This is a genomic window from Roseiarcus fermentans (genome assembly GCF_003315135.1).
In the GTDB taxonomy this organism is placed as follows: Bacteria; Pseudomonadota; Alphaproteobacteria; order Rhizobiales; family Beijerinckiaceae; genus Roseiarcus; species Roseiarcus fermentans.
The window spans coordinates 66825-120646 of sequence record NZ_QNRK01000004.1 but is presented as its reverse complement, the minus strand read 5'-3'; the positions used below and the strand labels follow the sequence as shown (position 1 = coordinate 120646).

The window sequence follows — 53822 nt, the reverse complement described above, 5'->3', positions numbered from 1 at the left end:
TGACGGACCCGGCGACCGAAAGGCGGGCGCCGTTCGTCAGGGTCACGGTCCCCGAGGACGCGGACGACGAGCGCGTGCCGGTCGACGTCGCCGCCGCGCCCAGTTGCATATTGCCGCCGACGCTCACCGCGCTCCCCGCGCCGTCGACGGTCAGCGACCCGTCGACCACCGACAGGCTGCCCGAAGCCGTGAAGACGCCGCCGCCGCTCACCGTCAGGGCGCCGCTCGCCGCCGCGGACGATCCGGTCGTCGACCCCCCGGTCGGAACGCCGGCCTGCGCGGACTGGCCGAGGCTCACCGCGCCCGAGGCCGTCACGCTCGTCCCGGCCCCGACCGTCATCTGGCCGTCGAGCAGGTCGAGCGCGCCCAGAGTCAGAGCCGAGCCGGAGCCGAGCATCAGATTGCCGGGGACGAACGCAGCCGCGCCCTTCGGGACCAGAGTCTCCGATCCGACCGTCAGCGCGCCGAACGTGTAAGTCCCCACGAGGTCGATCTGGTTGGTGAGCCCGACCCGCGCCGCCGCCCCGCCGCCCCTGATCACCTCGTAGGCAAGGCCCGTCGCCCCCGCGATCGTCACCGCGTTCTTCGAGCCCGGAGCCGTCGTCGCCGGGTTCTGGCCCGTCGTCGTGTCCTGCCAGTTCGTCGCCAGGCCCCACCAGCCCCCCGTCGAACCGATCCACGTGAACGCGTCGCTGTTGGTGGAAACGCCGGCTGGCTTGGTCATGCCCGACCCCATATGTAAAAAACAATTCAAAAAAACTGAATTGAAAACCATGCAGAAATAAGGCTTTTCTGCGTCAAAAAAGGCGACGACGCCAGAAGCAGGCGAGTCGGCCGAAGGCGCGGAGGAGTCCATGGCGGCGAGGGCCGCTTCGGCACAGATGGCCCTGCTCTACGGAAAGGTTGCAAACTCCTGTCACGCGACCGCTATTGTGGCGCCGACCGGAGGCGCGCTTGCGTTTTGTCGCCTCGACGACTGCGCCGGAGCGGATGCGTGGCGGCAGCCGCGGCGGCGCGGCGTTTGCGTCCTGCGCCGCCGTCCTTCACTGTGTCGCCATGACACCGGGCGCCGCGGGCGACTGCGGCTCGACGGAACGGCGCGGCCTTCGCCGGCCATGCCCACGCCGCCGCGCGCGGGAGCCGCAAAGGGGGGGTGCGATGAACCGACTGATCGTCGCTGGCGTGGCCGTGGTCGCGGCGGGGTTCGGCGCGCTGGGGTGGGCGCTGACGCCGCTGCCGGCGCCAGCCTCCATGCTCGCCGCGCCGCCGATGGACGAAGCCGCCGTCGCGCGCGGCGCCTATCTGGCGCGGCTCGGCGACTGCGGCGCGTGCCATACGGCGAAGGACGGCGCGCCGATGGCCGGCGGCGTCGCGTTCGACACGCCGTTCGGCCGCGTCACCTCGCCCAACATCACCCCCGATCCCACGACCGGCATCGGCCGCTACACGCTGGCCCAGTTCGAAGGGGCGCTGCGCCGCGGCGTCGGCGGCGCCGGAGACAATCTCTATCCGGCGATGCCCTATCCGTCGTTCGCCCGGATCAGCGACGACGACGTCCGCTCGCTCTACGCCTATTTCATCAAGGGCGTCGCGCCGGTCGACCGGCCGAACACGCCCGACGCGATGCGCTTTCCCTTCAACATCCGGCTTGGGCTCGGGCTCTGGAAGACCGCGTTCTTCGACCCGCGCCGGTTCGTCGACGATCCGTCGCAGGACGGGCAATGGAATCGCGGCGCCTACATCGTCGAGGGCCTCGGCCATTGCGGCGCCTGCCACACGCCGCGCGGGATCGGCATGCAGGAGGTGACGACGCGCCCCGAGGACGCAGCCTATCTGTCCGGCGCGACCGTTCCGCCATGGTACGCCGTCAGCCTGCGCAATGCGTGGCGGCCGGACGCGATCGCGCAGTTCCTGAAAACCGGCGTCAACGGCCACGCCGCCGCCTTCGGCTCGATGACCGAGGTGGTGACCGACAGCACACAATATGTTTCGGACGCCGATCTCGCCGCCGTCGCCGGCTTCCTCGCTTCCCTCTCGACCGGAAGCGGCGCGCCTTCGACGACGGTCGCCGGCTCCGTTCCGGAAACCCTGACCACGACCCGCGGCGGCCTCGGATACGACCAGTTCTGTTCGTCCTGCCACGGACGGGACGGTCGCGGCGCGCCGGGCGTCTTCCCGCCGCTCGCCGGCAACGATTCGGTGACGTCCGACGATCCGACCTCGGTCGTCCACGTGGCCCTGACCGGCTGGCGCGAAGCGACGACGCGGCATGCGAACCACGCCTTCACCATGCCGGCCTACGACCGGCTGAGCGACACGGAGCTGGCGGAGATCCTCACTTTCGCGCGGACGAACTGGGGCAATGACGGCGCCGCGATCACGGCCGCGCAGGTCGAGGCGCAGCGCCGGGCGCTGGCCCTCGCGCCGACCCCGCCGTCGCCGTTCACGGTGTGGCGGTTCGCCGACATGCTGGCGGCGCCGAACGCCGACCAGCTCGTCCTCGGCATGCGCCTCCTGACCGAAACCAAGGCGTTGCTGCCCGACAATGTCGGCGACGCGCTGACCTGTTCGAGTTGCCACCTCAACGGCGGCACGGTCGCCGACGCCTCGCCGTTCAACGGCCTCGTCGCGCTCTTTCCCACGTACAACGCCCGGGCGGGCCGCGTCATCTCGATCGATGACCGCATCAACGGCTGCTTCCAGCGCTCGATGAACGGCAAGCCGATGGCGACCGATTCGAAGGCCATGCAAGCCATGGTCGCCGCCATGGCCTGGATGAAGGGGGATACGACCGCCGACGGCGCGATCGTCGGCCGCGGCTTCGCCGAGGTGGACGCCGCCCTCGTCCCCGATCGGGCGCGCGGCGAGACGCTGTTTGCGGCCAACTGCGCCGTCTGCCACGGGCTCGACGGCCGAGGCGCGAAGGCCGTCGGCGGCCAATGGCTCATCCCGCCGCTCTGGGGCGACGAGTCCTTCAACCTCGGCGCGGGAATGGCGCGCACCTTCATCGCGGCGTCGTTCGTCAAGTCGAACATGCCGGTGGCGCATTCGACGTCTTTCCCGCAAGGACAAGGCGGCCTCGCGGATCAGGACGCGCTCGACGTCGCCGACTACTTCACCCATCGGCCGCGGCCCGACTTTCCCGGCAAGGTCGAGGATTGGCCGAAGGGCGAGACGCCGAAGGACGCGCGCCGCTGAGGCCGGCGACGCGGACAAGCCGCGAAGCCGAAGGCGGCGCATGGCCAAGGAGTCGAACCGCCCCCCGAAACGGTCGCCCGTTGGCCCCGCATCGCGTCTCCGCTTAAGAAACGCCACCGCCGTCGCCGTGTCGCCGTGCGACGGGCGTATCGGGCGAAGGGATGGAGTTCGCGACAATGGCCGCTCTGGCTGAACAACCGTTTGAAGCCGTTCACGGCGCGCCGGAGTCCGAAAGCCGGCGTCGGCTGCTGGAGCGGCTGCGGCGCCTCGCCCAGCGCGACACGCGCAAGGGCCAAGGCGGCGACGAACCGCCGCTGATTTCGGCCTTCGTCGCAAGAGATCGTGAGACGATCTCGCAGCTTTCGATGCCGTCGGCCGGTCTCGTCGTGGTGCTCGAGGGGCGCAAGGAGGCGTTCTGGGGCGCCGACAGGCGCGTCTACGAGGCCGGAGACGCCTTCATCCTCCCGGCCGGGGCGCGCCTGGACGTGGTCAACGAGCCCGATGGCGCGAGCGGGGTCTACCGCGCCCTGTTCGTGCGGTTTTCGCGGCCGCTGATCATCGAGGCGGCGCGGTTGTGGCCGCATTTGCGAAGCTCCCATCCGATCGAAGGGCGATCGGTCGCGGTGGGGCCGGCTCTGGGCTCGGCGATCGTTCACGCCGCGGAAGCGGTGTCCGGCGCCGCGCAGGCGTCGGGGCGGGCGACCGACCACCGCATTCTTGAAATCATCCTGATCCTCGCCGAAAGCGGCGCATTGCCGCTCGCCCCGAAATATGTCGACGGCTCGGTCGTCGAAGCGGTGCGGCTGCTGGTTCGCCATCGGCTCGATCAGGCCTGGCCGGAAGCGCGGGTGGCGGCGGAACTGTCGATGTCGGAGGCGACCTTGCGCCGTCGCCTGCGGGAGAAGGGGCAGACGTTCCGGGCGCTCCTGTTGTCGGAGCGGATGACGGCGGCGCACACGATCCTCGCCGACCGCGACGCGGACGTCGCCGACGCCGTCGCCGCCGCGGGATACGCCTCGCGATCGCACTTTTCCCGGCATTTCAAGCGTTTCTTCGGCGTTGCGCCGTCCGTGGCGCGCCGCCGTGGAGGAAAATCGCCGTCCGCGTCGCCGTGATCGATTCCGGCGCATTCCTGATCGGAATGTGACCGCTCGCCCGGCCCTCGATCCCTATGGTCGCGTCGAGACGAACCGATCAAGGGACGACATCAATGCACAGAAAAGTCAGCGTTTGCAGGGGCCTTGCGCTCCTCGCCGGTCTGGCGTCGCCGATCCCGGCGATCGCCTCGGAGGCGACCCTCTCCGTTCGGATCGACGGTCTGGACGCGGGCGGCTGGTTTCCGGACTCCGCCGCCTTCTGCCCGCCGGCGTCCAGCGCCCGGAAGGACGTGAGCCCGGCGATCTCCTGGACCGCAGGGCCTCCGGGAACCCGCTCCTACGCCATCCTGATGACCGATCCCGACGTTCCGCAGGATTTCGGCCAGATCAACCGGGCGGGCGTGACGATTCCCGCTGCAGCCCCCCGCGTTCGCGTCTTTCACTGGGCGCTCGTCGACGTCCCGTCCTCCCGCACCGCGCTGGCGCAAGGCGAGGACGGCGACAGACTGGTTCCCGGAGGCAAGCCGGTCGGCGAAACCGGACACGGAAGACGCGGCGCCAACGTCTACACGACGTTTCTCGCCAACGTGCACGGCATGGCCGGCCTCTATGGCGGCTACGACGGCCCGTGTCCGCCGGCCAATGACGAGCGCGTCCACCGCTATTCGATTCGGGTGATCGCTCTCGACGTCGCCACCCTGGGACTGACCGGGGCGTTCGACGGCGAGGCGGCGCTCGCGGCCGCCGAGGGGCACATCCTGGCCAGCGGCGCCGCAACCGCCGATTACGCGCTCAATCCGGCGCTGGCGAAGAAGTGACGACGAAAAGGACGGCGCAGACGCGCCGGCGACAGGCGCGATCATGAGGAACCCAATGACAGACCGGACACACGAAGCGTTCGTCGACGCACAATTCGGCCCCCAGGCGCAGGCCTATGTCGCGAGCGCGGTCCACGCGCGCGGCGACGATCTCGCGCGCTTCACGGACATCGTTTCCGCGCGTCCCCCGGGCGCCGCCCTCGATCTGGGCTGCGGCGGCGGCCACGTCGCCTTCGCCCTCGCCCCGCTGTCGCTGAGCGTCGTCGCTTACGATCTGTCGGAAGCGATGACGGCGGCGGTGCGGGCGGAGGCCGACCGGAGGGGCTTGTCCAATTTGTCGGCGCAATGCGGCGCCGCGGAGCGGTTGCCGTTCCCGGACGCCGCCTTCGACATCGTCGCCACGCGCCACAGCGCCCATCACTGGAACAGCGTGCCCGCCGGATTGTCGGAGGCGCGTCGCGTTCTCAAGCCCGGCGGCCTGCTGGTCGTCATGGACGTCGTCGCTCCCGAACAGCCGCTCCTCGATACCTGGCTTCAGGCGTTCGATCTGATCCGCGACCCTTCGCACGTTCGGGCCTATTCGCTGTCGCATTGGCGCGACCTGGTCGAGGCGGCGGGCTTCGCCGTCGAGACGAGCGCACGGTTTCGGGTGCGTCTGGAGTTTCGCTCCTGGATCGAGCGGATCCGAACGCCCGCCGTGCAAGCGGAGGCGATTCGCGCCCTCGGCAAGCTCGCGCCCAGCGAGGTCGTCCGCCATTTCGAGATCGAGCCGGACGGCAGCTTCACGCTCGACACGATGCTCATCAGCGCGCGCTGCTGACGAAGCCTCGTCGTACCCGGGACGGATTTGCGGGCGCCGGTGTAGGGCTGGGTCGCTGACCCAGCCGGCGCGCTCAACGAGCGCGCCCTACAGGGCGGCGCCCGGAATCTGCCCGGTTGTGCCTCATCGCCCACGCTTCACGGAGGATTTTTCGCGCCATGGCTCTGCAGCTTCGCCCCAATTGCGAGTTCTGCGACAAGGACCTGCCGCCTCAGTCGACCGAGGCGCGCATCTGCAGCTACGAGTGCACGTTCTGCGCGACCTGCGTGGAGCGTGAGCTTCGTAACGTCTGTCCCAACTGCGGCGGGGGTTTTGCGCCGCGGCCGATCCGGCCGGTCGGGGAGTGGCGCCCCGGCCTTTCGCTCGCCAGGCGACCCGCGTCTCCGACGCGGGTTCACCTCTCCTTCAGTCTCGACGACATCCGGGCGCATTCGGATCGGATCCGCGCGATCCCGCCGGAGAAGCGCTAGGCCAGGAAGAATTGAGGTCCGTCCTTGCGAGCCGAAGGCGAAGCAGTCTATGGCGCCGCAGCGTCCCCGGCGTGAACTGGCAATGACGGCGGTGTTTCCACTTGATTTCATCATGCTCTGGAGTCGCCAACGGCGGGACCCTCCGGCCGAGCCGCGCGGGCGCCAGATGCGAATTCTTCTCCAACACCAGAATGAGGCGCGCCATGGACAATCCGATTCACGAAGGGGGATGCCGATGCGGCCGGCTTCGCTTCCGACTGCGCTCGGACCCGGTGCTGACGATCGCGTGCCATTGTCGCGGGTGCCAGCGCATGACGGCGAGCGCCTTCTCGCTCGGCGCGCTGCATCCGACCGCCTCCTTCGAGGTCGTGTCGGGCGAAACCCTCGTCGGCGGCCTGCATGGGCCCGCCGAGCACATCCATTGTTCCTATTGCCTGAGCTGGATCTACACCCGCCCCACTCTCGCCGCCGGCGTGGTGTTCGTGCGCCCGACGATGCTCGACCATCCCGACGCCTTCACCCCCTTCGTCGAGTTCGCCACGAGCGAGAAACTGCCCTGGGCGTTCACGCCCGCGAAGCGCCGCTTCGCCGGGTTTCCAAGCCGGGAGGAATTCGCCGCGCTCCTGCCCGACTATGCGATCCACGCCCGTGAAGCCGCAGGCTGACCGCGCCATGGGCGTCGAAGCGCGGCCGGCGCCGTCGGGCGTCGACGGTCACGCAGGCGCGGCCCGCAGCCATCGCCGGCGCTTCCGAGCGATCGGGCTCGCCCCCATCGTCGCGGCGGCGGTCGTCCTGCTCGGCGTCGCCGTCGACCTGCCGGGCGCCCAGGCGGCGGGCCTGCGATCGCTGACGGTTCCGGCCGATGCGCAGGGCCCCGAGATCCACGCGCTGCTCTGGACCCCGTGCGGGGCGCCGGCGCAAGCGATTACGCTCGGGCCGTTCACGGTTCCGGGCGTGCGGGATTGTCCGGCGGTCGACCAGCCGCTTGCGCTCATCGTCGTCTCGCACGGGCACGGCGGGACGTATCTCGCTCATCACGACACGGCCGAGGCGCTGGCGGACGCGGGCTTCTCGGTCGTCGCGCTCAATCATCCCGGCGACACCGCGCTCGACATGAGCCGGGCCGGCGATCTTTCCGTACTGGAAACCCGTCCGACCGACGTCGAGCGCCTGCTGGATTTCCTGCTCGGGCCGGACTTCCACGCGGTCGGGATCGATCCTCGGCGGATCGGCTTTTTCGGCTTTTCCCGCGGCGGCTACACGGGTCTCGTCCTCGTCGGCGCCGACCCGGATTTTCGCCATGCGACCGCGCCCTGCCCGGACCCGCAGGCGCCGCTGTGCGCTCAAATGCAGCGCAGCGCGGCGCCGCCGGCGCTGACGCACGACCCGCGGATCAAGGCGCTGGTCATCGCCGATCCGCTCAATCTCTTCCCGACCTCGGCGAGCCTGCGCAAGGTGACGGCGCCGCTCCAGCTCTGGGGATCGCAATATGGCGGCGACGGCGTTCTGCCGCAGAGCGTCGTCGCGCTCGCCGACGATCTGCCGCAGCGGCCGGAGGTCCATATCGTCCAGGGCGCGGCGCATTTCGCGTTTCTGACGCCGTGCGACGCGCGACTGACGCAAAGGCTTCCCGAGCTTTGCATCGACGCGGCCGGGTTCGACCGACAACGCTTCCACAGCCAATTCAACCAGGCCGTCGTCGCGTTCTTTCGCGACCATCTGGCGCGCTAGGCGGGTTCTGAAGAAGGAACGCGCGCGTGGAAGCCCGGGCGTGTCTGCAAGCGCTCGCGGCGGCTCGGCCGTAACGGTCGCCCGTCATTGCGAGGAGCAACCCCCGGGTCGAAGAGCCCGGGGGGACGAAGCAATCCATGCCGCCGCTTGCTTCCTGCGGAAAAAATCGCTCCGTCTTCTGCTCGCGACGAAGGGCGGCGGGACGACCAGAGGCCACGACAGCGGCCCAGCGGCCCTGGATCGCTTCCCCCCGGGCTCTTCGACCCGGGGGTCGCTCGCGATGACGGCGCTGTTCGCTGCCGGCTCGGCGGTTACGGAGAAATCAAAAGCTCGCCGCAAAGCCTTGATAAGGCGCGATTCGCGCTCGGGCCGGTCAAAGCGTCGGCGTCCGTCGGATCCGGGCTCCAGGCCGACGCTTGTTGAAGCCCCGTCCGGCGCCGGGCCTCGTCGCGAAAACGCCGCCGACAGTCCATTTACTGCGCCGCGCCACCCGCGTAGGCTTATCCGCCCACGCCCAGCCCGGAACAACCATGACCGCTTCGCCCGCCCCCGCGTCGCCCGAACTCGTTCGTCGCGAGGACGATTCCGGCGTCGTCACGCTGACGCTCGCGCAGTCCCGGAACCGCAACGCGCTCGGCCTCGCCATGATCGACACCCTGATCGTGGCCTTTGCCGACATCGCCAGAGACAAGGCCGCCCGGGTGGTCGTGCTCGCCGGCGAAGGCCCGGCGCTGAGCGCCGGCCACGACCTGCGCGAAATCCAGGCGCATCGCAACGACCCCGACCGCGGGCAGGCGTTCTATGAACTGATCATGACCCGCTGCGCCACGCTCATGCAGGCGATCGTGGCGCTGCCGAAGCCGGTGATCGCGGCGGTCGAGGGCGTCGCGACCGCGGCCGGCTGCCAGCTCGTCGCCTCCTGCGATCTCGCCATCGCGGGCGAGGCGGCGCGCTTCGCCCTGCCCGGCGTCGCCATCGGCCTGTTCTGCTCCTCGCCGCTGGTCGCCGTCGGGCGGGCCGTGTCGCGCAAAGCGGCCATGGAGATGGCGCTGACCGGACGGCTCTACGCCGCCGCCGAAGCCGAGCGGATGGGGCTCGTCAACCGCGTGGTTCCGGCGGGCCGGGCGCTCGCCGAAGCGCGCGCGCTCGCCGCCGACATCGCTGGACGCTCGGCCGCGACGCTGGCGATCGGCAAGCGCGCCTTCAACGAGCAGATCGAGGAACCGCTGTCGGTCGCCTACGCCCTCGCCGCCAAAGCGATGGTCGACAATCTCGCCGAGGCCGATTCCAGCGAAGGGATCGCCGCCTTCCTCGAAAAGCGGCAGCCCCACTGGAGCGCGTGATGCCCGCAGTCGACGGCCTCGACGACGCGACGATCCGCGCCATTTTGATCAGCGTGCGCCGGATCGCCGTCGTCGGCGCCTCGCCCAAGCCGACGCGGCCGTCGAACGAGGTGCTCGGCGTCCTGATCGACCGCGGCTACGAGACCTTCCCGGTCAATCCCGGCCACGCCGGGGCGCTCATTCGCGGCCGGCCGGCGTTCGCCCGGCTCGCAGACGTGCCGGTTCCGCTCGACATGATCGACGTGTTCCGCAATTCGGCGGCCGCCGGCGAGGCCGTCGACGCGGCGCTCGCGCTCCCTTCCCCGCCGCGGGTGATCTGGATGCAGCTCGGCGTGATCAACGAGCCAGCCGCCGGGCGCGCCCGCGCGCGCGGGCTGACCGTGGTCATGAACCGCTGCCCGGCGATCGAATTGCGCCGGCTGCGCATCGATCGGCCATGAGCGGTCCGACGTCAAAAAGCAGTTGACGCCGTGTTTTGAGCCAGATCAATGCGCCGCCCCGCGGGAGCGGCGACAAACGCGACGGATCGCGAACGGTCGACCGCCGGCGTCCGACGCCGGTCGCAGATCAAGAAGAAAGCGGTTCACGGGTGGCCATTGCGCCCGGCAGGCGTGCAGTCGGCCGCGAGCGTGCAAAGTGATGGAGTGATCCCGTTGCGTCAGCAACGGGAGCGCGACGGTCGGCGCGGGGCAGGCAAGCGCTCGTGGGGCGCCGACCGTCGCGAAACGCTCCATAAGTCTAAGGGAATTGGCGTCGATGTCGTAGCCACGAGGTCGGCGCTGTGCTACTAAAGTTCAGTTATGACCGCCGGACAACAAGGCGGCAGCGGGAGAGGGACCGCCAGCCTCAGGGAGGGACCCTTTGCAATATTACGATTTCGAAGTGCTGCAGGGTGACGACGTGATCGTCGCCGAACGGGCGGTTGCGCTCGACGATTCCCGCGCCGCCTGGCCGAAAATCATCGGACTGGCGAGGAGCCTGACCGCTCCCGGCTGCCGCATCCGCGTGCGCGAGCAGCAGGGCGACACCATCATTCTGATCGGCGCGACCGCTGCGCGCCTGTTTCCGACCCTCGCCGTCGCGACCTGACGGCGCGCCGCCTTCGTCAAACGGCCGCTTGACAGGCGCGGCCGCCCGGCTCAGGGCGAGAGCTTGTCGGCGACGACGTCGACGCGAACGATCTCCAACGCATTGGCGAACAGTTCCGGCGCCTTCGCCGTCAAGGCGGCGGCGAACGCGCCGTTCAGGTGGGCTTCGCGGCCTTGCTCGTCGGAAAAGGCGTCGAAGATCGCAAACGTGCTCGGCCCCAGGCGAAGGGCGAACCAGGCCTTGGTCTCCGGCTCCTTCATCACCGCCGAGCGGGCGTCCTTCAGCAGGGTTTCGACATCCTGCTCCTTGCCGGGCTTGGCTTCGAGACGGAGGTAAAGCGCGAGCGTCGTCATGTCGGACTCCTCTCGTCCCCGCCGCAGACCTTGAGGCCGGACTGCGCCGGTAAGATGGCGCTGGCGACGGCCCCCATCAGATACAGCGCCCGCCGTCGACCTCCAGGATCACGCCGGTCAGAAAGGCCGCCTCGTCGCTGGCGAGATAGAGCGCCGCCGCGCCGATGTCGGCCGGGGTCGAAAACCGCCCGAGCGGGACGGTCGCCTTGAACGCCGCCCGCTTCTCCGGCGTGTCCTCGCCCATGAACATGGCGAGCAGCGGCGTCTCGCCCGCGACCGGGGCGAGCGCGCACACCCGGATCCGGTCCGGGGCGAGTTCGACCGCCATCGACTTCGTCATGACGTGAACCGCCCCTTTCGAGGCGTTGTAGACGGTGAGCCCCGGCCGGGGCCTGAGCGCCGCGGTCGAGCCGACGTTGATGAAGACGCCGCCGCCGTGCGCGCGCATGTGGGGCGCGAACGCCTGCGCGGTCAAAAGGAGCGACTTCACGTTGACGGCGAAGATACGGTCGAACTCCGCCTCCTCAACCTCCATCAGCGGCTTGTTGCGGTGGGTGGTGCCGGCGTTGTTGACCACGATGTCGACCCGGCCGAACGCCTCGATTGCGGCCTTGGCCGCGCGCTCGACGTCCTCCCGCTTCGCGACGTCGGCCGTCAGGGCGATCGCCGCCGGGCCGAAGCGGCGGGCCGCCGCCTCGGCGACGTCGGCCCTGAGGTCGAGGCAGGCGACCCGCGCCCCTTCCCGCACGAAGGTCTCGGCGATGCCGAAGCCGAACCCCTGCCCCGCGCCGGTCACCAGCGCGGTCTTGCCTTGCAATCGCATCAACCCGATCCTCCCCCGGCGCGTCTCGCGCTCAGCTCGCCTTCCTCCGCTCCTCGACCAGAGCGTCGTCGATGGCGCGCGCCCGGATCGCCGCCGGACGCTCGCTGATCAGCGTCCAGTAGCGCTCGAAAGCCGGGCGCCGGTCGACCTTCCCGTACGCCATGCCCCAGCCGATCCCCGACCCGGCATAGACGTCGGCGGCGGTGAAGCGGTCGCCGGCGATGTATTCCGTCCGGTAGAGCGCGCCTTCCAGCGCCGCCAGGGTGCGCTCGATGTTGCCGTAGCCCACCATCGCCTCGCGGTCGGAGGGGATCTGGAAGCCGAGCGCCTTGTCGGTCACCGCCGCCTCGAGCGGGCCGGCGGCGAAGAACAGCCAGCGATAATAGGACCCGCGCTCGCGCGATCCGGGAGGCGGCGCGAGGCCGGCCTCTGGGAAAGCGTCGGCGAGGTAGGCGCAGATCGCCGCGGCCTCGGTGACCACCGTCTCGCCGTGGCGAATGGCGGGAACCTTGCCCATCGGATTGATCGCCAGATAGTCCGGCGCCTTCATCGAATGGCCGAATTCGAGGATCTTGGTCGTGTAGGGCCGGCCGACCTCCTCCAGCATCCAGCGGACGAGTCGGGCGCGTGACATCGGGTGGGTGTAGAAGATCAGTTCGTCGCTCATCGCTGGACCTCCGCCCCCGCCAATACGCTTTGCCCGGCGTTTGTGTTAGATCAGGAACGAAACGGCCACGCCAGCCTTCGTCCTCCGTAGTGGATTCCTCATGCGCATCGAAACCGACGTCAAGCTGGATTTCAAGGACGTTCTGATCCGGCCCAAACGCTCGACCCTCAACACCCGCAGCGCAGTCGACGTCAACCGCGCGTTCCGTTTCCTGCACACGAGCTCGGAGTGGAAAGGCTTTCCGCTCATCGCCGCCAATATGGATGTAACCGGGACCATGGCGATGGCCCGCGCGCTCGGTAAACATGGGGCGCTGACCGCCTTGCACAAGCATTATCCGGAGGACGAACTGGCGGAATTCTTCGCCGGGCCGGACGGGACGCACGCGTTCTATTCCCTCGGCACGACGACCGACGACGTCCGCAAGCTCGCCGCGGTGGCGAAGACGGCGCCGATCCGGCGCATTTGTCTCGACGTCGCCAACGGTTACGCCGAAAAGTTCCTCGAGATCGTCAAGCGCGTCCGCGACGACCATCCGGACGCGGTGATCATGGCCGGCAACGTGGTGACCGGCGACATGACCGAAGCGCTGATCATCGCCGGCGCCGACATCGTCAAGATCGGCATCGGCCCCGGGTCGGTGTGCACGACGCGGCGCGTGACCGGCGTCGGCTATCCGCAATTGTCGGCGATCATCGAATGCGCCGACGCCGCCCACGGCCTGAAAGGTCTGGTCTGCGCCGACGGGGGCTGCACCGTTCCCGGCGACATCGCCAAGGCCTACGGCGCGGGCGCCGATTTCGTCATGCTCGGGGGCATGCTCGCCGGCCACGACGAATGCGCCGGCGACATCCGCTACGAGACGCGTGACGGCGAGCAGGTCGCGGTCGGCATGTCGTTCTACGGTATGTCGTCGCAGACGGCGATGAAGCGCTACGCCGGCGGCGTCGCCCACTATCGCGCCGCCGAGGGCAAGACGGTCGAGACGCCCTACCGCGGGCCGGTCGAAGGCACCATGGCCGAGATCATGGGCGGGGTGCGCTCGATGATGACCTACATCGGCGCCGCCCATCTCAAGGAGGTCTCGAAGCGCACCACCTTCGTCCGCGTCACCGCGCAGACCAACGACGTGTTCGGGAGCGCCTAGCCGGCGCGCCTCCAGGACTCCGCCCGCGCGCCGTGGCGCGTCACGGCCGCGCCCGGCTCGACCGGCGTTGGCGGGATGAGCGCTAGCTCTGCTTTCTTCGCCCCTTCCTCCCCTGCGCCTCGTGCCCTTCGTCGTCGGCGTTGACCGGAGGCGCCGGCATTCCCCCTTCCGGCTGCGGGTCCGCGATGTAGTCGAAATCGGGCTCCTCGTTCCACGGACCGCGGACGTCCTCGCCCTTCGAGAGATTGAAGACGAGCTTCACGGTTTCATCCGGCGGGATGTTTCCGAAGAACGGGTCGTCCAGCTTGCCGATCGAATCCAGCGCCTTCATGAACATATTGGCGTGCGTGATCTCGCGGGTGAGGAGATGATGCAAGGTCTTCTTGGTCCCCTCGTCGTCGCAGGCCTTGATCAGCGCCTCGTAGGTCTGGCGAGCGCCGGCCTCGGCCGAGATGTTCGCGCGAAGGTCCCGGACGACATTGCCGCCCTCCTGGATATAATTCGCCGTCCAGCAACTGCCCTGACTGTCGAGGAAGTGCGGGCCGCCGCCTTTCAGCTTGAACAGGGGGGCGTCGTGGACCGCGGTCTCGTCGAGGTCGCGGGTGTGCTGCGCGATCAGTTTGCCGACCATCTCGAGATGGCTGAATTCCTCGATCGCGATGTCCTGGAGCATATCGCGGATGCCGGCGTTCTCGACGTGGAACGACTGGACCCAGTATTGCAGGGCGGCCGTCAGTTCGCCTGTGGCGCCGCCGAACTGCTCCAGAAGATACGTACCAAACCGAGCGTTGGGGACGCCGACATTGACCGGCTGAATGAGCTCTTTGCGATGAGTGAACATTTGGCTATTCCTGATCGATGCGAACGCTATTGCACAGAATATTGCATTCTGCCGCTAGCCACCGCGTCGACAACGGCCAGGCGCTGCCTTTGTTCCCGGCCGGACGTCGCCGAGCGTTTGTCTCCGGCGGCAAAACCGGCCGCTTCCGGATTGGGCCCCGCGCCGACCGGGGCGGCCCGATCGGCCCAGGCGATGGGTTCGTCGCCCGAGCGTCCCGGCGGCAGGCTAAAAACCGCGCGCCGCGCGCCGCCCGCGAAGGACCGGCCCGGCGCCGTCGCTCAGCGCCGCCGCCGCGGCTTGGCCGCAGACTGCCCGGCGCCGGTCCAGAATTTCACGGTCTGTTTGATGAGAGCGGCTCTGGTCTTGCCGGCCTCCGCCGATGCGGCGCGCCGCGTGCGCCCGGCGACCGCGTTCGCGCCGCTCAACCACATGCTCAGGAATGGATTCTTCTTCAGCCAGGGGTTCGCCATCCGCTTGTTCCCTTCAAATGGGTGTTGGATTTCGCGCCGGTCGTCTCGCCCCCGGCGCCGACAGGCTCCTTATCCGTCCGCCGTCGAGGCGCTCGCCGCCCGGGCGGGCGCCTCGATCGACCCGCCTAAGCCGCCGACTGGACCTCGGACGAGGCCGGGCGGCGATCCGGGTTGGACCCGTCCCGCGCCACTTCGTCGATGGCGGACATCACCGCGTCGGTCGCGGTTTGATGGACCATGTGGCCGTTTCCGGGAACGCGATGAAACGTGCTCTGGGGAATGTCGCCGTGCAGCCGCGCAGATTGCGCGTCGACGTCGACCAATCGATCCTCGTCGCCCGCGACGATCGCAACCGGCATCTTCAGCTTCGGGTACGCGTCGTGCAAGGAAAATGCGTCCGGAATCATCAGCGCCGATTCGGCGGCGGAGGCGTGAATCTGAGACGGACGGAAGGTCATCTCCTTCGGAAAGGCGTCGAATTTCTCGGGTGCGGACTGCGGACCGAAGATCTTCGCCATCATCAGCGGCCACATGAGCCGACTGACGAGCGGCGACAAGGTATGTCCGAGGACGTCGCCGATCAGCGGGGCCGCCGGGGCGGACAAGGCCACGACGTCCGGACGAAAGGACGGGTAGTAGTATCCCGACACGAGAACCAGTCCCCGCGCCAGCCCGGGATATTTCAGCGCCAGCGCAACCGCGACGGAAGCGCCCCAGGAGTGGCCGAGGACAATGGCCCCCGACACGCCGAGCCGATCGAGAGCGCTCCGCAGGAGTTCGGCTTGCGCCGCCGGCGTCCAGACGACGGAGCGCGGGCGATCGCTGTGGCCGAAGCCGGGACGGTCGAATGCGATGACGCGATACGTCCTTGCGGCCAAATCCAGGAGTCCGCTCGATTCGAAATCCTGAATCATGCTGCCGTTGCCGTGCAGCAGGACGAGCGGCTCGCCCGAGCCGCGTTCGAGATAGTGAAGCCGGACGCCGTTCACGTCCAGGAATTGGCCGGCCGGCGGATTGTCGTGTTCGGCTGCCCTGGCGAAGCGGCGGTTCACCAGGGCCGATATCGCCAGGACTCCCACGGTCAGGGCGCCGCCCGCCACGGCATAGGGATGGGCTTTCGCGATTGTCTGGATGTTCGAGAGAAGGGAGACGCGCGATCGTAGCCTGAGGGCTGAACTCATGGTTGCACTCGATGTGGCGTGCACGAAATCCGGGGCCATCCAAGAAATATTGCAGCGCACCATGAACGGTCCGCCTGGAGGTTGGTTCCCATGGAGAGGTCGAGCCCGGCGACCCGGCCGAAGGCCCGTGCGCGCCGGCGCAGCGACGCGCGGGCGCGACGCATACGCTCCGGACAGGTTCGATTGCGAGGATCGGTCCGCGGCGAGTCTGGCCGGCAGCGCCTCATGCGCTCCCGCTCGAGACGCCGGGCGGCGTCGGGAGGCCCTGTTGCGCCGACCGGCGAGGCGTCCCGAAGCAGTGATATGATTATGAGGCGGCGGGCCTTTCCTGGGACCCGCCGCCTCGAGCGGCCGAATGGGGATGACGTGTCTCGCGGCGATCCCCGCCGGCCCTTTGGGCGTCCAGACTGGAGGCTGGACCTCGTTTCCCGCCGTCAGAGACCGGCGAGATAGCTCGTCGGATCGACCGGGGTCGATCCCTTGCGCAGCTCGAAGTGGAGCTGGGGCGCATTCACGTTGCCGGTGTCGCCGGACTTGGCGATCACCTGGCCGCGCTTGACCTGCTCGCCGCGTTTGACGTCGAGTTCGCCGTTGTTGGCGTAAGCGGTCACGTAACCGTTGGGGTGCTTGATCAGCACCAGATTGCCGTAGCCCTTGAGCCCGTCGCCGGAATAGACGACGACGCCGCTCTCGGCGGCGCGCACCGAGGTTCCCGTCGGCACCGAGATGTCGATGCCGTCGTTGCCGCCGGTCTTGAAGCCCTGGATGATGCGGCCGCGCGCCGGCCAGCGGAATTCCGGGTTCGCCCCCGAGGCGTCGGCTTCCGCGGCCGGCTCCTTGGCGCCCGCCTTCGAATCGACGGCGCCGGTGGGGGTGTCGTCGACCCCCTGCTTCTTGCCGGCCGTCTTCTGGGCGTCCGGCTTCGCCGGATCGGCTTTGGCGACCTGGGCGGGCTCGGGCTTCTCCGGCAGGTCCGGACCCTTCGCGGCGGCGGTCTTGGCGGCCGTCCTGTCCTCGGCCTTCTTCGCCTTGTCTTCGGCTTTCTTCACCTTGGCGGGCTTGTCGCCGGCGTCGGCCACCTCTTCCGTGCGCTTCTTCGCCTTCGGGGCGGCGTCGGCGACCGCCTTCGCGTCGTCCCTGGCCGCCGGCGCCGAGGCGACGGCGCGGCCGCCGGCGTTGTAGACCGGGACCACGATGCGCATGCCGCTGCGGACCTCGGCGGGGCTCGAGAGGCCGTTGGCGGCGAGCAGCGCCGAGGACGGCACCCCGTAGCGGCGCGACAGCGCGTCGAGGTTCTCGCCGTTTGCGACCGTGACCGGCGTGCCGCCGGCCGCGCTCCAGCCCTTGGCCGATCCGCCGACCGCCTGGGCGGTCGAGGCGGCCGGCGCCGGAAGCGGAGCGCTCGCCACGGAAGCGGCGGGCGCGAGCGGCGCGGCGGCCGCCTGACCGGCGGGCGCCGCCGCGGCCGGCGGCGTCGCCTGGGCGGTCTGCGTCGCGAAGGGATTGGAGAGCGGGTTGCTGTCGAATCGCGCCACGTCCTGCGAGCAGCCGGACAGCCAGATCAGGGCTAGGCCCGTCAGCGCCAGCCGCGGGACGGCGCGTCCTTCCAGAAACGCAACGCGATCACTCATGTGCTTGAACCCGTGGTTACGCGAACGGCGACACGCGGGACTGTGGATCATTCGAGTTAATGGAGGGTTTAAGATGAATCATTCCTGACCCTTGGGCTCGCCCGCCGCGCGGCGGGCCGCGGCTTGGTCCGGTCAGAGCGCGCGCGAGAGGCCGCGCTCGAGCGGCCGCAAGCCCCTCGCCCTGCCGTAGTCGGCGATCCGCACCGGGCCGTCGTCGGCGAGGGTCAGCCGGACGATCCGGTGCGCCGCGCCCGCCTTCGCCAGCGAGGCGACCATGGCGCCGCCCGGCGCCAGAAGGTCGAGAAACTCGCGCGCCGGCGGGACTACGATCCCGTGCGCGATCACCTTGTCGAAGCGCCGCCGGACCGAGCGCTGCTCGAAGCCGTCGGCCCACAGGATTTCGACATGCCCGAGGCCGAAGGCGCGAACCCGCGCAGCGGCTTCCACAGCCAGCGTCTGGAACCGCTCGAGCGACACGACCTCCTTCGCGAACTGCGCGAGCAAGGCCGTGCAATAGCCTGTTCCGGTTCCGATTTCGCAGACCGTGTCGGTCGGCTGTATGTCCAGCGCGGCGATCATCGCCGCGACTGCCGACGGCGGCGGCGAGGTCTGGCCGCAGCCGATCGGCAAGGCGATGTCGCGGCCCGAGAGGTCGGCGAATCGCTGCGGCATGAACAGCGCCCGCGGCACGCGCTCCAGCGCCCGCAGAAGGTCGATGCTCTCGATCCCCTTGGCGCGCATGGCCAAGGTGAACTGGGCGCGCTCTTCCGCTTCCGACGCGCTCAAGTCCGCTCCCCGCGTGGGGCGTTCTTTCGGTCACCGAATCGCGAACGCCTTCTCCAATCTTAACCGGGATTCCTCGTCGGTGAGATCGAGCCGGAGCGGGGTGACGGAAATCTTGCGCTCGGCCAGGGCCGCGAGGTCGGTGCCGTCGTCGAAGCGAATCTCGCTCTTCTGGAACATGAGCCAGAAATAGGGAAAGCCGCGGCCGTCGCGCCGCTGCTCGACCCGCATCAGGTCGGCGTTGCGGCGTCCCTGGCGGGTGAAGGCGACGCCGGCGACCTCGTCGGCGGCGCAGGGCGGAAAGTTCACGTTGACGAGGCCGCCGGGGGCGATTCCGGCCGCGAGAATTTTTCGGATCACCGGGACCGCGTGGGCTTCGGCCGAGTCCCATTCGATCGCCGGCCGGCCGTGCACGCCGGCATAGGCCTGAGACAGCGCGATCGAGGGCACGCCGAGCATCGCGCCTTCCATCGCGCCGGCGATGGTGCCGGAATAGGTGACGTCCTCGGCGACGTTCTGCCCGCGGTTGACGCCCGAGAGCACGAGATCGGGCGGCTTGTCGGCCATGATCATGCGCACGCCCATGATGACGCAGTCGGTCGGCGTGCCCTTGACCGCGTAGTGGCGCGGGCTGATCTCGCGCAGCCGCAGGGGATCGCTGAGGGACAGCGAGTGGGCGACGCCCGACTGGTCGCTCTCGGGGGCGACGACGACCACGTCGTCGCTGAGTTCGGCGGCGATCGCCTCGAGCACCGCGAGGCCCGCGGCGTGGATTCCGTCGTCGTTGGTGAGCAATATTCGCATGAGGCCGGCCTTTCGCGTTGCCTCATACGACGGACGGAGCCGGGCCGCCAGACCGCACCGGCGGCGCGGCGGCGGTCGAAGGCGAGCCGAGGTCGCCACGCTCGCCGCCGGCGTCTTCCGCGGCAGGGCGACGGTTCGCCGCGAGCGATTCGAGCGGCCGTTGCAGATCGCGACCGCCCATCCCCGTGCGACCGGGAGGACACAGTCCTCCCGACCGCTTGCCGCCGCTCGGAGCTACCGCTTCGCCTCGACATTGATGGCGCCGGTCATTCCGGCTTCGAAATGGCCGGGGATATTGCAGTCGAATTCGAAGCGCCCGGCCCGGCTGAATTTCCAGATCAGCTCCCGCGTCTCGCCGGCTTTCACCGCGACTGCATTGGGATCGTCGTCGCCATGCATGTCCTGCCCCTTCTCCAGCATCTCGATCATTTCCTTGCGGTGCGCGGTCTGGGCTTCGACGTCGCCGAGGACCAGTTCGTGATCGACTTCACTCTTGTTCGAGACGACAAAGCGGATGGTCTCGTTCAGCCGAACGTTTACGGAATTCGGCTCGAAGCTCAGTTCCTTCATTGTGATCGCTATGGTTCGATCGACCTTGGTCGGGGCGCCCGGTTCGCCCACCGTGAGCTCTTGCGCGGCCGCCGCGCCGGCCATGCCGGGCATCGCGCCCGCCTCCATCCCGGAATGGGCGTTCGCGCCCTGGAAGCTCAGAACCAAGGTCGCCGCAGCGATTACAGCGGCGCTCGACAGAGGGGCGGATCGTTTCGAAGTCGTCTGGTTGAACATGAGAAGTCCTTTGCAATTCATCGGTGACGGAGCGGCGCCGCCGCCCCGACCGATCGCCGGTCGAAGCGGCGGCCGCGAAGGTGGTCAAAAGCGCATGAACTCGGTTTCGCCTGCGGGCCCGAAAGTGAAGACCGTGAAGGGTTCTTTCGGTCCCGGCATGCCGGGCGAGCCGCCCGGCATGCCGGGGACGGCGATCCCGGTTACATGGGGTCTCTCGGCGAGGAGCCTGGCGATCGCCTCGATCGGCGCGTGGCCCTCGACCCCATATCCGGCGATCGTCGCCGTGTGGCACGACTGCATGTCGGCGGGGACGTTCATCTTCGCCTTGATCGCCCCGAGATCGTCGGTCGAAACGGCCGTGGCGTCGAAGCCGTTCGATTTCAGATAGGCGACCCAACCCTCGCAGCAGCCGCAACTGGGCGAGCGGTAGACGGTGGCCTGTTGTGCGGCGAGGGCGGGAACGGCGATCAGCGACAGCGTCAGGGCAAGGGCGGTCGAACTGTATTGTCTCATGATTGATCCTCGATGTGTGTGTGCGGCGCGAAGCCGCGCGCGATCGAGTCGCGAGCGTGCGCGCGCGGCCGATCGCTGTGACTGGATCGGCCGGAATTCGCAGGGAGCGGCGAAGTCGCGGTTGGCGCGGCGTTACGCCTGTCGCGCCGCCATGCGTCGCCGGAGGGTCGCCTGTGGGCAGATCGGCCGCCCCATGACGGCCTTGCGCCCCATCAAGCCGAGGGCTTGGGAGGTCCGGTCAGCGGCGCGATGGCAATGCCAGTCGGGATCTTGCCGTCGGAAATCGCAAGCGCTTCGCTGGCGACGGGCGACGCGGCGTGGGCCGTCGCAACGCCGGGAAGGGCCGCCGATGTCGTCGACACGCAGCAGGCCTGCGGGCACTGATCTCGGGTGTCGCGATGGGGCGCAGGGCGGCGCGCCAATTCCGTCGCGGCGGGCTTGCAGCCAGTTGTCAGCTCAGGTCCGATCGCGACACGGAGCATTCGAGCCGGATGCTCCGCGCAGGGCGACGCCGTCGCCGTCCCGATCGGCGCGACGCCAAAGGCCGCGACCAACAGAAAGACCAGCAACGACTTGAGGACCGATCGCATCCCTGACCTTCAACCGCTTGCCTTGTCGCGGTTTCTCAAAGCGAAGCGACGGTATCGGCTGATCGCAGCCCGATCAAGGCGGGCCTCGAGGCCATAGAGTCGCAGGGGATCACGCCGCCTCGATCCGCTCCCGCCCGCCCATGTACGGCCGCAGCACGTCCGGCACCGCGATCGAGCCGTCCGGCTGCTGGTAATTCTCCATCACCGCGATCAGTGCGCGCCCGACCGCGACGCCGGAGCCGTTCAGGGTGTGGACGAATCGCGTCGCCTTGGCGTCGGCCGCCTTGCAGCGGGCGTTCATGCGCCGGGCCTGGAAGTCGCCGCACACCGAGCAGGAGGAAATTTCGCGGAACCGCCCCTGCCCCGGCAGCCAGACCTCGAGGTCGTAGGTCTTGCGCGAGGCGAAGCCCATGTCGCCGGCGCACAGCGCCATGGTGCGGAAATGCAGGCCGAGCCGCTTCAACACTTCCTCGGCGCAGGCGGTCATGCGCTCGTGCTCGTCGCGCGCCTGCTCCGGCGTCGTGATCGAGACGAGCTCGACCTTGCGGAACTGATGCTGGCGAATCATGCCGCGGGTGTCCTTGCCGGCGGCGCCCGCCTCCGCCCGAAAACACAAGGTACCGGCGGTGAAGCGCAAAGGCAGCGTCTTCTCCTCGACGATGCTTTCGCGCACGAGGTTGGTCATCGGCACTTCGGCGGTGGGGATCAGACCGAACCGGTTCGCCTTGATCGCCGCGAGCGGGTCGGCGGCGCCGGCGGCGACGTCGAGCAGGCTGTCGCCGGCGAGGGTCCAGAACTGATCCTCCTCGAATTTCGGCAGTTGCGCCGTGCCGTACATGGCGGCGTCGCGCACCAGCACCGGCGGCTCGATCTCGGTATAGCCGTGCTCGGCCGTGTGCAGGTCGAGCATGAACTGTTCCAGCGCCCGCGACAGGCGGGCGAGCCCGCCCTTCAGCACCACGAAGCGCGCCCCGGACAGCTTCGCCGCCGCGTCGAAATCCATCAGGCCGAGCGCCTCGCCGAGCTCGAAATGCTCCCGGGGCTCAAACCCTTCCGGAAACTGCGGCGGGCTCCCGTGACGACGGACTTCAACGTTGTCGGTCTCGTCCTTGCCGTCGGGAACGTCGTCGAACGGCAGGTTCGGGATTCCGGCCAGGCGCGTCTCGAGCGCGGCCGCCGCCTCCCGCTCGGCCGCCTCGAGCGCCGCCATCGCGGCCTTGAGGCCGGCGACCTCCGCCTTGAGCGCGTCGGCGGCGGCGCCGTCCTTACGCCCCATCGCCGCGCCGATCTCCTTCGAGGCGGCGTTGCGGCGTTCCTGGGACCGCTGCAATTCGGCGATGGCCGCGCGCCGGCTTTCGTCGAGGGCGATCAGCTCGCCGGCGGCGGGCGCCAGGCCGCGGCGGGCCAGCGCCGCGTCGAAGGCTTGCGGATTGTCGCGGATGGCTTTGATGTCGTGCATGATTCACCTGGACCCTGACAGGACGCGCAGCCAGCGTGCGCCGAACACGTTGAGCGCGAGGCCCGCCATTACCAGAACCGCGCCGAAAAGCTCAACCGGCCGCAGCGGCTCGCCGAACACGAGCGCGCCGGCGGCCATGCCGACCACCGGCACCAGCAGCGCGAAGGGCGCGACGGTCGCGGCGGAATAATGGGCGAGCAGCCGCGCCCACAGGCCGAAGCCGAACAAGGTCCCCGCATAGGCGATCACCGCCACGCTGGCCGCCAGCCGCCAGGTCGGATGAAGAAGGTTCGCCAGCGGCGCCGTCCCGTCGAAGGCGAGCGAGAGCGCCACGAGCGGCAGCGGCGCGGCGAGGCTCGACCAGACGGTGAAGGCGAGCGCGTCGATCTTCCCCGCCGTCTTGGCGACGACGTTGCCCGCGCCCCAGAACAGGGCCGCCAGCGCGACCAGCAGGAACGGCCAGAAGCTCGCGCCGGCGAGCCGCTCCGAGGCGATCACCGCCATGCCGGCGAAAGCGACGCCTGCGCCGATCGCCTGGGCCCGGCTCGGCCGCTCGCCGAGCGCGATCCAGGCGATGAAAATGGTGAAATACACCTGCGCCTGGACGAGCAGCGAGGCGAGCCCGACCGGAAAACCCCGGTCGATCGCGATGAACAGCATGCCGAACTGACCGACGCCGATCAGAAGCCCGTAGAGCGCGACCGTCCAGACCGGCGCCTTCGGCGGCTTGATGAAAAACACCGCCGGGACGGCGGCGAAGGCGAACCGCAGCGCCGACAGCGTCAGGGGCGAGGTCTCGCCGACGCCGACCTTGATGGCGATGAAGGTCAGGCCCCAGACGACCGCGACGCTGATCGCGGCGAGCGTGTCGCGCGGAGTCATGCCGGCGCGCCGTGAACAGCGGCGATGCGGGGCGGCGTTACCGAGACGTTCGACAATTCGACGATCCAACCAGCCGGAGCACGACGCCCCGCATGGCCGACCAGCCTCGAAGCCCGCTCAGACCTCGCGGATGTCCGCTCCAACGTCAACGCCCTCCGCGCGGACGACTTCCGAGACCTCCCGACGATGCGCAAGGAGGTCTCCTCGGATCGTCGGCCTGCGCCGCCGTCGCCGACGACCGCCCGACCGCGATCGGCGACGGCGCGTGATGGCGAGACGCCCGTTTGCAGACGGGTCGGGCTGACCCCGAGGCCTGTCGTTTCCTTCAGAGATAGGCGAGCAGTCCGACCGCTGCGCCGCCGAGCACGAGCAGCGCCGGGTTGACCTTGTAACGCAGCAGGATCAAGAGCACGCCGACCGCGATCGCCGCCGTGTCGAGGCCGAAGATCGCGCCCTTGGCGATCGAGAAGCAGCCGGCGAGCAGGAGGCCGATCGACACCGGCGCGAGGCCCTTCTGGATCGAGGCGCGCCACGGCCAGGCCTCGAGCCGGTTCCAGGCGCGACCGACGCCGAAGGTCAGGAGGCCGGTCGGACCGAAGAAGGCGAGGACCACGAGGATCGCCCCGACGATCCCGCCGGCCCAGTCGCCGATCGGGACGATCATCATCATGTTCGGCCCGGGCGAAAGCTGCCCGACGCTGTAGAGATGCACGAGTTGCGAGAAGGTCAGCCACTGATGGACTTCGACGGACTCCGCCTTGAGTTCGGGAAACGCCGCCATGCCGCCGCCGACGGTGAGCAGCGACAGATAGGCGAACACCCGGACGAGAGCGCCCCACTGGTGCATTTCAGGTCCCCCTCCTCGGACGATGCCACAGGATCGCCGCCGCTCCGACCCCGATCAGCGCGACGGGCACCGACACGTGGAAATGCTCGACCGCCACCACGGTGACGGCGACGAACACGAAATCGAAACGGCCGTCGAGCGACTTCTCGCTCAGCTGGACGACGGTCGCCAGGACGAGCCCGACCGACGCCGCGGCCACGCCCTTCAACGCCGCCGTGGTCCAGGCGTAAGCGCCATGCTCGCGGTAGAGCACGCCGACGACGAACATGATGATCGCCCCCGGAAGGCACATGCCGATCACGCCGGCGAGCGCGCCGCGCGGGCCTGCGAGCCGGTCGCCGACCAGGATCGCCATGTTGGTCGCGTTCAGCCCGGGAAGGCTCTGGCTGATCGACAAGAGCTCGACGAACGTCTTGTCGTCGAGCCACCTGCGGCGCGTCACCAGATGCTCGCGCAGGTAGGGCACCGGCCCGCCGAAGCTCGTCGAGCCGATGACGAGGAACGCGACGAAGATCCGCAGGACCGACGCCGTCGCCGCGACCGGCGGCGCGGCCGCCCCGGCCTCGGCCGCGCTTTCGACGCCCGGATTACTCATGGCTTTGCGGCGCGGCGCCGTTCAGCCGGTACACCATCGCGGTCTTGGTGACGCCGAGCGCGAGCCAGTCTTCGACGGCGTGCTGAAGCGCGATGTAGAAGCGCTCCATGCGCTCGCGCTGTCTTGCCGCGACCCCCGTCTCCGCGGCGAATTTCGCCTGGAAAGCGAACTCCCCGACCAGCGAGCGGTGCTCGCCGCGCGTCCGCCACAGCGACACATCGCAATTGGCGGTCATGCCCTTGCCGAAATCGAGTTCGCCGATCGGCAACAGCACCTCTTCGACGATGCCGCCGTTGACGATCGAGACGTGATCGGCCTTGGTCTTGATGTCCGTCAGGGCCGGAAAGATTTCCGCCAGCGTCGCGATCGACGTCTTTTCTTTCGCCTTCGTCTGGCTCAAGCCGAACTGGCAATTGTGCGAATAGAGGACGCGGTAGCCGCCGGCCCTGTCCTTCAGCGGCAGCAGCTCCGCCTTGAACTTGATCCGGTACTTGCCCTCGATCTTCGGCCGCATATCGAGCGCCTGCGCCCGATCGAGATCGGGGTGGCGAAATTTGAACACCACCTCCGGATCGCCGACCGCAAACCCTTCATGATAGGCGATCCGCCGGCGCAGGATGAAGGCCGAAGCATAGAGCGCAAAGTCAGGCGTGTCGGCGAAGACGATCTCGCGGATCTTCGGCGGGAGGTCGAATTCCGGGTCGGGCGTGAACGCGATCTTCGTCGCCTCGGCGGTCTTGCGCACGATCCTGCCGAATTCGCGCAAGGCCTTGGCGGACGTGAAGCGCTCGGGCTTCAGAATCAGCTTGGCCTCAAGATAGCTGAGGCCATCGAGCGGCGAGCCGTCGGCGTAGGCGGCCGGCGCCGGCGCCGCGACGACGCTCGCATCCGACTTTTCGGGCGTGACCTCGGAGGTCGCCGTGTTCCTGTTCGCTGTCCGCGCATCGGGCGCCGCGCCCTCCCCGTCGCTCATGCTTTCGAAGTCCCCCCGAGCCCGTTCGCGTCCGGCGCCTGTCATCGAATCGTCAGATACGAGCGTTCACGGGGAACAGCAAGCCGGATCAGCGGCCTTCGAGCAGCCATTGGGGCCGGTCGCGCGCCTCGTGGCCGGCGCGCGCTATCGGGCGAAGCCGCCGGCGTCGCGGCGACAGGGCGCAGAACGACAAGTTGGCTTTCCGGCCCGGACAAGTCCATGCCGGTTTCTGATCCGCCCAACGGACATCGAGCGTGAGAGGCGGCGTCTCGCCGCCCGGGCGCCCGAGACGGGCGCCCTCCAATCCAGGGGGGCTCCGGGCAAGCCTGCTTAGTCAGGCGGCGCGGCCTTGGCCTTGGCCTCCTCCTGCGCCCGGCGCTTCTCCATCCAGCGGACCGCGACCACGGCGCCCTCGTAGAGCGCCAGCATCGGCAGGGCGAGGGTGGTCATGCTGATCAGGTCGGGAGGCGTCAGGATCGCGGCGACGCCCACGACCGCGACGATGGCGTAGCGGCGCATCCTCACCAGCCACGCCGAATCGATGATCCCCACCTGCCCGAGCAGCGTCAGCACCACCGGAAGCTGGAACGCCACGCCGAACGCCAGGATCAACGTCATGATCAGCGACAGGTATTCGCTGACCTTGGGCAGAAGCTCGATCGTCGCCTCGCCCGGCGTGTTGACCTGCTGCAGCGACACCGAGAAGCGGATCAACAGCGGCATCACCGCGAAATAGACCAGCGCCGCCCCGAACACGAAAAAGATCGGCGTCGCGATCAGGTAGGGCAGGAACGCCTGGCGCTCGTGTTTGTACAAGCCAGGCGCGATGAACCGGTAGATCTGCGTGGCGATGACCGGGAACGCGATCACCAGCGCCCCGAACATGCTGAGGCGGACATTGGTGTAGAACTGTTCGAGGAAGTGCGTGGCGATCAGGGTCGCCTTGTCGGCCCCGACCACGCGCACATACGGCTCGGTCAGGATGTTGTAGATCGAGCGCGAAAAGTAGAAGCACACCAGGAAGGCGGCCATGAAGGCCCAGATCGAGCGGATCAGCCGGCCGCGCAGCTCGATGATGTGGTCCATCAACGGCGCCTTGGTGGCTTCGATGTCCTCCTGGCTCATTCCGCGGCGCTCGACTTGACGGGTTGTTCGCCGCCCTGGGACGCCGCCTCGCCCGGCTTCGCCTCCGGCGCGGGGGTCAGCGCCACTTCGGACGCGCCGATCTCGGCGCCCTCGGGAGCCGGGGCCGGCAGATGGGCGAGCGGCTCGGCCGCTTTCGTCACCTCGTCGCGAATCATGACCGCCGGATCGAAAGCGCCGACCGCCGTGGCCTTGTTCAGCTCGGCGATGCTGGCGGTCGCCTTCTGGTTGAGTTCGGCCAGCTCCTTGCGCACGCTGTCGAACTCGGCCTCGCGCATGGCGTCCATGAACTGGCCCTGGAACTCGGACGCCATTCTACGCATCCGGCCCATCGCCTGCCCCACTGTGCGCATCACGCGCGGCAAATCCTTGGGGGGGATCACCGCGAGCGCGACGATCGCCACCACCAGCATCTTGCCTATGTCGAAGTCGAACATCGAGGCTCCGGCGGAACGCGCGAAAGGGACGCGCGGCGGCCGCGCCTCCCCGTCACGTCAGCGTCAAGGCTGCGCTGTCAGCTGACCTTGTGGACGTCCTTGGCCTCGACGGCGGTCCGGCTCTCGATCGGGCGCGGAGCTTCCGGCGCGGCCTCGGCCGGCTTCGGCTCGTCCTCGCTCAGACCCTTCTTGAAGGATTTCACGCCCTTGGCGACGTCGCCCATGATGTCGGAGATCTTGCCCTTGCCTCCGAACAGCAGGAGCGCAACCGCAAGGAACAACATCCAGTGCCAAATGCTGAAGCTACCCATGGCCGCCTTCCCGGTGCGCCGGCGCCGCCCGGCTGGTCACGGCCGGCGACGCAATCTTCGTTCGGTCCTTACCTAAGCGGGAGACATGGCAAAAACAAGCATGGGCTGGCGGTCCATCGGCGTCGGCGACGCGTCTCGACCGCCGGCGGATCCGCGGGCGGGCCGCGGCGGCGGAAACTCAGCGGACCGGCGCGCCGAGGGCGTAGGCCTTCAGGACCACGGCCGAGCAGGCCATGCCGACGAGGCCGAGGGCGATCGCGACGAAAGTCATGATGATGAACTCCCGAATGGTTAGTGATCACAGTCAACGCAAAGGCGGCGCCAAGGTTCCGGAGGCATGCGCGGCGAGACTCTCGACCATCCTCGGGCTCGCGCCCCCCGCCGCCGCGTGTGAACAATCGAAAGCGCGACGCGCGCTTGCAAAACGCATTTTCATTTTGCAAGCCGATTGCGCCGCCGCCGCCGGGTGGGCATAGGCTTGCGCCCGGGCGGCCCTCGCAGGCGCCGCAAGAGCCGGAGAGTTTCGCATGAGCCAGACCGCCAGACGCCTCGCCGAACTCGGGATCGTTCTGCCGAAGCCGGCCGCGCCGGTCGCCAATTACGTCCCCGCCGTCGGCACGCCCGGGAGCGTGGCGGCGGGCGTCTTGCCGCAGCTCTGGATCTCGGGTCAGTTGCCGCTCGGCCCCGACGGCAAGCTCGCCGACCGGCACAAGGGCAAGCTCGGGCCGGACTCGGCCGTGGAGGCGGCGCGCGAGGCGGCCAGGCTCTGCGCCATCAACCTCCTGGCCCAGGCCCAGGCCGTGCTCGGCGACCTCGACAAGATCGTCCAGACCGTGCGCCTCGGCGGCTATTTCAATGTCGCGGGCGCCTTCGATCCCCTGCCCCAGGCGATGAACGGCGCCTCCGACCTCATGGTCGAGGTACTGGGCGAGCGCGGCAAGCACGCCCGCACCACGGTCGGCGTCGCCCATCTGCCGCTGAACGCGCTCGCCGAGGTCGAAGCCGTGTTCCTGGTCTCCCTTTGAGGGCGCTGAACGCCCCCGACTGGCTGGTCGCGCGGCCGATCGCCCATCGCGGGCTGCATGACGCCGCGCGCGGCGTGATCGAGAACACCCTCGCCGCCGCCGAAGCCGCGGCCGCGGCGACTTTCGCCATCGAGTGCGACGTCCAGCTCAGCCGCGACGAAACCGTGTTCGTGTTCCACGACGACACGCTCGACCGGCTGACCGACGCGACCGGGGCGCTGACCGACAAGAGCGCGGCGGAGATTCGCAGCGCGCGGATCGTGGGGGCGGCGGACGGTCGCGCCATCCCGACGCTGGCCGAATTCCTCGCCCTCGTCGCCGGCCGGGTTGCAATCGTGTGCGAGCTGAAGAGCCGGTTCGACGGCGACTGGCGGCTCGGCGACCGGGTCGCCGACCTCGCCGCGACCTACGACGGCGCGCTGGCGCTCAAGAGCTTCGATCCGGACCTCGTCGCGTATCTGCGCCTCAAGCATCCGCGCCTCGGGCCGCCGGGGCGCCCCTGCCCGATCGGCGTCGTCGCCGAAGCCTGTTACGACGACCCGTCCTGGGCGTTCCTGACGCCTGAGCAGAAGCGCGCCTGCGAGACCTTCGATCACCGCGCGCGCAGCGAGCCCGACTTCCTGTCGTGGAACGTCGACGACCTGCCGCACAAGACCCCGTTCTTCGAAAAGCAGTTGTTCGGCCTGCCGGTGATGACCTGGACGGTGCGGACGGACGCGCAGCGCGCGGCGGCGCGCAAATGGGCCGACCAGATCGTGTTCGAGGGCGTCGGCGGCCGGTGATTTCCGTTCTCCCCGCCGCTCCGCCGGGCCGCCTCGCGGCTCCGCGGAACCGGAGGTCCGGACATCGAACCCGTCGTTCCTCGGGGACCGGTTACCGGATCGCGGGACCGCCGGCCGGCATCCCTCCGAAAGCGCCGCCGACCACCTGGAAGGGCGCTGCGAGCACCGCTCCGGCCGCATGGAACGGCGCGGCGAACGCCTCGCCGATCGGACCGCCGGCGCTGTAACCCGGCGCGTAACCGGGGCTGGCCGATCCGTAGCCGTAGGCGTAGCCCGGCTGGCCGTAACCGGGTGGCGGGGTGAAGAGCGCCGTCGCTCCGCCGAGCACGCCGCCCACCACGCCGCCGACGGCGGCGCCGGCGCCGTTGAAGACGCCCTGCACCCCCTGGCCGGTTCCGCTGACGACGTTGCCCACCGCCGCGCCCGGGCCCCAACCGTAGTAGGCCGTCGACGCCGGCGGTGGCGCAGGATGAACAACAATTTGACGACCCTCGTCATGACGGACGTGGCGGTGATGGCGAGGATACGCATAGGACTCTTGCGCTGAAGCCGGAGCGGCGATGGCCAGCGCCAGCGCCGCCATGCCGACCGTTGCTGCGGAGAGACGAAGGGTGCTGACGGGCATGAGACAATCTCCATGGTCAAAACAACGGCCGCGCGAGACCGCCAATGCGCTTCGCCGCCGGCCGGCTTGATCCGCTTCCTGTCGGATCGCTGAAATTTTATACTGAATCAGGGCGTTATCAAGGCCGCCGGCGCGCTTGATCGTCGTCGCGCGGCGATCGGTCCCGTTCGTCGCCCCCGCGCTCGGCGGCTCTGCCCGCAAGACGGACCGCGCCGGCGCGTCGCGGCCGGATCGCGTCTCGATCTCGTCGACCTCTGGTCCCGCCCGCCCGGCGTTACTCCGGGTGAAAATCCTCGCGAAAGAAGGTTTCGATCGCCTTGAAAACCTGCAGTCGGTTTCGTTCCAGAAGCATCATATGGGTCGCTTCTCCGATCTCCACCCAGCGGCGGTAAGCGGCGCCTGTCAATTGCAGGAAGTAATTCTGCGCGCTCATGAGCGGAACGTCGCGATCCCATTCGCCATGCAGCAAGAGAACGGGCGCGCTGATCGCCGAGGGATCATAGAAGGGCCGCCCGACACTCCAGTAGGAGCGGATGTCCTGGATCGGTCCATTCGTCGCGCGGAGCATTCCCGGCGCCTTTTCAGAACTCCACGGATCCTCCGCGAGGGTCGCCGTCACCCAGGCGTCGAACCAACCCGCCGGAATGAGCGTGTCCTGTCGCGCTTCCGGCGCTCCGGCCAGCCATCGAGACATCGCCTCGCGCACGCCGACGAGCCGGTAGGAATCGAGCTTTCCGCCGATATCGAGCCGGGAGGGTTGGTCGGATAGCCATTGCGGCGCAAGCAGGGCGAGCTTCTCGACACGACCGGGATGAGCCGCCGCGAACGCGCCCGCAACCGTTCCGCCCCACGACATCGCGAACAGATTGACACGATCGAGCCCGCGATGGCGAGAGACAAACGCAACGGCGGCGGCGAAGTCGCCGACCCCGCGCGCGGTGTCGACCAATGGCGGGTTCAGCGACGCGTCGACTTCCATTTCCGGCGGACGGGTCGAACGCCCGTAGCCTCGCACGTCTACGGCGAACACGTCGAAGCCGGCCGCCGCCAGGTAGTCCATGAAGCTGAAGCCGCCAAACGCGACGTCATACAGGCTGCCGGACGAATAGGTCGCGCCATGGACCATGACGATGGTCCTGTCGGGTCGATAGTCGACGAGGTCGGCAGGGCGTTTGTTTCGGATGGAGAGCTCGATCCCCGCGGTGTCGCTGGATATCCGGTGGTCTTCGAACACAAGGCTTGGAATCGCGCCATGGGCCGGACTCGGGCCCCCGCGGCTCACTCGGGAATCCATAGATATCCCCCATCGTTTCGCGTGATGCGGCCGACCGAGCGGCCGGCGAAGTGAGTTCCAAAGTAAAGCGCGTCGTTTTGGGCGACGTGGTCCAGGATCTTCCTGCGGGACTCCGTCGCCTGATCGAGGAACTCGCAGAAGACGGAATTGATGTCAGGCCTGACGACTTGAATCGGGCTATGCATGACGTCGCCGGCGAAGATGGCGCGGTCTCCATTCGACGAGAACTCGATCGACATGTGGCCGATGCTGTGGCCAGGCGTCGGCACAAAGGTAAAGTAATCGAGCACGGGGCCGCCGTCGGGGCCGATGGAGTCGACCAGCCCGGCTTCAATGACGGGGAGGACGCTGTCTTCATAGGTTCCGAGGCTCGGAATGTTGGCTTCGTTGTGACTGGCGGGGCTGGAATAATAGTCGCGCTCGACCGACGGGATCAGGTAGCGCGCGTTCGGAAACGTCGGGATCCATTTGTCTTTTTCGCGGACGGTATTCCAGCCGACGTGATCCACGTGCAGGTGGGTATTGAAGACATAGTCGACATCCTCGGGACGAACGCCCGCGTCGGCCAATCGCTGCAGATACGGAAGATTTAATTGATGAAAGAGCGGGTTCTGAGGATGATCTTTATGATTTCCGCTCGACGTGTCGACCAAAATGATATGCTTTGGTGTTCGCACAAGCCAGGTGTGGACGGAGATGTTGACGTCCGCGCGCGTGGCTCCAAGATCATGAGGCGCGAGCGCCGGCTCGATGGCGGCAAAATCTTGCGGAGACAGTTTTGGATAGAGGTATCCTGGTGGGATTCCGGGAATGACTTGTTCCTCGATCTTCGTAACCGTCAGATCGCCGATTTTATAGACCTTGTTCGAGTCTGGCATAGAAGCGCTCCTGAGCGGATGGTCTTGTGCTGCGCCGCGCTCGGCGGTTCGGGTCGAGCTGTGACGCGGACAACTGGAAACCTACGCGCGCTCCAATCAATAATCCAATCGATGCATGGAATAGGCCGCATTGAAGACGTCGATGTATGGCGCCTCGCACAACGTCGGGAAATTCGGCTCGGCCTTCGCGCGTCGCCTTGACGCGCCCCGCGGCCGTATCCAATGATGCGTCTGATGGATGACATCCGCTCAATCGATCATTTTAATCTTTGGTCGTTCGACCTGAACTTGTTGGTCGCCTTCGACGCGCTGATGCGCGACCGCAACGTGACCAAGGCCGCGGCGCGGCTGCGGCTGCAGCAGCCCGCCATGAGTCACAATTTGGCGACCCTCCGGGTCCTGTTCCAAGACGAACTTTTCATTCGCGTCGGACGGGATATGGCGCCGACGGCGCGCGCTCACGCCTTGGCCGCGTCCGTTCGACACGTCCTTGCGCAGGCTCAGGGGATCTTGACGTCAGCGGAATCCTTCGACCCGCTCCATGACGAGCGGACCTTTCGCGTCGGCTTTTGCAGCGAAGTCGAGGTGTTGCTGATGCCGCTGTTGAGCGCTCGCCTTCGCAGGACCGCGCCGGCCATCAAGGTGTTGGCCAGCCCGGCGCTTCCCGACAAGGTCTTTCGGCTGTTGGACGACGGCGATATCGATCTCGCTGTCGGCGGTTACGAAGATGGCGGCGAGCGCCATCGCCGAGAAATCTTGTTCGAGCGATTCCTGCTGTGTTGCTTCAACCCCGAGCTGATCGACGCGCAGTCGCCGATCGACAGAAAGACCTATCTCGAACTGCCGCACGCGCTCGTGTCGCATGGCGAAGGGATCGAAGGCTGTCTCGACCGAGCCTTGCGGCGCCTGGGCGTGGAGTTGAACGTGGCGACGGCCGCCCCGGAGTTTCTCACCGTGCTCACGACCGTGCGCAAGGGCCCACTCCTCGCCACTTTGCCGTCGCGGATCATCGACGAGTATGCTCCCCTGTTCGGGTTGGCCGCCAGCCCCGTACCCCTCGATCTCGAGATCCGTCCCATTTCCATGGTGTGGCCGGCGCAAACGGACCGCGAGCCGGCGGCCGCCTGGTTGCGCGACGAAGTGCGCGGGATCCTCGGGGTGACATCGGCGAAACAGAAGGGACAGTCGTCGGCGGGATTCGAACGGCCGTCACGAATCCGACCTCAATAGGGCGTCCAGGGGTGCAGGGCCGCGCGTTGGGCGCGCCGATTCCGGTCGATCGCGCAGATTGCGCACCGGCCCGCGTGCAATTCCTTGCTCCGACCAGCGCCGGAAGCGATCGGCAAGCGCGCCCGCAACACGTGAGGGATCGCGAGGGAATGGCCGAAGACGCGTGCGCTACCGCTCCGCCTCCGCCACGTCGACGACGCGAAACTGCGCCCGCTCGCGGCCGCCCCAGCGGTTGATCGACAGCGTGCCGGCGAGGTGGACGGAGGCGCCGCGCAGCCGCTTCAGCGCTTCGCCGAGCGTCTTGCCGACCGAGCGGAAGGCGATGGCGTCCAGTGTCGAGCCGTCCATGGCGACGGCGCGGGCGCGCAGGTGGTCGCCGCCGATCGGCATGACGTCGGCGAGACGGTGGCGCGGCAGGACGAACAGCGGCTCCGGGTTGCCGCTGCCGTAAGGCCCGGCGGCGTCGAGCCGGCGGACGAGGTCGGGGGTGGCCGCCGACGCCGTCAGCGCGGCGTCGACCGAGAGGCGGGCGGAGGCGCGCGCGGCCGAGACGGAGTGGGCGAGCCGCTCCTCGAGGAAGGCGCGCAATTCCCCGAGCCGCGCCCGCTCGACCGTCAGGCCCGCCGCCATCGCGTGGCCGCCGCCCTTGACGATGAGCCCGGCCTCGAGCGCGGCCCGGACCGTCCGGCCGAGGTCGACGCCGGGAATCGAACGCCCCGACCCGACCGCGTGGCCGCCGGCGAAGGTCAGCGCGAAGGCCGGGCGGTCGAACCGCTCCTTCAGCCGCGCCGCGATCAGGCCGACGACGCCCTGCGGCCAGGTCTCGCCCGCCACCACCACCGCCGCGCCCTTCTCCTCGAGCCCGAGCGCGGCCAGCGCCTCGGCCTCCGCTTCGGCGACCGCGTCGAGCTCGATCGCGCGCCGGGCGCGGTTCAGCCGGTCGAGTTCGGCGGCGATGTCGCGCGCCACGAGGTCGTCCGTGGTCGTCAGCAGCCGGGCGCCGAGACCGGCGTCGCCGATCCGCCCGCCGGCGTTGATGCGCGGCCCGATCAGGAAGCCGAGATGATAGGGCTTTGGCGCGCCGTCGGCGCCGGCGACGTCGAACAAGGCGGCGAGCCCCGGCCGGCCGCGCCGACGCATCACCTGAAGCCCCTTGACGACGAAGGCGCGGTTCAGTCCGGTCAGCGGCACGACGTCGGCGACGGTCGCGAGCGCCACGAGGTCGAGCGCCGCCATCAGATCCGGGGCCTTGCGGCCGTTCCAGAAACCCGCGTCGCGCAGGCTGCGGTTGAGGGCGACGAGCGCCAGAAAGGCGACGCCGGCGGCGCACAGATGGCCGAGGCCGGAGAGGTCGTCCTCGCGGTTGGGGTCGACGATCGCGAGCGCGTCGGGCAACGTCGCCGGCGCCTGGTGGTGGTCGAACGCGACGACGTCGAGGCCGAGCCCTCGCGCCGCGGCGAACGGCTCGTGGCTCACCGCGCCGCAGTCGACTGTGATCACGAGCCGCGCGCCTTGCGCGGCGAAGGCGGCCATCGCCTCGACGTTGGGGCCGTAACCCTCGGTCACCCGGTCGGGGATGTGGACGATCGTCTCGCAGCCGCAGGCCTCGAGGTACTCGCTGACCAGCGCCGCCGAGCAGGCGCCGTCGACGTCGTAATCGCCGAAGATCGCGACGCGCTCGCCGCGCTCGACGGCGCGGCGCAGCCGTTCGGTCGCCGCCTCCATGTCGGTGAGCACGAATGGGTCGGGCATCAGGTCGCGCAGCGTCGGGTCGAGGTAGCGCTCGACCGCCTCGGGCGCGACGTCGCGGCCCGCCAGCACCCGGGCGACCAGTTCGTCATGGCCGCCGACCTGATGGATCGCCAGCGCCCGCATCTCCCCTGCCCGGTCGAGCCGCGCCCGCCACGGCCGCCCGAGCGCGGACACGTCGACGCCGAGGAAACAATGTGAAGAGTCCAACGCCGCCGCTCTCGTCCCCGCCGATGATTCGAATCGACCGGGCATCGTAGAGCCGGCGGGCGAGAGGGAAAGCGCCGAGCGGCGCGTCGCCCGCGCCGCACACAGGAAACTTTCGGCGCCCGACGTCAGCGCCGGTGTCCGGCAAGCGGTTTCGCCCCCTTGCGCCGGCCTTCGAGATCGACCCTGCGCGAGCGAAGCCGCGGAAGCGCTCGGGAAACGCCAATTGCGGTCGTCCCGGGTCGATCGCCTGCGAAGGGTCGCCATGACCACAGGCGGTGGTTGACAACGCCAAAAGTCTAGTTAATCTATAGAAATAGACATCTACATCGACACAGCCTAGACCCCTCGAAGACTCGCGGCCGCGCGCGCTCCGAGGGTCGTCGCCGGGTCGCGCGCGCCCTCCGCCGTTCGCGTCGCCGGCCCGCAACCCCTGACCAACGGCGGCACGTCTCGAGACTCGACGAACGGAGCGTAATCATGTCGTCCACTGCAACCCTCGGCGCCGATTCCGACAGCATCTCTCGCCTCGGCGAACCGGACCGGGCCAGCCTGCCGGCCGATATCGGCGAGCTCTACCAGGCCAATCACGACGACAACTGGATCCGCGCGCTCGCTGTCAATCCCGACACGGCGCGCCGGTTCGGCGCCTATTTCGCCAGCCTGTTCTCGTCGGGCCGCGGCGCGCGTCTGTCGCTCGCCGAGCGCGAACTGATCGCGGTGATCGTCTCGGCGGAGAACGGCTGCGGGCTGTGCGAAATTCATCACACGATCGCGCTCGGGGAGCAGATCGACGACCACGCCCGCGCGCGGCGCATCGCGCTCGACCATCACCTCGCCCCCCTGTCGCCGCGCGAGGAGGCTCTGGCCGCCTTCGCCGTCAAGGTGACCCGGGCGCCAAAGACGGTCTCCGGCGACGATTTCCGATCGCTGCGGGCCGCCGGCCTCGACGACGCCGACATCCTCGAAGCGCTCGAAACCAGCTCGTGGTTCAATCACACCAACCGGATCTTCATCTCGCTCGGCGTCAAGCCGGACGACAAGTTCTTCGCCCGCTGATCGGCCGAGTAGGCCTCCTCCCGTCACCTGCAGACCGTCCCCCACCCGTCGGGGATCAGGAGAACGTCATGCCTCGTCTGGACCCCCGGAAGTTCCCGGATTTCACCGACCGCAAGGTCGTCGACCGCCACATGGGCGAACTCGACACCCACGGCATATCCCGTCGCGAATTCCTGTCGTTCGCCTCCGCCGCCGCCGTGGCCGGCGCCGCCGCCAGCGCCTACGGTCTCGGCGGCGTGGCGCTCGCGGCCGAGAGCGGCAAGCTCGCGCATCTGCAGATCACGCGCCGCCTGGAATATTCCGTCAACGCCGACGCCGGCGCCGCGGCGGCCGCCAAGGCGCTCGGCTTCGCCCACACCGCGTTCGACGGCGAGCTCGACCCGCTCAAGCAACTCAACCAGTTCGAGCAGCAGGCGGCCGCGGGAACGACCGCCGTACTGCTGCATGCGCCCGACGGCTCGTCGATCAAGCGCATCGCTCAGGAGGCCAACCGCGACAAGATCTGGCTGGCCAACACCTGGGGCACGCTGCCCTGGTTCACGCCGTTCGACGCCGGCGACTACTACACGCTCTACGCCGTCCCGGAGGAGTTCTCGGCGCACGGGGCGGTCACGACCGCGCTGGCGAAGGCGATCGTCGCCAAATTCGGCGGCGGAAAGGTCGTCGGGGTCACCGGGGTCGAAGGCAACTCGACCGACCTCATCCGCAGTCGCGGCCGCGACGCCGCGCTCGCGGCCTTCCCGACCGTCAAGCTCGTCGGCCAGTTGCCCGGCAAGTGGAACCGCGAGGACTCGCAAAAGGCGACCCAGGCGCTGCTGTCGCGCTATCCCGACATCGTCGGCGTGATCGGGCAGAACGACGATGTCGCCATCGGCGTGCTGGCGGCGTTGAACGAAGCCGGGATCAAGGCGGGCCAGGACGTCTTCGTCAGCGGCGCCGACGGCACCACGGCCGGGGTGTTCGCCATCCGCGACGGCAAGATCGTGGCGACCAGCGCCAACGTCCCCGCCTATATGGGCGCGCTGCTCACCGCCCGGCTCTACGACGTGGTCAACGGCTACAAGCCGAAGGACGCCGAACGGCTGCTCTACTGGCGTTCGGTGACGACGACGAAGGACAACGTCGACGCCTATATCAAGCGCTATGTCGACAACGGCGGCGTCGAGCCGTTCGACTACGCCCGCCTCTCCAGGGTCGCTCATGCGACCGACTGGGATCCGCAGGCCGAGGTGTTCCCCCTGAACATCGAGTCCGAATGGTCGGGCATCGCCAAGCCCGACGGCTGGACGGCGCCCGAGCGCTACGCCGCCATCTGGAAGAACGGCGAGGCGGAAGCGGTCAAGGCCGACTACGCCGCGCACTACAAGATCGACATCGCCGGACCGTCGCCGAACGCCCGGACATGAGCGGTCTGGAACGCTTGACGGGCGGCAGGCCTGACGAGGCGGCCCGTCCGGCGCCGGCGATCGAGTTCCGCTCCGTTTCGCACCGGTACGGTCGGATTCCCGTGCTGGCCGACGTGGCCTTCGCGGTCGCGGCCGGATCGGTCGCCGGCCTCATCGGCGAGAACGGCGCCGGCAAGACGACCTTGTTCAACATCCTCTCCGGACTGGCCCCTCTGCAATCGGGCGCGCTGCGCCTGCGCGGCGCCGCGTTCGCGCCGCGCTCCTATCGGGAAGCGGTCGAAGCGGGCGTCAGCCGCGTGTTCCAGGAGCAGGCGCTGATCCCCGCCCTTCCGGTCTACGAAAACCTGCTGATCGGCCAGGAGCATCGCTTCGAGCGCGCCGGCTTCCGCAACCGCCGCGCCATGATCGCCAGGGCCGAGGCGATCGCACACGAGGCGGAGATCGACGTCGACGTCCGGCGCCCCGCCGGCGACTACCCTTTTTCCGTACGCCAGGCGCTCGAGATCGCGCGCGCCTGCCTCGCCCCGAGCCTCGTGCTCGGCATCGAGAACCCGATCGTCCTGCTCGACGAGCCGACCTCGGCGCTCTCGGTCGACGAGGAGGCGGCGTTCTTCCGCCTTCTCGGCCGGCTCAAGGGGCGCGCCACGCTGGTCTTCGTCTCCCACCGCCTCAATGAGGTCCTGAAGATCGCCGACCGGGTTCACGTCCTCAAGGACGGCCGGCTGACCGCCTCCCGCCGCGCGGGCGAGGTCGACGAAAGCGAACTGCATCGCCTGATGGTCGGGCGCGAGCGGGGCGTGGCCTATTATCGCCAGCGGACCCGCGTCGGCGCCGACGGCGCGCCGGTCCTCGCCGTCCGCAAAGTGTCGCGCGCGGGCGCCTTTCGCGAGGTGTCGTTTTCCGTCGGCGCCGGAGAAATCGTCGGCGTCGGCGGACTGTTGCGCTCCGGCAAATCGCGGCTCGGCCGCGCGGTCGCGGGCGTCGAGGCGATCGACGGCGGCGCGGTCGAAATCGCCGGCGCGGCGCGGCGGTCCGCCGTCGCCTACGTGCCGTCCGAACGCACGCGCGAGGGCGTGATCGGCGCCTTCGACATCGCCCGAAACATCGGCCTCGGCAACGCCGGGCGGCTGACCGGACGCCTGGGCTTCTGGAGGGCGCGGCGGGAAACCGCCCTGGCCGAGGAGGCGATCCGGACGCTCGACATTCGCGCCAGCGGTCCGGCGCAGCGGGTCGCGACGCTGTCGGGGGGAAACCAGCAGAAGGTCGTGATCGCGCGCTGGGCGGTTCGCAAGCCGCGTCTGCTGGTGGTCGACAACCCGACCCGAGGCGTCGACGCCGGCGCGCGCGCGGAGATCTACGCCATCCTGCGCCGCCTGACCGACCAGGGCGCCGGCGTCTTGATGATCAGCGACGACCTGCCCGAACTGATCGGCCTGTCGGACCGCGTTCTGGTGATGCGCGAGGGCCGGCTGGTCGCCGAGCGCGCGGCGCCGGTCGAGCGGAAGCCGCAGGAGGAGGACCTCGTCGCGCTGATGATCGGCCTGCCCGCGGCCGACGCGCCGCACCGCGAGCCCCGGCTCCAACCCGCTGAAGGCATGGCGCCATGACCGCCGTCCCCGCGTTTCGCGACCTGTCCCCGCGCCTGCGCGCGCACGCCCGCGCCTGGCTTCCGGTGGCGGTCGTCGTCCTGCTCGCCGGCGCGTTCGGCGTCGGCTCGGACGCGTTCTTCACCCTGCGCAACGCGACCGCGATCGCCGCCCAGGCGAGCACCCTCCTGATCGCGTGTCTCGGCGCGACCTTCGTCATCGTCATGGGCAGCATCGACCTGTCGATCGGGGCCACGGTGCTGCTGACCGGCGCGGTGTCGGTGCTGGCGCTGAACGCCTTCGGCCTCGGCGTCGGCGCGGTCGCGGTCGGGCTCGGGCTCGGGGCGGCCCTCGGGCTGGTCAACGGGCTCGTGTTCGCCTTCGGCCGCATTCCCTCGTTCGTCGTCACGCTCGGCACGATGTCGGTGTTCAGCGGCGTGGCGTTGCGGCTCCTCGACGGGCGGGCGGTCAGCTATCGTTCGCCCGCCTTCGAGGCGCTGGCGATCGGGCAATGGATTCCCCGGCTGCCGAACATCGCGCTGATCGCGCTCGCGCTCTGGGCGGCGTTCGTCGTCGTGGCGAACCACACCCGCTTCGGCCGCATCGTCTTCGCCATCGGCGCCGGCGAGGACGTGGCGCGCATCGCCGGCCTGCCCGTGCGCCGCTACAAGGTCTACGCCTTCGTCGTCTCCGGGGCGCTCGCCGGCGTGGCGGGGGCGCTGGCGGCGGCGCGCCTCGGCGCGGCCGGCCCGACGCTCGGCGGCGACCTCCTGCTCAATTCGCTCGGCGCGATCGTCATCGGCGGAACGTCGCTTTCGGGCGGCGTCGGCGGCGTGCATCGCACGCTGCTCGGCGTGCTGATCATCGCCATTCTCGACGACGGCCTGAACCTGCTGGGAACCGATCCGTACACGCAGCTCGTCGTCAAGGGGATTGTGATCATCCTCGCCGTGCTCGCCGGCCGCGGTGAGGCGGTCGAAACGCCGAAATAGCGGCGGGGGTTGGCGCCGGCGTCAGTCGGGGAAGGCTGGGCGCGACCCGCCCCGGCCTTGGTCCCGAGCGCCGGGTTTGCCGCCTCGGATCATAACCCGACGCAGATTACGTTCTGTCGGTTGGAGACCCGTTGTCCCTCCTGTCGAGGACTGAAAGCGCTCGAGCGCCTGGAGTTCCGGCCATTTCGAAATTGATGATTTGGAACGTTTCTAAATTGAAACGATTGCAAAATACGTGCGCTAATCTTGTCGGCGTCTGGAGCCGGCGTTAGGGCTCGGTCAGTCAAACTCGCCGCCTCAGAACATCGCGACGACGGCAGGCCGCTCAAAACTGCGTCAAGCAGACATGAGCGCGATTCGCGCCGTCGCGCCAGAGCCCGTTGCAGGAGCTGCCGTCATGCCATTTGATCGAGTCCTTCCCCGGTTGCGCCGCGGCGAACGCCGACGCCCCGGGCTTATGGCGGGCGCCGCGCTCGCGCTCGTCCTCGGGACGCAAGCGCCGTCGGCGAGCGCCGTCACGCTGACGCTCTACTCGGCGCAGCACGAGCAGACGGTCGACCTTCTGACCAAGGCCTTCACCAAGGAAACCGGGATCGACGTCAAGGTCCGCAAGGGCGAGGCGCCGGAGCTTGCGAGCGAACTCGTCAAGGAGGGCGCATCGACGCCCGCCGACGTCTTCTTCACCGAGAATTCGCCGGAACTCGAACTCCTGTCGGAAAAGGGCCTGCTGGCGAAAGCGGCGCCGGCGACGCTCGCCAGCGTGCCCGCGGCGGACAGCGGCGCGAACGGGGATTGGGTCGGCGTGTTCGCGCGCGAGAACGTGCTCGCCTACAACAAGGGGATGGTCAAGGAGGAGGACCTGCCAGCGTCCCTCCTCGACCTCGCCAAGCCCGAATGGAAGGGCAAGGTGGCCATCGCTCCGACCGACGCGGATTTCCTGCCGCTCGTGGGCGCCGTGGTCGCGCTCAAGGGTCGTCCCGCCGCCCTCGAATGGCTGAAGGGCCTGCGCGAGAACGCCGCGGTGTTCGACGACGACGAGGGCGTCGTCGCCGCGGTCGAACGCGGCGCCTCGGCGACCGGGATCGTCAACAACTACTACTGGGCGCGGCTTCGCATGGAGACCGGCCCCGACCAGACCCGGAGCGCCATCCATCACTTCGCCGGCGGCGACGTCGGCGGCCTCGTCAACGTTTCCGGAGCCGCGGCGCTGAAGGCTTCGCGCAATCCCGCCGCGGCCCAGAAGTTTCTCGCCTTCCTCGTGAGCAAGCCGGCGCAGGAGCTGGTGTCGCGTCTCGACATCACCTTCGAATATCCGCTCAGCCCCGGCGTCGCCGCGAACCCGGCGCTCAAGCCCATGGCCGAGCTGTCGCCGCCGTCGATCACGCTCAAGCAGATCGGCGACGATCGCGAGGCGGCGCAACTGCTGCGCGAAGCCGGCCTCATCTGATGACCGTGAGCGCGACCGAGGCGTTCTCCGCGCGCGCCGGGCTTCGCGCCGGCCGCGCCCGGCCGCCGGTCGCGCTGGTCGCGGCCGCGGTCGCCGGCGCCGCGCTGGTCCTGCTGCCGATCCTCTACACGATCGTCGAAGCGAGCGGGGTCGACGTCGGCGACGCCGTCGCCCTCCTCATGCGTCCGCTGGTCGGGGCGCTCCTCTTCAACACCGTCTCGCTGGTGGCCGCGGCGTCGCTCACGACCGCGGTCATCGGCGTCGCGACCGCCTGGCTGATCGAGCGCACGGACCTTCCGGGACGACGAGTCTGGTCGGTGCTGATGGCGGCGCCGCTGGCCGTCCCGCCCTTCATCACCAGCTACGCCTGGGTGTCGATCAGCAATTCGCTCCAGGACTTCGCCGGGGCGCTGCTGGTCGTGACCTTCGCCTATTATCCGCTCGTCTATCTGCCGGTCGCCGCGAGCTTGCGCGGACTGGACCCGGCGCTCGAAGAGACGGCGCGCGCGCTCGGCGAAGGCGCATGGGGCTCGTTCGCGCGGGTCGTGGCGCCGCAGCTTCGACCGGCGCTGCTGGGCGGCGTGCTGCTTGTCGCGCTCGACGCGCTGACCGAGTTCGGCGCCTTCGCGCTGCTGCGATTCCGCACCTTCACCACCGAGCTCTACGCGCAGTACCGCATCGGACTCGACGGGCCGGAGACATCGCTGCTGGCGCTGGCGCTGGTCGGGCTTTGCCTCATGCTGCTCGTCGCCGAGCTTTGGATCCGCGGGCAGGCGCGCTACGCCCGCGTCGGCGCCGGGGCGAGGCGCGTCGGCGCGCCCCTGCGGCTCGGCCGCAATCGCGGGCCCGTCCTCATTCTGCTTTCGGCGCTGGTCGCAGCCACCCTCGGCGTTCCCGTGGGGACGGTGGCCTACTGGCTCCTTCACCATGCGCAGGCGGCGACCTCGCCCGTCGCCCCCTCCCTGCCGGCGCTCCTCGACGCGACGCTGAACTCGATCGGCTACGGCCTCGCCGGCGCGGCCGCCGCGCTGGTGATCGCGGCGCCGATCGGATACCTCGCCGTGCGCTATCCCGGGCGCTGGACCGCGCTGGTCGAGCGCGCCGCCTATCTGGCGCAGGGCGCGCCGGGCATCGTCGTCGCGCTCGCCCTGATCTCGCTGACGATCCAGCTCATGCCGCCGCTGTACCAGAGCCTGCCGCTGCTCGCGCTCGCCTATGCGATCCTGTTCCTGCCGCTCGCGCTGGTCAGCATCCGCGCCGCCCTGGCGCAGATCCCGCCGCGGTTCGAGGAGGTCGGGCGCTCGCTCGGCGGCGACGGCCTCTCGGTCGCGATCCGCGTCGTCCTGCCGATGGCCGCGAGCGGCGTCGGCGCGGGCGCGGCGATGGTGTTCATCTTCGTGTCGACGGAGTTGACGGCGACCCTGCTGCTCGCGCCGGCCGGCGCGCGGACGCTGGCGACCGAGGTCTGGGCGAACACCTCGTCGCTCGCCTTCGCCGCCGCCGCGCCGTTCGCCGCGCTGATCCTGTGCCTGTCGTTCGCCTTCACCTGGCTCTTCGCCAACCGCCTCGGCAAGGCGGCTTTCGACGGCTGGAGCTGACGATGGCGCGCCTCTCCGTCACGCAGCTGAGCAAGGCCTTCGGCGGCCGGCCGGTGCTCAGGGGCGTCGATCTCGACGTTCCCGCGGGCTCGCTCATCGCCGTTCTCGGCTCTTCCGGCAGCGGCAAGACGACGCTGCTCCGGCTTGTCTGCGGCTTTGAGCGCGCGGATTCCGGGGTGGTGACGATCGACGGGCAGGTCGTGACCGGCGCCGGCGTCCATGCGCCGCCCGAGAAGCGCCGGATCGGCTATGTCGCGCAGGAGGGTTCGCTCTTCCCCCACCTCACGGTGTTCGACAACGTGGCGTTCGGCCTGCCCCGGTCGGAGCGGCGCGACCGCGCCCGGATCGAGGCCTTGCTCACCAGCGTCGGCCTGCCGGCCGCTTACGCCGGCCGCGCTCCGCACCAACTCTCCGGCGGCGAGCAGCAGCGCGTGGCGCTGGCGCGCGCGCTCGCCCCGTCACCGAAACTGGTGCTGCTCGACGAGCCGTTCTCGTCGCTCGACGCGGCATTGCGGGTCGAGACGCGCCAGGCGGTGGCGAACGCCTTGGCCGCCTCCGGCGCGACCGCCCTGCTGGTCACCCATGACCAATCGGAAGCCCTCGCGATGGGATCCGAGGTCGCGGTGCTGCGCGACGGGCTGTTTGCTCAGATCGCCCGGCCGGAAACGCTCTATCGCCAGCCGGTCGACGTGGCGATGGCCCGGTTCGTCGGCGAAGCCGTGATCCTGCCCGGATGGGTCGAGGCGGGCGCGGCGACCTCGGCGCTCGGGCGCCTGCCGCTCGCGCAGGCTGCGCCGGACGGTCCCGCCGACGTGATGGTGCGGCCCGAACAGATTCGCCTCGCCGCGTCGCCGGGCGGGAAGCCGTCCTCGGCCCGTGTCGTCGCGGTCACCTATTACGGACATGACGCAAGCGTGCGTCTCGCCCTCAACGGGCGCCCCGAGACGGTCGTCGCCCGGGTCCCGGGCCATCGGACCCCGGCATTGGGCGACGAGGTTCGCCTCGCCGTCGAGGGCGCCGTGATGGCCTATCCGCGCGCCTTGTCCGACGCCGGGCAGGAACGCGCAGAGCCGCGTTCCGCTGCGCAATTACCCGAAGAGCCAACGAGCGCCGCGGCGCTCGGAAACGAGGAGAGCCTGTCATGACGATCCGACCCCCCCGGAGCAGCAAGCCTTTGCGGAGCGCAGCCTGCGCCGGCGCGCTGGCCGCGGCGCTCGTCCCCTGCGCTGCGGCGCTGGCGGCGCAGCCGGGCGCCTTTCTCGACGGCGTTCATCGCCAGACGACGCTGACGACGACCGTCCCCGACAACGGCGACCAGAACCCCTATGCGATCGTCGTCGCCCCGGTGTCGGCAGGCGTCGTCGCGAAGGACGACGTGCTCGTCACCAACTTCAACAACGACGGCAACCTGCAAGGGCTCGGCACGACGATCGTCGCCTTCAACCCGACGACCAAGAAGCTCACGACCTTCGCCTCGCTGCCGCGCAACCTCGCGGGTTGTCCGGGCGGCGTCGGGCTGACCACGGCGATGACCATGCTGAAATCGGGCTGGGTGATCGTCGGCAGCGCCCCGAGCGCGGACGGAACCACCGGGACCAAGGGTCCGGGCTGCCTGATCGTGCTCGACGCCAACGGCAAGGTCGCGAACGTCATCGCCAACGACGCGATCAACATGCCCTGGGGCAACATGGCGACGCTCGACGAGGGCGACAGCGCCACGATCTTCGTCAGCAACACCGGCTTCGGCGTCGGTTCCCCCGACGGCGACCCGCGCGTCGTGAACCAACAGACCATCGTGCGGCTCAAGCTCGCGATCAAGGATGGCCAGCCGCCGGCGATCGTGAGCCAGACCGTGGTCGGCAGCGGCTTCGGCGCGCAGCCCAGCAAGGACGCCTTCATCGTCGGGCCGACCGGACTGGCGCTCGGTTCCGACGGGACGCTCTACGTCTCCGACGCCACAGGCAACCGCATCAACGCGATCTGGGACGCCGTGACCCGCGATCACACCGCCGGCGTCGGCAGGACGGTGACCAAGGACGGGCTGTTGCAAACGCCGCTGGCGCTGGCGACGGCGCCGAACGGCCACCTTCTGGCGACCAACGCCAAGAACGGTCAGGTCGTCGAGATCGATCCTGCCAGCGGCGAGCAGATCAAGGCCCGCTGGATCGACCCCAACAAGGCGCAGAAGCCGCCGGGCTCGGGCGATCTGTTCGGCATTGCGATGACCCCGGCCGGCGACGGTTTCTATTTCGTGGAGGACGAGAACAACACGCTCGTACTCGCCAAATGAGCTGTCCTTTTTCCGGATCGCGGACCGGGCCGACGCGCCGCGGGCTCCTGGTCGGCGCAGGCGGCGCGCTGGCCAGCGTCGGGGCGGGCGCGCTCGCGCGTGCGGCGACGCCGGCCGCGCAGGCGCCGGCCGCGCTCAGCGAGCCGTTTTTCGGGCGCCATCAGGGCGGGATCGCCACGCGCCAGCAGACGCACAGCTATTTCGCCGCGTTCGACTGCCTCGCCAAGACCCGCGACGACCTCACCGGCATGCTGCAGCTCTGGACCACCGCGGCGGCGCGCCTGTGCGCCGGCGACACGGCGCGCGACCTCGGGCAGGACCCGTCGGTCGAGGGGCCGGACGGCGGCTCGGCGCTCGGCCTGTCGCCGTCCCGGCTGACCATCACGTTCGGCTTCGGGCCAGGGCTCTTCGTGAAGGACGGCGTCGATCGATACGGGCTTGCGGCGAGGAGGCCGCCGGCGTTGATCGACCTGCCGAAATTCAACGGCGATCAGCTCGAGGCTCAGCTGACCGGCGGAGACCTGTCGGTTCAGGCCTGCTCCGACGATCCGATGGCGGCGTTTCACGCCGTCCGGGAGCTGGCGCGATTGTCCTACGGCTTCGCCCAGTTCCGCTGGGCGCAGCAAGGGTTTCTGCCTGACGCGCCGGCCGCCGAGACGGCGCGCAACCTGATGGGATTCAAGGACGGAACCAACAATCCGCGCGGGTCCGCCACAAGCCCGACGCCTGACAGTCCTCGCAACTTCGAGGAGGTCGTCTGGGTGGACGAGGAAGGGCCGGACTGGATGCGGGGCGGCAGTTACGTGGTGGCGCGCCGCATTCGCATCTCGCTCGAGCATTGGGATCGCACCGAGGTCGACTTCCAGGAGCAGGTGGTCGGCCGCCACAAATATTCCGGCGCTCCGATCGGCAAGGCGAACGAGCGCGACAGCCTCGGTCTCGACCGGCTCGACGGCGACGGCAATCCGCTGATCGCCGACAACGCCCATGTCCGGCTCGGGGCCGCGGCGACCAATGCGGGCGCGCAGATCTTCCGCAGGCCCTATTCCTACAACGACGGCATCCGGTTCACCGCGGAGCGATGGCCGCCCTGGCGGCAGGGCATGATGTATGACGCCGGCCTGTTCTTTCTCTGCTACCAGCGCGACCCGAGGGAGGGGTTCGTCAAAATCTACGAGAATATGGCCAAGCTGGACGCTCTCAACCAATTCACCACCCACACCGGCAGCGGCCTGTTCGCCTGCCCGGGCGGGATCGGCGAAGGCGAGTTCGTCGGTCAGAAGGCGTTCATGTGACGATCGCCGTGGGGCGCGCGGTCGCCCTGCGCCGCTTCCCCCCCGGCCCCGCGGGTTCGTCCCGCCCTACATCGCCTCGCCGAGCCGTCGCGCCGCGGTCGCGCCGAAGAACACGAGGCCCGACAGCGCGGTGATCCAGAAACTCGTCGGCCAGTCGGTATTGTAGGCGAGCGTCAGGCCGCCCCAGGCTTCCGCCAGCGCCAGCGCCGCCGACGCCGCGATCCCGAGCCACAACCGGCGGGTCAGGTTCATCGCCGCGGCCGCCGGGCCGACCATCAGCGTGAACACCAGCAGCACGCCGACGATCTGGGCGCATTCGGCCACCGTCACCGCGACAATGGCGAGAAAGGCGGCCGAGACGAAGCGCAGCGGCACGCCGCGCGCTTCCGCGAGCTCGGGCTGAAGCGAGGCGAACACCAGCGGCCGGCCGATCGAAACCAGCGCGCCGAGGCTCACAGCCGCCAGCGCCACGAGCGCCAGCAGCGCCGACGAGTCGACGCCGAGCACGTTGCCGAACAACAGCGCCGCCGCCTGCGTCGCGGCCGCGGTGTAGAAGTGCAGGAACAGCAGCCCGAGGCCGAGCGCCAGCGACAGCATCATGCCGATGGCGACGTCGCGCTCGGCGAGCTTTTCGCCGAACAGACCCATCCCGATCCCGGCGACCAGCGTGAAGCCGACGAGGCCGGCGAGCGGCGACAGGCCGAACAGCAGCGCGCCGGTCGCGCCGGTGAACCCCACGTGCGACAGCGCATGGCCAGCGAAGGTCTGGCCGCGCAGGACCAGAAAGTAGCCGACCACGCCGGCGAGCACGGCGGCGACGCCCGACGCCACGAAGGCCGTGCGCATGAAATCGTAGTCAAGCATGGGCGTCGCCGTGATCGTGCTCGTGGGCGGGACCGTGCCGCCCGTCGTGCCGGTGCGCCTCGCGCTCGACCTCGACATCGCCGGCCATGACGAACCAGCGGTCGCGGACCCGGACGACCTCGATCTCCGCCCCGTACAGGCGCGACAGCACCGGGCCGGTCACGACCTCGTCGACCGGACCGAGCACGGCCGAACCGGCGCCGAGGTAGAGCACCCGGTCGATCACGTTGACGAGGGGATTGAGCTCGTGGGCGCTGAACACGATCGCCGCCTTCAGGTCGTCGCAGACGCGCCGGGCGATCTCGACCACGCTCTTCTGGTGGGCGGGATCGAGCGAGATCAGCGGCTCGTCGAGCAGCAGCAGGCGCGGCCGTCCGAGCAGGGCCTGGCTGAGCAGCACCCGCTGCCGCTCGCCGCCCGACAATTCGCCGATCGACCGTCTGGCGAGGTCGCGCGCGCCGACCTCGTCGAGCGCCCAGTCGATCTCGCGCCGCGCCGCCCGGTCGAGCGGGGCGAAGCCGAAGCGGCGGCCGACCGCGGCGCTCGCGACCACGTCCCAGCCGGTGAGGCGGAGCCCGGCCATCGCGCCGCGGTTCTGCGGCATGTAGCCGATCGCCGGGTTGCCGCGGGTGGCGGGCGCGCCGAGCACGCGGATCGCGCCCCCGGCGACCGGAACGAGGCCGAGCGCCGCGCGCATGAGCGTGGTCTTGCCGGCGCCGTTGGCGCCGAGCATGCCGACGAACTCGCCCTCGCGCACGGCGAAGCTCGCCGCCGAGAGAATGTCGCGGCGGCCGAGCCGGATCGTGACGCTGTCGAAGGAAAGCGCGCTCACTGGGTCGGATTGAGCGCGTGCGCGAGCGCGTCGAGCTGGCCGAGCATCCAGGTCTGGTAGGTGGCGTTGGGCGGCTCGGTCTCGCTCACGCCGACGACCGGGATTGCGTTGTCCTTCGCCATCTGCACCAGCCGCTGCACCGCGGGTTCGCTCGCCTGGGCGTTATAGAGCATGGCCTTCACCTTGTGGCCCTTGAGGTCGTCCTCGAACGCCGCGACCTCGGAGGGCGTCGGCTCGGCGTTGTTCATCACCGCGAGCGCGAATTTCTGGTTGCGGACATCGAGGCCGATGAGCGCGGCCTGATAGCCGAACACCGGCTCGGAAGCCGTCACCGGCTGGCCGGCGTAGGCGGTTTTCAGGGCGGCGATCTTTTCGTCGAGCGGCTTCAGCGAAAGGTCGAATTTCGCGAGTCCATGCTGGTAGTCCAACTTGTGCGCCGGGTCGACCGCGGTCAGCGCCGTGGCGAGCGCCGCGGCCGTCGCCTTTACGTAAGCCGGGTCGTACCACAGATGCGGGTTGTCGCCCGCCTTGCGGCCGACGAGCGCGCCGACGACGATTTCCCTGCGGCCCGGCGAGGGATGGGCGACGATGAGCTTCTCCATCCACGGATCGTAGTCGACCCCGTTGACGATCACCACCTTGGCCTCGGCGAGCGCCCTCGCCGTCTGCGGGCTCGCCTCGAACAGGTGCGGGTCGTCGTCCGGGTTGGCGAGGATGCTGGTCACTGCGACGGCGTCGCCGCCGACCTGCTTCGCGACGTCGCCATAAAAATTCTCGGCCGCGACGACCTTGACCGGATCGGCTGACGCCGGCGCAACGAACGCGCAGAGGGCGAGAGCCGCGGCGAGCGGAAACGTGTTCAGCATGAGAGGCCTCCTGAGTTGCCCGACAACCAGCTCATGTTATGTTATAACAGTGCGTCCGGCAACCCGGATTTTTGCCGAAGCGATCATCGCGGCCATGCTAGAGTGAGTCCATGTTGGAGGCGAAACACGATCCGGCCTGCGGCTGCGCGCACGATCCGACCACCTGGGCGGCGCGGGTCGAGCAGGCCTGCGAGCGAGACGGCCTGCAATTGACGCCGCTGCGCCGTCGCGTGCTCGACATCTTTTCCGCAAGCGCCGCCCCGCTCGGCGCCTATGCGATTCTGGACGAGCTTTCGCGCCGCGAGGGCAAGCACGTCGCGCCGCCGACTGTTTACCGGACGCTGGATTTCCTGCTCGAGCGCGGCTTCGTGCACAAGATCGAGAGCCTGAACGCCTATGCGCCCTGCGAGCACCTCGGTCATGCGCACCACGGCATGCTGCTGATCTGCGAGGCGTGCGGACGCAGCGAGGAGATCGAGGACGACGAGGTGATTCGCGTCCTGGCCGCCAAGGCCGCGGGGTCCGGATTTCGCCTGAGGCGGGTGATGGTCGAGGCGAAGGGCCTGTGCCGGCGTTGCGGGGGCGAGTCGCCCCGTCCGGCGGCGTGACGCGGGTCAGCAGCCGCCGGCGACATAGGCGCCGTAGGAATCGTACCGCGGCGCGGTCGGGAGGCAGCCGCCGTAGGGACGGGGCGGCGCGGTGATCGGGGGCAATTCCGGCGGCGGCGGAACCCCTGCCCCGACCGACGGCGCGGCGCCGCCGCGCCACGCGCCATGCGCGTGCGCGCCGCGCCAGACGTGATGCCCATGCCACGCGCCGGGTTGGGAAACCACTCCCGGCTGCCCCGCGAGCGCACTCGCGGCCGCGCCCTGCACGACCGCCGCCACAACCATCGCAGCGACCGTTCTCGACAGGAAATTCCCGACGTCGGCGGATTTCGGAGCGCGGGCGCCGGGAAGTCCTTCCCGGGTGCAGACATTCATGTCAACTCCTTGTCGAGGCCGCCCTGTGACGCGAAGCCGCCGGCTCACCACCACAGGCCGGGCGTCGCCAGTTCGACGAGGGCGCCGTCGGGATCGCGAAAGTAGAGGCTCGTCCCGCCGCGCGGCCAGCGATACTCGCCGGCGATCGGGACGGCGCGGGCCGAAAGCCGCGCCCGCCACGCCTCGAGGTCGGCCGCGGCGATCGAAAACGCCAGATGCAGGCGTCCGGCCCCGTCGTGGCCCGGAATGGTTCCACGCGCCTCGACGACGTCGCCCGCGGTCGCGCCGCGCTGGAAGACCAGCAGCACCTGCCTCGCCGCCGCCTCGAGCGCGACCAGACGGGGGCTGTCGACCAGCGTCGCGAAGCCGAACAGGTCACGATAGAAGCCGGCGGTCCTTTGGGCGTCGGCCGCATACAGCGACGTCTCGAGCACCCCCTCGATCGGCGGGACGGGATCGGGCATCCAAACACTCCGATGAACGCGGCAAGATCCGAAGCAGCCCGGACGCGTCAATTCTGTCAGGGATCTACGGCGGAATTCTCAGCGGTCGCAACCGCCGGGGGGCGCCTTTCGCGCGCGACGCCGCGCGACGCGAACGATGTCGGAGGGAAGCGATGGTGTAACTCCCAAGCCGGCAGCGAACAGCGCCGTCATCGCGAGCGACCCCCGGGTCGAAGAGCCCGGGGGAAGCGATCCAGGGCCGCTGGGCCGCTGTCGCGCCCTCTGGTCGTCCCGCCGCCCTTCGTTGCGAGCAGAAGACGGAGCGATTCTTTCCGCAGGAAGCAAGCGGCGGCATGGATTGCTTCGTCGCTTTGCTCCTCGCAATGACGGGGTTGGGAGTTTCGCGATGGTGCGAAAACTGCCGCAACATCATCAAAAGATTGAACCCGCGACGGGAAGGGTCTGGTCCACGGGTCAGGCGTCCCGTGGCCGACGGAGCATCCACCGCCGGCCGGATCAGGCGATCCGCAGCGCCGGCCGCGGTTCGGGGATAGTTCGGCCGAGCGCTTCGGCTTCCTCCAGCCAGCAGACGATGGCGGCCCCGACGTTACGGGCGGCTTCCTCGCGGGTGTCGCCGTCGGACATGCAGCCGGGAAGGTCGGGAACGGTCGCGAGGAAGCCGCCGCCGTCTTCCTCCGACAACGGCTCGATGACGACGGCTTTCGCATCCGAATTCCTCACGGCGTCGATCAACCGCGCCAGCGTCTCCATGACCATCGAGGAGGCCGGCGCGAGGTCGCCGACGGCGCGGGACGACGTCAACCGACGGAAAGCGCAACATTGTCTTGTCCTGAGGAGGCGTTTGTTCTATGTTTGTTCCGAGCGGACCAGACAGGAAATGCCCTCCATGATTGTCTCGAGTGGGCGATCGCCGCCACGCGACCGGAAGCGGCGCGCGCGACCGTCATGGCGAGGAGCGCGGCGACGAAGCCATCCAGGGGCTGCTGTTGCGGCCCGTGGTTCGCCATGTCGCTCAAGCCGTCGAAAGCCGACCCCCGTCGACGCCCGACCGCTTCCTCCGGCTCGGCGTCCTGTCGGGGCGCGAGAATCGCCCGTCACTCCCAACCCCGTCTTTGCGAGGAGCAAAGCGACGAAGCAACCTATGCCGCCGGTTGCTTACTGCGGAAAAAAATCGCTCCGTCTTCTGCTCGCGACGAAGGGCGGCGGGACGATCAGAGGGCGCAACAGCGGCCCAGCGGCACTGGATCGCTTCGCTTCGCTCGCGATGACGGCGCTGTTGGCTACCGGCTTGGGAGTTACAATCGCCCGGGAAAACGGCTGCAAAACTCTGATAAGGTTGAATCCACGCCCGGGCAATGGCCAGCGCGGCGGTCATGGCGAGGCGCCGGCCAATCCGAGGACGGCCGTCCGTCGACGGCGAACCGCTCCTCGTGCCCCAACCATCCCGTGCGGCGCGCAGCCGGGGCGTGCGAGTCGCCCGCAACTGCCAGGCCTTGGCGCGCCTTGGGAATGACGGGCGGTCGTCGACGCCGAGGCGGGCGATGACGTTTCCGCCGTCCTCGCGAGGAGCCCGAAGGGCGACGCGGCGATCCAGGGGCCGCCTGCGCCGACGTTGCAGCGCGGCGACGCGCCGCATACGGCAGGCCTTGGCCGCGCCCACCTGGATCGCCGCGTCGCTTCGCTCCTCGCGAGGACGGCGGCTTCGGTGTTCCATTCGCCCGGGAAATCGGCCGCAACGCCTTCAAAAGATGGAATCCGCGCCCGGCCCCGGAGTCCCGCGCCCACCGGCTCCGGGGCCGTCGCGGGGAACGCCGCCGTCCACCTCGGTGAGCGGCTCGATCACGACCGAGTCGTCAAGGATCGAAGCGCCGGCCTTCTGGAAATGGGCCAAACCAAAGGAGAGCCGGGGCGGCAGCCTGCCCCCCGGCGTCTCGGGAGCGTGCCTTCGCTTACGTCTTCTTCGGCATGTACAGATCCGTCAGCGTCCCAGCAAAGGCCTCGGCCGACATGGCGAAGGTCTCCGACAGCGTCGGGTGCGGGTGGATGGTGAGGCCGATGTCCTCGGCTTCCGAGCCCATTTCGATCGCGAGCGCCGCCTCCGAGATCAGGTCGCCGGCGTCCGTGCCGACGATGCCGCAGCCGATCAGGCGGTTGGTCGCCTCGTCCCACAGCGTCTTGGTCAGGCCCTCGTCGCGACCGAGCGCCAGCGACCGGCCGCTCGCGGCCCACGGGAACACCGCCTTGCCGTACTTGACGCCCTTCGCCTTGAGCTCCGTCTCGGTCGGGCCGACCCAGGCCACTTCGGGGTCGGTGTAAGCGACCGACGGGATGACCTTGGCGTCGAACGCCGACTTGTGGCCGCTCGCCACTTCCGCCGCCACCTTGCCCTCGTGGCTCGCCTTGTGCGCCAGCATCGGCTGGCCGACGATGTCGCCGATGGCGAAGATGTGGTGAATGTTGGTGCGCATTTCGCGGTCGACCGCGATGAAGCCGCGCTCGTCGACTTTGACGCCGGCGGCCTCGGCCCCGATCGCCTTGCCGTTCGGCC

55 protein-coding genes (1 of these 55 only partly in view) are annotated in these 53822 nt (G+C 69.3%); 24 read left to right on the top strand and 31 right to left on the bottom strand.

Annotated features, from left to right (window positions below):
* Positions 1-724: hypothetical protein (locus DFR50_RS31885; protein ID WP_170153054.1), on the bottom strand; the 724-nt coding region annotated here is incomplete at its 3' end.
* A gap of 434 nt (positions 725-1158) precedes the next feature.
* Here DFR50_RS31885 and DFR50_RS04810 point away from each other — a divergent pair.
* From DFR50_RS04810 to DFR50_RS04765, 10 genes are all read left to right on the top strand, one after another.
* Entirely contained in the window at positions 1159-3198 is a 2040-nt protein-coding gene (locus DFR50_RS04810; protein ID WP_113888069.1) for a c-type cytochrome, read from the top strand.
* Positions 3199-3374: 176 nt separating this feature from the next.
* Complete coding sequence (locus DFR50_RS04805; RefSeq protein WP_113888167.1) at positions 3375-4313, top strand: helix-turn-helix transcriptional regulator; 939 nt, start codon at positions 3375-3377, stop codon at positions 4311-4313.
* 95 nt (positions 4314-4408) lie between these two features.
* Entirely contained in the window at positions 4409-5113 is a 705-nt protein-coding gene (locus DFR50_RS04800; protein ID WP_113888068.1) for a YbhB/YbcL family Raf kinase inhibitor-like protein, read from the top strand.
* Positions 5114-5168: 55 nt separating this feature from the next.
* Complete coding sequence (locus DFR50_RS04795; RefSeq protein WP_113888067.1) at positions 5169-5933, top strand: class I SAM-dependent methyltransferase; 765 nt, start codon at positions 5169-5171, stop codon at positions 5931-5933.
* A 158-nt stretch (positions 5934-6091) separates the two neighbouring features.
* Complete coding sequence (locus DFR50_RS04790) at positions 6092-6403, top strand: DUF1272 domain-containing protein (protein ID WP_113888066.1); 312 nt, start codon at positions 6092-6094, stop codon at positions 6401-6403.
* A 203-nt stretch (positions 6404-6606) separates the two neighbouring features.
* A complete protein-coding gene (locus DFR50_RS04785) occupies positions 6607-7068 on the top strand; it encodes a GFA family protein (protein WP_113888065.1) in 462 nt (153 codons plus the stop codon).
* Positions 7052-8134, top strand: coding sequence for an alpha/beta hydrolase family protein (locus DFR50_RS04780; protein ID WP_245427312.1), 1083 nt, complete (start codon positions 7052-7054; stop codon positions 8132-8134). Before DFR50_RS04785 ends, DFR50_RS04780 begins: the two co-directional genes overlap by 17 nt.
* 530 nt (positions 8135-8664) lie before the next feature.
* Positions 8665-9477, top strand: a complete 813-nt coding sequence (locus DFR50_RS04775) for an enoyl-CoA hydratase (RefSeq protein WP_113888064.1) — start codon at positions 8665-8667, stop codon at positions 9475-9477.
* The gene (locus DFR50_RS04770; RefSeq protein ID WP_113888063.1) at positions 9477-9917 is read left to right on the top strand and encodes a CoA-binding protein; all 441 of its coding nucleotides are present in this window, start codon (positions 9477-9479) and stop codon (positions 9915-9917) included. Before DFR50_RS04775 ends, DFR50_RS04770 begins: the two co-directional genes overlap by 1 nt.
* A gap of 421 nt (positions 9918-10338) precedes the next feature.
* Positions 10339-10566: a hypothetical protein gene (locus tag DFR50_RS04765; RefSeq protein WP_113888062.1), complete on the top strand. Its 228-nt coding sequence runs from the start codon at positions 10339-10341 to the stop codon at positions 10564-10566.
* A gap of 50 nt (positions 10567-10616) precedes the next feature.
* On the opposite strand, the gene DFR50_RS04760 is transcribed toward DFR50_RS04765, so the two are convergent.
* The 3 genes from DFR50_RS04760 to DFR50_RS04750 form a co-directional block, all read right to left on the bottom strand.
* Positions 10617-10919, bottom strand: a complete 303-nt coding sequence (locus tag DFR50_RS04760; RefSeq protein WP_113888061.1) for a putative quinol monooxygenase — start codon at positions 10917-10919, stop codon at positions 10617-10619.
* Between the two features lie 76 nt (positions 10920-10995).
* Positions 10996-11742, bottom strand: a complete 747-nt coding sequence (locus DFR50_RS04755) for a glucose 1-dehydrogenase (RefSeq protein ID WP_113888060.1) — start codon at positions 11740-11742, stop codon at positions 10996-10998.
* A gap of 31 nt (positions 11743-11773) precedes the next feature.
* Positions 11774-12409 carry a glutathione S-transferase family protein gene (locus DFR50_RS04750; protein ID WP_113888059.1) on the bottom strand — a complete coding sequence of 212 codons (636 nt, stop codon included), beginning with the start codon at positions 12407-12409 and terminating at the stop codon, positions 11774-11776.
* Between the two features lie 100 nt (positions 12410-12509).
* On the opposite strand from DFR50_RS04750, the gene DFR50_RS04745 reads away from it, so the two are divergent.
* The gene (locus DFR50_RS04745) at positions 12510-13556 is read left to right on the top strand and encodes a GMP reductase (RefSeq protein ID WP_113888058.1); all 1047 of its coding nucleotides are present in this window, start codon (positions 12510-12512) and stop codon (positions 13554-13556) included.
* 82 nt (positions 13557-13638) lie between these two features.
* Here the strand turns inward: DFR50_RS04745 and DFR50_RS04740 are convergent, their stop codons facing one another.
* From DFR50_RS04740 to DFR50_RS04660, 16 genes are all read right to left on the bottom strand, one after another.
* On the bottom strand, positions 13639-14397 hold the full coding sequence (locus DFR50_RS04740) for a manganese catalase family protein (RefSeq protein WP_113888057.1): 759 nt from the start codon (positions 14395-14397) through the stop codon (positions 13639-13641).
* A gap of 278 nt (positions 14398-14675) precedes the next feature.
* The gene (locus DFR50_RS04735; protein WP_113888056.1) at positions 14676-14867 is read right to left on the bottom strand and encodes a hypothetical protein; all 192 of its coding nucleotides are present in this window, start codon (positions 14865-14867) and stop codon (positions 14676-14678) included.
* A gap of 125 nt (positions 14868-14992) precedes the next feature.
* On the bottom strand, positions 14993-16048 hold the full coding sequence (locus DFR50_RS04730) for an alpha/beta fold hydrolase (RefSeq protein ID WP_113888055.1): 1056 nt from the start codon (positions 16046-16048) through the stop codon (positions 14993-14995).
* Between the two features lie 434 nt (positions 16049-16482).
* The gene (locus tag DFR50_RS04725; protein WP_113888054.1) at positions 16483-17679 is read right to left on the bottom strand and encodes a M23 family metallopeptidase; all 1197 of its coding nucleotides are present in this window, start codon (positions 17677-17679) and stop codon (positions 16483-16485) included.
* A 132-nt stretch (positions 17680-17811) separates the two neighbouring features.
* Positions 17812-18465, bottom strand: a complete 654-nt coding sequence (locus DFR50_RS04720; protein ID WP_113888053.1) for a protein-L-isoaspartate O-methyltransferase family protein — start codon at positions 18463-18465, stop codon at positions 17812-17814.
* Positions 18466-18495: 30 nt separating this feature from the next.
* Positions 18496-19266 (bottom strand): 5'/3'-nucleotidase SurE, encoded by a 771-nt coding sequence (gene surE / locus DFR50_RS04715; RefSeq protein WP_113888052.1) that lies wholly within the window; start codon positions 19264-19266, stop codon positions 18496-18498.
* A 234-nt stretch (positions 19267-19500) separates the two neighbouring features.
* Positions 19501-20052 carry a cupredoxin domain-containing protein gene (locus DFR50_RS04710; RefSeq protein WP_170153053.1) on the bottom strand — a complete coding sequence of 184 codons (552 nt, stop codon included), beginning with the start codon at positions 20050-20052 and terminating at the stop codon, positions 19501-19503.
* A gap of 84 nt (positions 20053-20136) precedes the next feature.
* Complete coding sequence (locus DFR50_RS04705; RefSeq protein ID WP_113888050.1) at positions 20137-20565, bottom strand: DUF411 domain-containing protein; 429 nt, start codon at positions 20563-20565, stop codon at positions 20137-20139.
* 699 nt (positions 20566-21264) lie between these two features.
* A complete protein-coding gene (serS, locus tag DFR50_RS04695; RefSeq protein ID WP_113888048.1) occupies positions 21265-22614 on the bottom strand; it encodes a serine--tRNA ligase in 1350 nt (449 codons plus the stop codon).
* Positions 22615-22617: 3 nt separating this feature from the next.
* On the bottom strand, positions 22618-23496 hold the full coding sequence (locus DFR50_RS04690) for an EamA family transporter (protein WP_113888047.1): 879 nt from the start codon (positions 23494-23496) through the stop codon (positions 22618-22620).
* 325 nt (positions 23497-23821) lie between these two features.
* Positions 23822-24343, bottom strand: a complete 522-nt coding sequence (locus DFR50_RS04685) for a chromate transporter (RefSeq protein ID WP_113888046.1) — start codon at positions 24341-24343, stop codon at positions 23822-23824.
* 1 nt (position 24344) lies between these two features.
* Complete coding sequence (locus tag DFR50_RS04680) at positions 24345-24938, bottom strand: chromate transporter (protein WP_113888045.1); 594 nt, start codon at positions 24936-24938, stop codon at positions 24345-24347.
* A complete protein-coding gene (locus DFR50_RS04675) occupies positions 24931-25911 on the bottom strand; it encodes a hypothetical protein (protein ID WP_210208808.1) in 981 nt (326 codons plus the stop codon). Before DFR50_RS04675 ends, DFR50_RS04680 begins: the two co-directional genes overlap by 8 nt.
* Positions 25912-26241: 330 nt before the next feature.
* Positions 26242-27036 (bottom strand): twin-arginine translocase subunit TatC, encoded by a 795-nt coding sequence (gene tatC / locus DFR50_RS04670; RefSeq protein WP_113888044.1) that lies wholly within the window; start codon positions 27034-27036, stop codon positions 26242-26244.
* Positions 27033-27491, bottom strand: coding sequence for a Sec-independent protein translocase protein TatB (gene tatB / locus DFR50_RS04665; protein WP_113888043.1), 459 nt, complete (start codon positions 27489-27491; stop codon positions 27033-27035). The genes tatC and tatB overlap by 4 nt, the downstream gene beginning before the upstream one ends.
* A gap of 77 nt (positions 27492-27568) precedes the next feature.
* The gene (locus tag DFR50_RS04660) at positions 27569-27802 is read right to left on the bottom strand and encodes a twin-arginine translocase TatA/TatE family subunit (protein WP_113888042.1); all 234 of its coding nucleotides are present in this window, start codon (positions 27800-27802) and stop codon (positions 27569-27571) included.
* Positions 27803-28329: 527 nt separating this feature from the next.
* Between DFR50_RS04660 and DFR50_RS04655 the strand changes: the two genes are divergently transcribed.
* On the top strand, positions 28330-28827 hold the full coding sequence (locus tag DFR50_RS04655) for a RidA family protein (RefSeq protein WP_113888041.1): 498 nt from the start codon (positions 28330-28332) through the stop codon (positions 28825-28827).
* Between the two features lie 5 nt (positions 28828-28832).
* On the top strand, positions 28833-29609 hold the full coding sequence (locus DFR50_RS04650; protein ID WP_113888165.1) for a glycerophosphodiester phosphodiesterase family protein: 777 nt from the start codon (positions 28833-28835) through the stop codon (positions 29607-29609).
* 91 nt (positions 29610-29700) lie between these two features.
* Here DFR50_RS04650 and DFR50_RS31210 read toward each other — a convergent pair whose 3' ends face one another.
* The 3 genes from DFR50_RS31210 to DFR50_RS04635 form a co-directional block, all read right to left on the bottom strand.
* Positions 29701-30234, bottom strand: coding sequence for a hypothetical protein (locus tag DFR50_RS31210; RefSeq protein WP_147262653.1), 534 nt, complete (start codon positions 30232-30234; stop codon positions 29701-29703).
* A gap of 274 nt (positions 30235-30508) precedes the next feature.
* Positions 30509-31528 (bottom strand): alpha/beta hydrolase, encoded by a 1020-nt coding sequence (locus DFR50_RS04640; protein WP_113888039.1) that lies wholly within the window; start codon positions 31526-31528, stop codon positions 30509-30511.
* Positions 31513-32406 (bottom strand): MBL fold metallo-hydrolase, encoded by an 894-nt coding sequence (locus tag DFR50_RS04635; RefSeq protein WP_113888038.1) that lies wholly within the window; start codon positions 32404-32406, stop codon positions 31513-31515. Before DFR50_RS04635 ends, DFR50_RS04640 begins: the two co-directional genes overlap by 16 nt.
* 234 nt (positions 32407-32640) lie before the next feature.
* Here DFR50_RS04635 and DFR50_RS04630 point away from each other — a divergent pair, with 234 nt between their 5' ends.
* Positions 32641-33636: a LysR family transcriptional regulator gene (locus DFR50_RS04630; protein ID WP_113888164.1), complete on the top strand. Its 996-nt coding sequence runs from the start codon at positions 32641-32643 to the stop codon at positions 33634-33636.
* A gap of 168 nt (positions 33637-33804) precedes the next feature.
* Here the strand turns inward: DFR50_RS04630 and recJ are convergent, their stop codons facing one another.
* The gene (recJ, locus tag DFR50_RS04625; protein WP_113888037.1) at positions 33805-35640 is read right to left on the bottom strand and encodes a single-stranded-DNA-specific exonuclease RecJ; all 1836 of its coding nucleotides are present in this window, start codon (positions 35638-35640) and stop codon (positions 33805-33807) included.
* A 432-nt stretch (positions 35641-36072) separates the two neighbouring features.
* Between recJ and DFR50_RS04620 the strand changes: the two genes are divergently transcribed.
* From DFR50_RS04620 to DFR50_RS04580, 9 genes are all read left to right on the top strand, one after another.
* The gene (locus DFR50_RS04620; RefSeq protein ID WP_113888036.1) at positions 36073-36651 is read left to right on the top strand and encodes a peroxidase-related enzyme; all 579 of its coding nucleotides are present in this window, start codon (positions 36073-36075) and stop codon (positions 36649-36651) included.
* 68 nt (positions 36652-36719) lie between these two features.
* Positions 36720-38057 carry a sugar ABC transporter substrate-binding protein gene (locus DFR50_RS04615; protein ID WP_113888035.1) on the top strand — a complete coding sequence of 446 codons (1338 nt, stop codon included), beginning with the start codon at positions 36720-36722 and terminating at the stop codon, positions 38055-38057.
* On the top strand, positions 38054-39664 hold the full coding sequence (locus DFR50_RS04610) for a sugar ABC transporter ATP-binding protein (RefSeq protein ID WP_170153052.1): 1611 nt from the start codon (positions 38054-38056) through the stop codon (positions 39662-39664). Before DFR50_RS04615 ends, DFR50_RS04610 begins: the two co-directional genes overlap by 4 nt.
* Positions 39661-40635, top strand: a complete 975-nt coding sequence (locus tag DFR50_RS04605) for an ABC transporter permease (protein WP_113888033.1) — start codon at positions 39661-39663, stop codon at positions 40633-40635. The genes DFR50_RS04610 and DFR50_RS04605 overlap by 4 nt, the downstream gene beginning before the upstream one ends.
* A 397-nt stretch (positions 40636-41032) precedes the next feature.
* Positions 41033-42082, top strand: a complete 1050-nt coding sequence (locus DFR50_RS04600) for an extracellular solute-binding protein (RefSeq protein ID WP_210208807.1) — start codon at positions 41033-41035, stop codon at positions 42080-42082.
* Positions 42082-43680 carry an ABC transporter permease gene (locus DFR50_RS04595; protein ID WP_113888031.1) on the top strand — a complete coding sequence of 533 codons (1599 nt, stop codon included), beginning with the start codon at positions 42082-42084 and terminating at the stop codon, positions 43678-43680. The genes DFR50_RS04600 and DFR50_RS04595 overlap by 1 nt, the downstream gene beginning before the upstream one ends.
* 2 nt (positions 43681-43682) lie before the next feature.
* Positions 43683-44825: an ABC transporter ATP-binding protein gene (locus DFR50_RS04590; RefSeq protein WP_113888030.1), complete on the top strand. Its 1143-nt coding sequence runs from the start codon at positions 43683-43685 to the stop codon at positions 44823-44825.
* Positions 44822-45970: an NHL repeat-containing protein gene (locus tag DFR50_RS04585; RefSeq protein WP_113888029.1), complete on the top strand. Its 1149-nt coding sequence runs from the start codon at positions 44822-44824 to the stop codon at positions 45968-45970. Before DFR50_RS04590 ends, DFR50_RS04585 begins: the two co-directional genes overlap by 4 nt.
* On the top strand, positions 45967-47265 hold the full coding sequence (locus DFR50_RS04580) for a Dyp-type peroxidase (RefSeq protein ID WP_113888028.1): 1299 nt from the start codon (positions 45967-45969) through the stop codon (positions 47263-47265). The genes DFR50_RS04585 and DFR50_RS04580 overlap by 4 nt, the downstream gene beginning before the upstream one ends.
* A 66-nt stretch (positions 47266-47331) precedes the next feature.
* Here DFR50_RS04580 and DFR50_RS04575 read toward each other — a convergent pair whose 3' ends face one another.
* Genes DFR50_RS04575 through DFR50_RS04565 form a run of 3 tightly spaced genes read right to left on the bottom strand, consistent with a single transcriptional unit; the run spans position 47332 to position 49827 of the window.
* Positions 47332-48129, bottom strand: coding sequence for a metal ABC transporter permease (locus DFR50_RS04575; RefSeq protein ID WP_113888027.1), 798 nt, complete (start codon positions 48127-48129; stop codon positions 47332-47334).
* On the bottom strand, positions 48122-48961 hold the full coding sequence (locus DFR50_RS04570) for a metal ABC transporter ATP-binding protein (protein ID WP_113888026.1): 840 nt from the start codon (positions 48959-48961) through the stop codon (positions 48122-48124). The genes DFR50_RS04575 and DFR50_RS04570 overlap by 8 nt, the downstream gene beginning before the upstream one ends.
* Positions 48958-49827 carry a metal ABC transporter solute-binding protein, Zn/Mn family gene (locus tag DFR50_RS04565; protein ID WP_113888025.1) on the bottom strand — a complete coding sequence of 290 codons (870 nt, stop codon included), beginning with the start codon at positions 49825-49827 and terminating at the stop codon, positions 48958-48960. Before DFR50_RS04565 ends, DFR50_RS04570 begins: the two co-directional genes overlap by 4 nt.
* Before the next feature lie 110 nt (positions 49828-49937).
* Here DFR50_RS04565 and DFR50_RS04560 point away from each other — a divergent pair, with 110 nt between their 5' ends.
* Positions 49938-50435: a Fur family transcriptional regulator gene (locus tag DFR50_RS04560; protein WP_113888024.1), complete on the top strand. Its 498-nt coding sequence runs from the start codon at positions 49938-49940 to the stop codon at positions 50433-50435.
* Between the two features lie 6 nt (positions 50436-50441).
* Here DFR50_RS04560 and DFR50_RS04555 read toward each other — a convergent pair whose 3' ends face one another.
* The 4 genes from DFR50_RS04555 to lpdA form a co-directional block, all read right to left on the bottom strand.
* Complete coding sequence (locus DFR50_RS04555) at positions 50442-50810, bottom strand: hypothetical protein (RefSeq protein ID WP_113888023.1); 369 nt, start codon at positions 50808-50810, stop codon at positions 50442-50444.
* Between the two features lie 44 nt (positions 50811-50854).
* Positions 50855-51274: a VOC family protein gene (locus DFR50_RS04550; RefSeq protein WP_113888022.1), complete on the bottom strand. Its 420-nt coding sequence runs from the start codon at positions 51272-51274 to the stop codon at positions 50855-50857.
* Positions 51275-51769: 495 nt separating this feature from the next.
* The gene (locus DFR50_RS04545; protein WP_342634528.1) at positions 51770-52075 is read right to left on the bottom strand and encodes a type II toxin-antitoxin system HicB family antitoxin; all 306 of its coding nucleotides are present in this window, start codon (positions 52073-52075) and stop codon (positions 51770-51772) included.
* Between the two features lie 1148 nt (positions 52076-53223).
* Positions 53224-53822, bottom strand: partial view of a dihydrolipoyl dehydrogenase gene (gene lpdA, locus DFR50_RS04540; RefSeq protein WP_113888021.1) — the final stretch only. 1111 nt of this gene lie beyond the right edge of the window; 599 of the gene's 1710 nt are visible here — the last part of the coding sequence; the start codon falls outside the window, past its right edge; it ends in the stop codon at positions 53224-53226.

What these genes read in the sequence shown, in the direction of transcription:
- DFR50_RS04735 (WP_113888056.1), bottom strand. Translation starts at nt 14,867, where the DNA reads ATGGCGAACCCCTGGCTGAAGAAGAATCCATTCCTGAGCATGTGGTTG.
- serS (WP_113888048.1), bottom strand. Translation starts at nt 22,614, where the DNA reads ATGCACGACATCAAAGCCATCCGCGACAATCCGCAAGCCTTCGACGCG.
- tatB (WP_113888043.1), bottom strand. Translation starts at nt 27,491, where the DNA reads ATGTTCGACTTCGACATAGGCAAGATGCTGGTGGTGGCGATCGTCGCG.
- DFR50_RS31210 (WP_147262653.1), bottom strand. Translation starts at nt 30,234, where the DNA reads ATGCCCGTCAGCACCCTTCGTCTCTCCGCAGCAACGGTCGGCATGGCG.
- DFR50_RS04555 (WP_113888023.1), bottom strand. Translation starts at nt 50,810, where the DNA reads ATGAATGTCTGCACCCGGGAAGGACTTCCCGGCGCCCGCGCTCCGAAA.
- DFR50_RS04655 (WP_113888041.1), top strand. Translation starts at nt 28,330, where the DNA reads ATGAGCCAGACCGCCAGACGCCTCGCCGAACTCGGGATCGTTCTGCCG.
- DFR50_RS04630 (WP_113888164.1), top strand. Translation starts at nt 32,641, where the DNA reads ATGGATGACATCCGCTCAATCGATCATTTTAATCTTTGGTCGTTCGAC.
- DFR50_RS04620 (WP_113888036.1), top strand. Translation starts at nt 36,073, where the DNA reads ATGTCGTCCACTGCAACCCTCGGCGCCGATTCCGACAGCATCTCTCGC.
- DFR50_RS04610 (WP_170153052.1), top strand. Translation starts at nt 38,054, where the DNA reads ATGAGCGGTCTGGAACGCTTGACGGGCGGCAGGCCTGACGAGGCGGCC.
- DFR50_RS04725 (WP_113888054.1), bottom strand. Translation starts at nt 17,679, where the DNA reads ATGAGTGATCGCGTTGCGTTTCTGGAAGGACGCGCCGTCCCGCGGCTG.
- recJ (WP_113888037.1), bottom strand. Translation starts at nt 35,640, where the DNA reads ATGCCCGGTCGATTCGAATCATCGGCGGGGACGAGAGCGGCGGCGTTG.
- DFR50_RS04710 (WP_170153053.1), bottom strand. Translation starts at nt 20,052, where the DNA reads ATGTTCAACCAGACGACTTCGAAACGATCCGCCCCTCTGTCGAGCGCC.
- DFR50_RS04565 (WP_113888025.1), bottom strand. Translation starts at nt 49,827, where the DNA reads ATGCTGAACACGTTTCCGCTCGCCGCGGCTCTCGCCCTCTGCGCGTTC.
- DFR50_RS04580 (WP_113888028.1), top strand. Translation starts at nt 45,967, where the DNA reads ATGAGCTGTCCTTTTTCCGGATCGCGGACCGGGCCGACGCGCCGCGGG.
- DFR50_RS04730 (WP_113888055.1), bottom strand. Translation starts at nt 16,048, where the DNA reads ATGAGTTCAGCCCTCAGGCTACGATCGCGCGTCTCCCTTCTCTCGAAC.
- DFR50_RS04600 (WP_210208807.1), top strand. Translation starts at nt 41,033, where the DNA reads ATGCCATTTGATCGAGTCCTTCCCCGGTTGCGCCGCGGCGAACGCCGA.
- DFR50_RS04560 (WP_113888024.1), top strand. Translation starts at nt 49,938, where the DNA reads ATGTTGGAGGCGAAACACGATCCGGCCTGCGGCTGCGCGCACGATCCG.
- DFR50_RS04690 (WP_113888047.1), bottom strand. Translation starts at nt 23,496, where the DNA reads ATGACTCCGCGCGACACGCTCGCCGCGATCAGCGTCGCGGTCGTCTGG.
- DFR50_RS04705 (WP_113888050.1), bottom strand. Translation starts at nt 20,565, where the DNA reads ATGAGACAATACAGTTCGACCGCCCTTGCCCTGACGCTGTCGCTGATC.
- DFR50_RS04595 (WP_113888031.1), top strand. Translation starts at nt 42,082, where the DNA reads ATGACCGTGAGCGCGACCGAGGCGTTCTCCGCGCGCGCCGGGCTTCGC.
- DFR50_RS04635 (WP_113888038.1), bottom strand. Translation starts at nt 32,406, where the DNA reads ATGCCAGACTCGAACAAGGTCTATAAAATCGGCGATCTGACGGTTACG.
- DFR50_RS04760 (WP_113888061.1), bottom strand. Translation starts at nt 10,919, where the DNA reads ATGACGACGCTCGCGCTTTACCTCCGTCTCGAAGCCAAGCCCGGCAAG.
- DFR50_RS04685 (WP_113888046.1), bottom strand. Translation starts at nt 24,343, where the DNA reads ATGCACCAGTGGGGCGCTCTCGTCCGGGTGTTCGCCTATCTGTCGCTG.
- DFR50_RS04805 (WP_113888167.1), top strand. Translation starts at nt 3,375, where the DNA reads ATGGCCGCTCTGGCTGAACAACCGTTTGAAGCCGTTCACGGCGCGCCG.
- DFR50_RS04795 (WP_113888067.1), top strand. Translation starts at nt 5,169, where the DNA reads ATGACAGACCGGACACACGAAGCGTTCGTCGACGCACAATTCGGCCCC.
- DFR50_RS04750 (WP_113888059.1), bottom strand. Translation starts at nt 12,409, where the DNA reads ATGAGCGACGAACTGATCTTCTACACCCACCCGATGTCACGCGCCCGA.
- DFR50_RS04800 (WP_113888068.1), top strand. Translation starts at nt 4,409, where the DNA reads ATGCACAGAAAAGTCAGCGTTTGCAGGGGCCTTGCGCTCCTCGCCGGT.
- DFR50_RS04575 (WP_113888027.1), bottom strand. Translation starts at nt 48,129, where the DNA reads ATGCTTGACTACGATTTCATGCGCACGGCCTTCGTGGCGTCGGGCGTC.
- DFR50_RS04745 (WP_113888058.1), top strand. Translation starts at nt 12,510, where the DNA reads ATGCGCATCGAAACCGACGTCAAGCTGGATTTCAAGGACGTTCTGATC.
- DFR50_RS04785 (WP_113888065.1), top strand. Translation starts at nt 6,607, where the DNA reads ATGGACAATCCGATTCACGAAGGGGGATGCCGATGCGGCCGGCTTCGC.
- surE (WP_113888052.1), bottom strand. Translation starts at nt 19,266, where the DNA reads ATGCGAATATTGCTCACCAACGACGACGGAATCCACGCCGCGGGCCTC.
- DFR50_RS04550 (WP_113888022.1), bottom strand. Translation starts at nt 51,274, where the DNA reads ATGCCCGATCCCGTCCCGCCGATCGAGGGGGTGCTCGAGACGTCGCTG.
- DFR50_RS04640 (WP_113888039.1), bottom strand. Translation starts at nt 31,528, where the DNA reads ATGGATTCCCGAGTGAGCCGCGGGGGCCCGAGTCCGGCCCATGGCGCG.
- DFR50_RS04585 (WP_113888029.1), top strand. Translation starts at nt 44,822, where the DNA reads ATGACGATCCGACCCCCCCGGAGCAGCAAGCCTTTGCGGAGCGCAGCC.
- DFR50_RS04810 (WP_113888069.1), top strand. Translation starts at nt 1,159, where the DNA reads ATGAACCGACTGATCGTCGCTGGCGTGGCCGTGGTCGCGGCGGGGTTC.
- DFR50_RS04675 (WP_210208808.1), bottom strand. Translation starts at nt 25,911, where the DNA reads ATGAGCGACGGGGAGGGCGCGGCGCCCGATGCGCGGACAGCGAACAGG.
- DFR50_RS04770 (WP_113888063.1), top strand. Translation starts at nt 9,477, where the DNA reads ATGCCCGCAGTCGACGGCCTCGACGACGCGACGATCCGCGCCATTTTG.
- DFR50_RS04660 (WP_113888042.1), bottom strand. Translation starts at nt 27,802, where the DNA reads ATGGGTAGCTTCAGCATTTGGCACTGGATGTTGTTCCTTGCGGTTGCG.
- DFR50_RS04605 (WP_113888033.1), top strand. Translation starts at nt 39,661, where the DNA reads ATGACCGCCGTCCCCGCGTTTCGCGACCTGTCCCCGCGCCTGCGCGCG.
- DFR50_RS04775 (WP_113888064.1), top strand. Translation starts at nt 8,665, where the DNA reads ATGACCGCTTCGCCCGCCCCCGCGTCGCCCGAACTCGTTCGTCGCGAG.
- DFR50_RS04590 (WP_113888030.1), top strand. Translation starts at nt 43,683, where the DNA reads ATGGCGCGCCTCTCCGTCACGCAGCTGAGCAAGGCCTTCGGCGGCCGG.
- DFR50_RS04680 (WP_113888045.1), bottom strand. Translation starts at nt 24,938, where the DNA reads ATGAGTAATCCGGGCGTCGAAAGCGCGGCCGAGGCCGGGGCGGCCGCG.
- tatC (WP_113888044.1), bottom strand. Translation starts at nt 27,036, where the DNA reads ATGAGCCAGGAGGACATCGAAGCCACCAAGGCGCCGTTGATGGACCAC.
- DFR50_RS04740 (WP_113888057.1), bottom strand. Translation starts at nt 14,397, where the DNA reads ATGTTCACTCATCGCAAAGAGCTCATTCAGCCGGTCAATGTCGGCGTC.
- DFR50_RS04790 (WP_113888066.1), top strand. Translation starts at nt 6,092, where the DNA reads ATGGCTCTGCAGCTTCGCCCCAATTGCGAGTTCTGCGACAAGGACCTG.
- DFR50_RS04755 (WP_113888060.1), bottom strand. Translation starts at nt 11,742, where the DNA reads ATGCGATTGCAAGGCAAGACCGCGCTGGTGACCGGCGCGGGGCAGGGG.
- DFR50_RS04615 (WP_113888035.1), top strand. Translation starts at nt 36,720, where the DNA reads ATGCCTCGTCTGGACCCCCGGAAGTTCCCGGATTTCACCGACCGCAAG.